Origin of the sequence: Micromonospora sp. NPDC049497, assembly GCF_044465805.1 — a bacterium.
Lineage (GTDB): Bacteria > Actinomycetota > Actinomycetes > Mycobacteriales > Micromonosporaceae > Micromonospora.
Window position 1 is genome coordinate 55,684 of record NZ_JBITMC010000004.1, and the last position, 49,199, is coordinate 104,882.

Sequence of the window (49,199 nt, forward strand, 5' to 3'; positions counted from 1 at the left end):
TGGCCGCCGCGTCCCTCGTCGCCCGCATCCCGAACCCGGCCCCGGCGTTGACGACGCCGCTGGCCACCTGCTCCCCCGCCGCCCGGCGCACCAGCCGCGACTCGCCGGTCACCACCGACTCGTCCAGCGTCACCGGCTCGTCGACCCGCCCGTCCACCGGCACCACGTCACCCGGCCCGACCACCAGCCGGTCGCCCACCCCGACCTCGTCCAGGGGCACCACCTCGATGCCCCCGTCCGGGCCGCGCCGGCGCGCGGTCCGCGGGGCGTGCGCGAGCAACGCACGCAGGTCGCGGGTCGCCCTCTGCTGGGCGTACGCCTCAAGCGCCCGGCCGGTGGCGAGCATGACCGCGATGACGGCCCCGGCCAGGTACTCGCGGACGACGAGCGCCCCGACCAGGGCGAGAACCGCGATCACGTCCACGCCGAAGCGACGGCGCCACAGGTCCCGCAGCATCGCCCCGGCGGCGGGCACCAGCGCGGCCACCGTCGCCACGGCCCAGACCACGTCGGCCGGACCGCTGCGCCCGGCCAACCGCAGCACCGCCCCGCCCAGCACCAGCGCGGTCAGCCCGGCGAGCGGCACCCACAGCAGCCGGCGCCCGCGCTCACGCCGTGCCGGCTGCTCCGGCACGCACTCGCGCGGCTCCGCCCCCACCTGCGGATCGTCTCAGTGTCGACACGCCACCGGGCCGAAATGCCCTGCGGCGCCAGGCCCTGCGGACCGTGCGTCCCCACCGGAGATGTCGCAGGATGGAGCCGCAACCCCGCCCGGGCCACCGGCGGGTACGGCACGATGGGCTTTGAACACGGAAAGGTCGTGACCATGAGCCACGAATCCCCGGCGACGGACCGTCCGGTCACCACCGCTCTGGCGGAGGCCGCGGCGACAGCCGGTCACGCCCCCTCGGTGCACAACACGCAGCCATGGCGGTGGACGGTGCTGCCGGACGCGTTGGAGCTGCGGGTGGTCCGCGAACGCCAGCTCGCCGCCACCGACCCCGAGGGCCGGCTGCTCGCGCTGAGCTGCGGGGCCGCGCTGCACCACGCCCGGGTCGCGCTCGCCGCCGAGGGCTGGCGGGTCGCGGTCGAGCGGATGCCCGACCCGGCGGACACGGACCTCCTGGCCCGGTTGACCGGCCCGAGGAGGATCGCCGCCGACCCGGAGGCGATGCGCCTGGTGCAGTGCATGCAGGTGCGGCACACCGACCGGCGGCCGGTCAGCGACGAGCCGGTGCCCACGGCCGCGCTCGGGGAGATCACCTCGGCGGTGGTCGCCGAGGGGGTCCAGTTCCAGCTGCTCAACCGGGACCAGGTCATGGAGCTGGCCGCCACCGCGTCCCACGCCGCCACCGTCGAGTCGGAGGACCCCCAGCTGCGCGAGGAGCTGGCGTACTGGACCAGCCGATCCGGTGGCACCGGCCTGCCGCCGGAGGTGCTGCCCGAGTCGGCACCGCAGACCACCGTGCCGGCCCGTGACTTCGGCCGCCCGGGCAGCCTGCCGGTCGGTCCGGGGCACGACCAGGCGGCGGTGTACGCGATGCTCTACGGCGACGAGGACGAGCCGGACAACTGGCTGCGCGCCGGTGAGGCCCTCTCGGCGGGCTGGCTGGCCGCCACCCGGCTGGGCGTCTCCCTCGTGCCGCTGAGCGGGGTCGTGGAGGTGCCGGGGACCCGGCAGACACTGCGGGGCCTGCTGGCCGGCCTCGGCTTCCCGTACCTGGTGCTGCGGCTGGGAATCGCGGACCCGGCGCACGCCGGCCCGCCGCACACCCCGCGCCTCGACGTCGCGCAGGTGGTCGACACGTCCGCGGTCCGCACCGACCGTGGGTAGCGGGGGACGCACCATCGGCCACCCGGCCGGTAACATCGCGGCGTGGCCAGCAGTGCACCCAACCCTCGGCACGAGCCCCAGTCGACCCCCTCGCTCGGGCTGAGCCCGCTGTCCCGGGTCCGCCTCGACGAACTGCTCCAGGAGATGCTGGACCGGGTCGGGGAGGTGGTGACCAGCCGCGAGCGGCTGCGCGCCCTGCTCGACGCGGTGGTCGGCATCGGCAGCGACCTGGACCTGCGCAGCACCCTCCAGCGCATCGTGGAGGCGGCGTGCTCGCTGGTGGGCGCCCGCTACGGAGCGCTCGGGGTGGTCGGGCACGACCGGATGCTGTACGACTTCATCACCCACGGCATCGACGCGGAGACGCACGCGCGGATCGGCGACCTGCCGCACGGCCGGGGCGTGCTCGGCCTGCTCATCGACGATCCGCGCCCGCTGCGGATGCCCGACATCACCCAGCACCCGAAGTCGTACGGGTTCCCGCCGAACCACCCGCCGATGCACAGCTTCCTCGGCGTGCCGGTGCGCATCCGCGACCAGGTGTTCGGCAACCTCTACCTGGCCGAGAAGCAGGGCGGCGCGCAGTTCACCGAGGACGACGAGGAGATCGTCGTCGCGCTCGCCGCCGCGGCCGGCGTGGCGATCGAGAACGCCCGGCTGTACGCGCTGGCGCACCGGCGGGAGCGCTGGCTCGCCGCCACCGCCGAGATCACCTCGGTGCTGCTCGGCGAGGTACGCCGCACCGACGCGCTGGCACTGGTGGCCCGGCGGGCCCGGGAGGTCGCCGAGGCGGAGGTGGCGCTGGTGCTGCTCTACGACCCGGAGGCCGACCAGTTCACCGTCGAGGTGGTCGATGGGGCCGGCGAGCAGGCCGCGGCGCTCTCCGGCACCGTGCTGCCGGCGGCGCAGACCAGCTTCGCCGCCGCCGTCCGTGACGGTCGGCAGGACCGCGCGGAGGACCTGGCCCACGCGGCGCCCTGGCCGGCACTGCTGCACACCGGGCCGGCGGTGATCTCCCCGCTGAACACGGCCGACACCCTGCACGGTGTGCTCGTGATCGCCTACCGCGCGGAGCGCGGCGGGGCCACTGACGACGACCTCGCGCTGCTCGGGAGTTTCGCCGGGCAGGCCGCGCTGGCCATGGAGCGGGCGCGGGGGCAGGAGGAGCGGGAGCTGCTGGTGGTCCTGGAGGACCGCGAACGGATCGCCCGCGACCTGCACGACGTGGTCATCCAGCGGCTCTTCGCCACCGGCCTGCAGTTGCAGAGCGCGGTGCCGCTGGCCGCGCGCCCCGATGTCGCGAAGCGGATCAACGCGGCGGTCGACGACCTGGACGCCACGATCCGCGACATCCGCCGGACGATCTTCGAGCTGCGTACCCCGATGAGCGCGGCGCTGCGTACCGAGATCCGGGAGGCGGTCGAGGTGGCCGCCGAGTCGCTCGGCTACCGGCCCACGCTGGAACTGGTCGGGCCGGTGGACAGCGCCGTCGGAGAAGAGGTCCGTGCGGATCTCACGGCCGTGCTGCGGGAGGCGCTGTCCAACGCGGTACGGCACGCGCAGGCGCACCACGTCAGCGTGGCGGTACGCGTCGAGGCCGGGCACGTCACGGTCACCGTCACCGACGACGGGGTGGGCTGCGACCCGGCCGCCGCCCGGGGTGGCCTGGTCAACCTGCGCGAGCGCGCCGAACGCCACGGCGGGACGTTCGAGGTGCGGGCGGTCGCCCCGCACGGCACCCGCCTGCACTGGTCCGTCCCGCTGGCGGCCTGACCGTCAGGGGGTCTTGCCGAGCAGACGGGTGGCGAGGACCGCGGCTTGCGTACGGCGCTCCAGGCCCAGCTTGGCCAGGACGCTGGAGACGTAGTTCTTCACGGTCTTCTCGGCGAGGAACATCTTGCCGGCGATCTCCCGGTTGGTGAGCCCCTCGGCGACGTACTCCAGGATGCGCCGCTCCTGCTCGGTGAGGGACTTCAGCTCGCGCGGCTGCTCGACGCCGCTGCGGATGCGCTCCAGGACCCGGGTGGTGATCGCCGGGTCGAGCAGCGACTGCCCGGCCGCCACCCGGCGCACGGCGTCGACCAGGTCGGTGCCGCGGATCTGCTTGAGCACGTAGCCCGCCGCGCCGGCCATGATCGCGGCGAAGAGCGCCTCGTCGTCCTCGTACGAGGTGAGGATCAGGCCCTTGATCGAGGAGTCCACGGCCCGGACGTCCCGACACACGTCGATGCCGTTGCCGTCGGGCAGTCGGGCGTCGAGGATCGCCACATCCGGCCGGAGCGCAGGGATGCGGCGCGCGGCCTCCTGGGCCAGGCCGGACTCCCCGACCACCTCGATGTCGCCGCTGCTCTGGAGCAGGTCGGCCAGGCCACGACGGACGACCTCGTGGTCGTCGAGCAGGAACACGCGGATCATCCCTCGTTTCTACCCCCACCGGGCCGCGTAACGCACGGGCCGAAGGTCCCGACCACGCCACACGTCCCGCTCGGACGGGTCCTCCGGCCCTGCCCGCGCGCACCGTCGGTGACGGAATGTGGGGTAGGACCAGCGGGGGGCTGCACGGCCTGCCACGGAAGGAGCATCGCCATGGACACCGGCTTCACCGTCGAGCAGTTGCGGGCTGCCGCGACCGACGCCGTCCGGGCACCGTCGCTGCACAACACGCAACCATGGCGGTTCCGCCTGCGCGAGGGCGGGATCGAGGTGCTGGTCGACCCGTCGCGGCGGCTGCCGGCGACCGATCCGAGCGGCTGGGGCACCCGGATCGCGGCCGGCGCCGCGCTGTTCAACCTGCGGCTCGCCCTGGCCGTGGCCGGTACGCCGGCGACGGTGCGGCTGCGGCCGTACCCGGCCGAGCCGGACGTGGTGGCCCGCCTGGTGCCGGACGTGCCCCGGCGCCCCATCCCGGCGGAGCAGTCCCTGTACGCGGCGATCCCCCGCCGGTTCAGCAACCGCGCCCCGTTCTGGCCGGACCCGGTGCCCGCCGACGCCCGGTGGCGGCTGGGCGAGGCGGCCCGCGCCGAGCAGTGCTGGTTGGAGCTGCTGATCGGGACGAGCGCGGTGAACGCGTTCGCGGAGATCGCCCGGGGCGCCCACCGGGTGCTGGAGCGGGACCCGGCGTACCGGGCCGAACGGGAGGAGTGGGTCCGCACCGAGCACGCCGTGGACGGCGTCCCGGCCGCGGCGGGCGGCCCGCAGAGCGAGCCGCAGGACCTGTTGCCCTCGCGGGGGTTCGGCGGGCGGGACCGCGCGCCGGGGCGGGACTTCGAGCCGGAGCCGCTGGTGGCGGTGCTCGGCTCGACCGGCAACACGGCCGTCGACCAGGTGGTCGCCGGTCAGGCGTTGCAGCGGGTGCTGCTCACCGCCACCGACGCCGGACTGGCGGTGTCGATGCTCTCCCAGCCGATCGAGGTGCCCGGGGCGCGGGAGCAGCTGCGGCTGTCGCTGGGCCGGTTCGGCACCCCGCAGATGGTGATGCGGATCGGGTACGGTCAGCCCGGCTCGCCGACCCCGCGCCGCCCCGTCGGGGACGTGCTCGACCTGCCGGTCCGGCCCGGCTGATCCCCGACGGAGGGCCCGCGCCCGCCGGACGGGGCCGGCACGCCGACGGCCCCGGCGGGTCAGACGGGCGCGGCACCCGTCGCGGCGAGCAGGGCCGCCTCGCGGGCCGGGTCGAGACCCGCCGGGGCCCGCTGCGGCCGGCCCGCCCGGGGCGGCACCGTGCCGACCTCACGCAGCCACGCCCAGGTGTCGGCGACCGTCTCGGCCACCGGCCGGCACGTGAGGCCGGCGGCGTACGCGCGGGTGACGTCGCGCTCCTGCAACCAGCGGTACTCGTGCCCCTCCGGAATCCAGATCGGCAGGTCGTTCCAGGGCTCCACACCAGCGGCCAGGAGAGCGCCCGGGTCGGTCCAGCGCAGCCGGGCGTCGGAACCGGTCACCGCCACAGCGGCGTCGAGCAGGCCACCCATGGTGGCGTGACCGGTCCGGCTGACCACGTTCACCGGGCCGGAGGCGTGCGATTCGAGCAGGAAGGTGGCCAGGTCCCGCACGTCGACGTACTGCAGCGGCAGGTCGGCCGGCCCGGGGGCCAGCACGTCCCCGCCCCGGGCGATCCGGGTGAGCCACCAGGGCAGCCGACCGATGTCCTCGCCCGGGCCGAGGATCAGGCCGGCCCGGGCGAGCAGCGCGCGGTCCCCGAGGACCGCGTGGACGGCACGCTCGGCGCCGGACTTGTTGCGGGCGTAGTCCGCCTCGTCCGCGTCCGGCGCGGCGTCGACCGTGGGCGCGTCCTCGTCGGACCCGGGGGTCACCGGCTCGGCGTACACCGAGCCGCTGGAGAGGTAGACGTACCTCCCGGCGCGGTCGGCCAGCGCGGCCGCCGCGGCACCCGCCACCCGGGGCGCGCCGTCCCAGGTGTCGACCACCACGTCCCACTCGCCGTCGGCCAGCGCGGCCAGGCCGTCCGGCGCGGTCCGGTCACCCCGCAACCGGTGTACGCCCGCCGGCGCCGTCCCGTGCAGCCCGCGGTTGAACACCGTCACCGACCAGCCGCGACGCACTCCCTCGGCCGCCGTCGCCCCGCCCACGAACCCCGTACCGCCCAGCACCAGAAGTCTCATGCGCTCCACTGTGCCGGCTGGCGGACCCGCCCGGTGCGTGTGTTCACGGTGAGCGGATCTGCCGACAGCTAACCCCTCCGGGGCTGCGCCGCGCGCCCGTCGCGGTGGGACGGGGCAGAGATCGGGGGTGCCGGCGGAAATAATGGCCACCGACACCGTTTCGGGGGCGGTTCGGTCACGGACGCTCCCCACCCGACGGACACGAGCGAGGATCCGACATGACCGAGGGGCACCCCTCCGTTCCACCACCGCCCACCCCGCCGTACGGCCCGCCGGTGGCACCACCGCCCGGCGCCTACCGGTACGGCCCGCCGGTTCACCCGGCGGCGCCACCGCCGTCGGCGCCGAAGCGGTCGCGACTGGGGCTCTGGATCGGGCTCGGCGCCGCCGGACTGGTCCTCGTCCTGCTCGTCGTCGGGTCGGTGTTCGCCCTGTCCGCGTACCTCGACAAGCACGGCGGGTCGGACGGGGCCGGCCCCCACGACCTGGTCGCGTACGCGGACATCGAGGGTCTGCTGGACGAGCACACCCGGGCGCTGCGCGACCGGGACGAGAAGGCGTTCGTGGCCCCGTTCGACCCCACGGACCGGAAGCTGGTCGCGCAGCAGACCAACCTCTTCCGCAACCTGACGAAGCTGCCGCTGCGCGAGAGCCGCTTCAAGGAGTTCATCTCGCGGGACTTCACCGACTCCGGTTCCGGCGTGACCTTCACGATGATCGTCTCGTTCGTGCACCAGTTCGAGGGGTTCGACCCGAAGCCCGTCGAGGAGCTGTACGCCTGGACGGTGGCCCGCTCCGCGAAGGACGCCCCGCTGCGGGTCACCGGCGTGGCCGGCGGCATGCCGGGTCACGAGGGTCGCGACATGACCACCTACCACCCTGCGCCCTGGGACATGTGGGAGGAGATCCACGTCGAACGGACGCCGCACACGCTGGTCATCTCCGACGCGGCGCTGCGGGCGGAGGCGCGGCGGCTCGCGCCGGTCGCGGAGCGGGCCGCGGCGGACGACCTCGCCGCCTGGCGAAGCGGCGGGGTGTCCGCCGAGGTTCCGCAGGGCTTCGTCATCACCCTGGTGAAGGGCAGGAAGGAGCTGGGGTCGCTGTACCGCACCACCAGGGAGACGCCCCTGGAGTCCGGGGTGGCGATCCCGGTGCCCCCGGTCGGGGCCATCGACGGCGAGACGGTGGACGCCCTGGACGTCGCCACCACCCGCGTGGTGATCGACGTGGCCGACGAGTACCACTTCACGAAGGGCAGCGCCGACCGGCAGGCCAAACTGTTCCGGCACGAGCTGGCCCACGGGATCACGAACGTGCTCAGCGACCTCCAGCCGGGTGTGGCGGGCCTGGACGGCCACGCCCAGTGGGTGGTCGAGGGCTTCGCCGAGTGGTTGGGCCACGACCGGCGCCCGTGGATCTCCAGCGAGCGCACCGACGAGTCGCGACCCGTCTTCCGGCAGCGCGGTGAGCTGGAGCAGTTGCCGTCCAACGCCCAGTGGGCGAAGAACTCCAAGGGCAGTTACCACTACTGGCTGGCGCACTCGGCGATCGGTTACCTGGCCGAGCGGTACGGCGAGACGAAGGTGATCCGCTTCGTCGCCGCCCACTACCAGGGCAGCGGTGTCAGCACCGCGATGCGCGACGAACTGGGGGTGTCGTTCGACGAGTTCGAGAAGGCCTGGGCGGCGTACGTGGCGAAGACGGTGCGCTGACCCCGTACGGTTGCGGCGGCCGGCACCCCGGCCGCCGCGACCGGGCCGGCGGACCGGGACCGGAGACGGCGAAAGGCCCGGCACCGGAACCGGTGACGGGCCTTCGTGGTCTTCCTGGTGGGCGATACTGGGTTTGAACCAGTGACCTCTTCCGTGTCAAGGAAGCGCGCTCCCACTGCGCCAATCGCCCGTGGGCACCGCCCTGCCCGGTCGACCGGACCTCGGGGCGGATCGCGAGCGGACGACGGGATTCGAACCCGCGACCCTCACCTTGGCAAGGTGATGCGCTACCAGCTGCGCTACGTCCGCGTGTCGCCGACGTGCGTCGGTGACAGGGAGAACTGTACCCGACGGCAAGATCGCGCGACGCGCCGGCCCCACTCCCCCGAGGCGGTGCGGCGACCCGGCGACCGGCGGGCCGGAGGATTGCGCAGGTGAGCGGCGGGGTACTGACGATCCTCGACAGCACACCACACCCTTTTCGAGAAGGAGGCTGTCGTGGGTATCGGCACCAGCATCTTCCTGATCGCGCTCGGCGCGATCCTCACCTTCGCCCTGGACGCCAGCGTCGGCGGCATCAACCTCGACGTGGTCGGCTGGATCCTCATGGCCGCCGGCGTGCTCGGCCTGATCATGACCTCGGTGATCTGGGGTCGTCGCCGCCGCGAGGTCGTCACCACCGCCGAGCCGGTGGAGTACCGGCGGGTCGAGGAGCGTCGGGACGTCGCCCCGCCGCTGTGAGGCGGGCGGTCGGACGGCCGACGGAGCTGGACGGTCGGCCCGACCCCGGGCAGGACAGACGAGAGGCCCGTCACCGATTCGGTGACGGGCCTCTCGTACCTGTGGGCGATACTGGGTTTGAACCAGTGACCTCTTCCGTGTCAAGGAAGCGCGCTCCCACTGCGCCAATCGCCCTCGTTGTTACCGAGGTGGGGACGGGATTTGAACCCGCGTACACGGCTTTGCAGGCCGTTGCCTCGCCTCTCGGCCACCCCACCGAGGTTGCCCCCGTCATGCGTGGCGGCAGCTCCGAGCGGACGACGGGATTCGAACCCGCGACCCTCACCTTGGCAAGGTGATGCGCTACCAGCTGCGCTACGTCCGCGTGTCCCCGAGCGTTCCCCGGTGACGGATGAGAACTTTAGCCGAGCCGCGGGACGGTTGCCAACTTGGGGGTGGCCCGGCGCGTCCCGGTGACACCGGACACTCCGGCCGAGAGACGGCACCGACGGGCGTGGGCAGGGCCGGGACGCCCGAGCCGATCGACGCATTTCACCATCTTGTAACGGTTGCGACAAGTGTCCGAGTTCCGACTGCAGACGAGCCCCGATCCGCCGCGTTGGTAACGCCTCGTGTTCGGATCGATGGGTTACGGTGACGGTCGTGACGAGACGTGCGGCTGAGATCCGCCTGGATGCCCTGCTGCGCACAGCCTGTGACGTGATCGTCGAGCGCGGTCTGGCCAACACCCGGACGGCCGACGTGGCACAGGCCGCCGGGGTGAGTCAGGCCCTGGTCTTCTACCACTTCGCCACCAAGGACCGGCTGCTCGCCGAGGCGTTCGCGTACGCCGTCGAGCAGGATCTCGCCCGGCTGGACGCGGTCACGCAGTCCAGCGCGCCGCCGCTGACCAAGCTGCGCCGGCTCGTGAAGCTCTACACCCCGACCGGCCGGCCCACCTCCTGGTCCCTGTGGATCGACGGCTGGGCGGAGTCGCTGCGGACCCCCGAGTTGGAGAAGGTCTCCCGGCGGCTGGACCTGCGGTGGCGGCAGGACCTGGCCGCGGTGATCGCCGCCGGGGTCGACGAGGGCACCTTCGAGTGCGCGGACCCGGAGGGCGCCGCCTGGCGGATCAGCGCGGTGATGGACGGTCTCGCGGTGCAGCTCGCGGTGCACGACCGGGTGATCTCGCGGCGCCAGTTCTCCGAGTGGGTGCGCCTGGTCACCGCGCGGGAGCTGGGGCTCGATCCGGCGCAGCTGGACTGAGCAGCGGGAACCGCCACGAAGGCGGTGGGCCAGCCGGAACAATCGGCGGCATGGACCTGCTGGAGACGTACCGCCGCAGCCTGGCCGAGTTCACCGAGCGGGTGGCGCAGGTGGGCCCCGGGCAGTGGTCGGACCCGACCCCGTGCGCCGACTGGGACGTCCGGACGGTCGTCAACCACGTGGTCGCCGAGGACCGCTGGAGTGTGGCGCTGCTCGCCGGTCGGATCATCGAGGAGGTCGGCGACCGGTACGACGGCGATCAGCTCGGCGAGGACCCGGCCGGGGCCGCGCGCGAGGCGGCGGGGCAGGCGGAGACGGCCTTCACACGCCCGGCGGCCCTGGACGGCACCGTCGCGCTCTCCTCGGGCCCGACCTCCGCCGACGAGTACCTGCACCAGCTCATCGCCGAGCACCTCGTGCACGGGTGGGACCTGGCGGTGGCGACGGGAACCGACCCTCGGCTGGACGCGGACGCCGTCGCCGAGTGCGCGCGGTGGTTCGGCGGGCGGGTCGCCGACTACCGGCGGAGCGACCTGGTGGCGCCGGGTGTGGACGTGCCGCAGGACGCCGACGAGCAGGACCGCCTCCTCGCCGCCTTCGGCCGCGACCCGGAGTGGGCGCCCTGACGCGGCCGACGGCGGCGGTCAGCCCGCGTACGGCTCGGGGGTGGTCATGGTGCGGCGGCGCTGGCGCTCCCGCAGCCGGCGCAGGGCCGGCGGGTGGACGTTGGCGCGGTCCAGGTCGCCGCCGTAGTGGGCGAGCACGCGGTGGTCCATCACCCGGCGCCAGACCGGCGGGACCAGCGCGGCCACCAGCATCGTCGCGTAGCCGGCGGGCAGCTGCGGCGAGAAGTCGAAGCTGCGCAGGGTCTGGTAGCGGCGCAGCGGGTTGGCGTGGTGGTCGCTGTGCCGCTGGAGCTGGAAGAGGAACACGTTGGTGACGGTCCGGTCGCTGTTCCAGCTGTGCCGGGGGTCGACCTTCTCGTAGCGGCCGGCGGCGGTGCGCTGCCGGGCCAGCCCGTAGTGCTCGAGGTAGTTGACCGCCTCCAGCAGGGAGAACCCGACCACGGCCTGGAGAATCAGGAACGGCAGCACAACCGGGCCGAACGCGACGACCAGCAACGCGTACAGCGCCAGCGTCATCGCCCAGGCGTTGAGGATGTCGTTGCGCCACGTCCAGGGGTTGCGGCTCCGGCGGCGGAAGCGGCTGGTCTCCAGCCGCCAGGCCGAGCGCAGGCTCCCCCAGACGGTACGCGGCCAGAACGCCCAGAAGCTCTCGCCAAGGCGGGAACTGGCGGGGTCCTCCGGGGTGGCGACGCGGGTGTGGTGCCCCCGGTTGTGCTCGACGTAGAAGTGCCCGTACCCGGTGGGGGCGAGGGCCACCTTGGAGAGCCAGCGCTCCATCGTCTCGCGCTTGTGGCCCAGCTCGTGGGCGGTGTTGATGGCGATGCCGTTGACCACCCCGATGGTGGCGACCAGGCCGGCCGAGCCCAGCGCCGTCAGGTCACCGGAGGCCCAGACGGCGCAGCAGACCACCAGGGCGGCGTACTGGGCCGGCAGGTAGAGGTAGGTGAGCCAGCGGTAGTAGCCGTCGGCCTGCAGCCGGGGAACCGCCTCGTCCGGCGGGTTGCGCCGGTCGTCGCCGATGAGCAGGTCGACCACCGGGATGAGCCCGAAGACGAACGCCGGGGTGAGCCACCAGGCCCAGGCGCCGCCGCCGGCCCGCCAGGCGGCCCAGCCCAGGAAGGGCAGCGCCGGGACGAGCAGGGCCAGCGGCCAGAGCGGCCGGCGGGTGTCCCGCCAGGCGGTGGGGGTGACGGTCGCGTCGACGGCCATGGCCGACCTCCGATCTCTCGCGGTCTCCCCTCCGACTGTGGCAGCCGTCACTCGATTTTACAAGAGGCATACTTTTGTAAAGTCTCGATCAGCGGCGGGCGGGACGCCATCCCGCCCGGTCCGTCGGCCGGCCCCACCGCCGGTCCGCCCCGGAGTCGTCGGTACCGGTCGCCCCGGCCGTCCTGGTGAGATGCCGCAGGCGCAGCAGCAGGCCGAAACCCATCGAGAGCAGCAGCCCACCGAGCAGGAACGCGGCCTGCACCACCCCGAACCCGCCGGAGGCGGCCACCGGCCGTCCCGCTCCCGCGGCGGGTGGCACGTCGGCCGCCGGGGGCACCTCGGCGACCGCCTCGTCCGTCGGCGCGACCTCGGTCCCCTCGACCGCCGGCTCCGTCGGCTCGGCGGTCGTGGGCTCCGGCGCCGCCGAGGTCGGCGTGGCCGCCACACCCTGCCCGACCACCGAGCGGGTCGCCGTCTGGCTCGCCAACAGGCGCAGGTTCGCGTCGTACGCCTCGGCCGCGAGGGTGACCCGACCCTCGGTGACGTCCTCGGCGAAGGACACCCGGTAGCGCGCGGTGACCGTACGGTCCGGGCAGAGCGTGCCCGGATCCAACTGCCGGTCGGTCAGCCGGGCCACGTCTCCGTCGGTGCGGACGTCCAACGGGAACGAGCCCGTCTCCTCGATTCGGTCCATCCTGACCTGGTCGAGCCGGAGACCCTCCACCCGCAGCACCATCGACCACCGCACCCTGACGCAACCGCCCCGGTCCCGGCGGACCACCGCCGAGACCGTCTCCACCCGTTCACCGGCCCGGAACTCGTCCGGCAGGCCACTCAGCTCGGTGGTGTTGGCCGCCAGCGCGGGCGTGGGCGCCGCCAGGCCCACCCCGGTCAGACAGGCCAGCACCACCCCGGTCCGCAACACGTACCGCCACACCGTCCGCACTGTTCCGCCCTCCCGTCGGTCGCCTCCACTCAGCAACGCTAGGAGCGGGCGGGACCACCCGGTAGACGGGCGTGTTCGCACCGGTCGCCACATCCGAGGGCCGGTTTCACCCAGCGTGGTGAACCGGTCACCACTCCCCCGCGACACGCCGGGTGACCGACCCGGGGGAGAATCGGCCGGTGTCCGAGCTCTCCACCGCCTTCGTCCGCCTGCACGCCCGCCTCGCGCCGGTGCCCTTCGTCCCGGAGGTGCGGCTGCACCAGGCCGACGACGCCGTCGGGCTCTGGGAGCTGACCGAGGGCGAGTTCCGTAGCAGCCAGCCGCCGCCGTTCTGGGCGTTCGCCTGGGCCGGCGGGCAGGCCCTCGCGCGGTACGTCACGGACCATCCCGAGCTGGTCGCCGACCGCCGGGTGCTGGACCTGGCCGCCGGGTCCGGCCTGGTGGCGATCGCCGCCGCGCGGGCCGGCGCCGCCACCGTCCGCGCCGTCGAGGTGGACCCCCTGGCCGTCGCGGCCGTCGCGGTCAACGCCGACGCCAACGGCGTACGCGTCGACGCCGACCTCGCCGACATCCTGGACGGCGACGCGGGCGGCGCCGAGGTGGTCCTCGCCGGTGACGTCTTCTACAGCCAGGCGATGGCCAACCGGATGCTGCGTTTCCTGCTGCGGGCGGCCCGGGCGGGCGCCACGGTGCTGGTCGGCGACCCCGGCCGGGCCTTCCTGCCCCGCGACCGCTTCGAACAGCGGGCCGTGTACGAGGTGCCCGTGCCGGAGACGCTGGAGAGCGTACGGGTGAAGCGCACCACGGTGTGGCAGTTGCGGGCCGGCCTGCCGGGGGCGGCCGGCTAGCGTGTCGGCGTGCTGTTCCGGACCTGGGCGGAGCCGGCGGGGACGCCCTGGCCGGACGTGGCCCGCGTCGCCGACCACGTCGGCGTCGACCACCTCGTGGTGACCCGGCACGCGCTGGTCCGGCAGGTGCTCACCGACCCGGTCACGTACCGCCCGGACAACGCCCTCGACGCGGTCACCCCGATGCCGGTGGCGGCCCTGCGGGTGCTCGCCGGGCACCGCTTCCGGCTGCCGCCGACCCTGGCCAACAACGGCGGGCTCAGCCACCCGGGCATCCGCGCCGCCGTGGCCGAGGCCCTGCACCCCACGCGCGTCGCCGCCCAGCGGCCGTGGCTGACCGCGCTGGTCCGCGAGCGGGTCGGCCGGATCGGCGCCGCGCTCGACGCCGGTGCGGCGGTCGACCTGCACGCCGGACTGGCCGCCGACCTGCCCCTGCTGGTGCTGGCCCGGCTGGTCGAGCTGCCCGACGCGCCGGTGGCGGCGGTCAAGGACTTCGCGCGGGCCGCCCTGGAGCTTTTCTGGGCCCCGCTGGACGCCGACCGCCAGCTCGCCCTGGCCACCGAGGTCGGGCGTTTCCACGGGGTGTTGCGGGAGTTCGCCACGACCGGGGGCGGCCTCGCCGCGTCCCTGCGGTCCGCCGGGCACCCGCCCGACGTGGTGGTCGGCGCCCTGTTCTTCCTGCTGGTCGCCGGCCAGGAGACCACCTCACAGTTCCTCACGCTGCTGCTGCACCGGCTCGCCGGGGAGCCGGCGGTCCGCGCCGGCCTGCGGGACCGGACGGTCGCCGCCGCCGACGTCGTGGAGGAGGGGCTACGGCTGGAGCCGCCGATCGTCACCTGGCGGCGGGTGGCGGCGGCGGACACGGTGCTGGGTCGGACGGCGGTGCCGGCGGGCACCAGCGTCGTGCTCTGGCTGGCCCGCGCCGGGCGCGACCCCTCCGTCGTGGACCTCCCGGACGAGTTCCGCCCCGGCCAGCGCGGTTCCCGCCGGCACCTGGCGTTCGGCGCCGGCGCCCACCGCTGCGTCGGCGACCAGCTCGCCCGGATGGAGGCCGCGGTCGTGGTCGACGAGGTCGCGCCGCTGCTGGACGGCGTGACCGTCGTCCGGCCGCCATGGTGCCCGGACAACCTCACCTTCCGGATGCCCGACGCCTTCGTCGTCCGCCGGCCCGGTCCGCAGGTCGCCCTTCGCGCACTGTCGAGCTGATGTCGTAGACGACTCAGCTCGACAGGACGCGACGGATCACCCGTCCCCGAACGACCCCGCCGCCGCACCGAGGTCGACGGGTCCGGTGGTCAGCTGATCTCCTCGGCCCACGCCCGCCAGTCGTCGAGCACGCCGTGCAGCTCCGGGGTGAGCCAGCCGGGCGCGGAGCGCCGGAACACGCCGGGGTCCATCGCGCCGGCACCGGCCGGCAGCGCGCCGAGCAGGTTCGGCACCAGGTCGCTGACGTTCGTCCAGTGCACCAGCTCCGGCTCGGCCGGCCAGGCGCCGATCACCACCCCGGCCGGCACGGCCCGGCGCTCCAGAGCCTCCAAGGTGAGTGCGGTGTGGTTGAGCGTGCCCAGGCCGGCGCGGGCCACCACCACCGCCGGGCAGCCGAGCGACACGGCGAGGTCGGCCACCGTCCACGGCTCCCCCGACGGCCGCAGCCCCATCGGCACCAGCAAGCCGCCGGCACCCTCGACCAGCACCAGGTCGTGCTTGTCGACCTCCTCGCGGACCGCGTCGACCGCCGTGTACAACTCCAGCGGCGGCAGCTCCGCGACCCGGGCCGCCGCCAGCGGGGCGAGCGGGTCGGGGAAGCTCGCCAGGGTGCGGCCGGTCAGCGGGGCGGCCAACCGGGTCACGGCGTCCACGTCGCCGGGCTCGCCGGTCGCCGTACCGGTCTGGCCGGGTTTGACCACCGCGACCCGCAGCCCGGCGGCCTGCGCCGCCGCCGTGATCGCCGCGGTCACCACGGTCTTGCCCACCTCGGTGTCGGTGCCGGTCACCAGGACCGGCCCGCGCCACGGGTCGCTCACGGCTGACACTCCACGATGACCTCCAGGGCCCGCTCGAACTCCGCCCGGGGCACCCCGGCGCCGATGGTCAGGCGCAGGCGGGAACGGCTGTCGGGGGTCGACGGCGGGCGGAAGCAGCCCACGGCGACGCCCCGGTCGCGGCAGTCCGCCGCCCAGGCGGTCGCCGCCTCCGGGCCGGGCGCGGTCACCGAGACCACCGCCGCGTCGGGGGCGGACACGTCCAGCCCGGCCGCGCGCAGCCGGCGGACCACCAGCGCCGCGCGGTCAGCCAGCTCGGCCCGCAGGTCGTCGCCCACGCGGGCCAACTCGACGGCGGCGTGCACGCCGGCCACCACCGCCGGGGGCGGCGCGGTGTCGAAGATGAAGGTCCGCCCGGTCTCGACCAGGTGCCGGACGAACGCGGCCGGGCCGGCGACCACACCGCCCGCCCCGCCGAGCGCCTTGGAGAGGGTGGCGGTGACCACCACGTCCGGCGCACCGGCCAACCCGGCGGCGGCCACGCCACCGGCCCCGGCCGGGCCGGTCACGCCGAGGGCGTGCGCGTCGTCGACCAGCAGCAGGGCGCCGTGCGCGCGGGCCACCGCGTGCAGGTCGGCCAGCGGCGCCAGGTCGCCGTCGACGGAGAAGACCGACTCGGTGACCACGACGGCGGGCCGGCCGGGGGCGGCGGCGAGCGCGGCGGCCACCGCCGCCACGTCGGCGTGCGGCGTCACCACGGTCTCCGCGCCGGAGATCCGGCACCCGTCGATGAGCGAGGCGTGGTTGTGGGCGTCGGAGACGAGCAGCGTACGGGGTTGCACCAGGGCCCGGACCGCGCCGAGGTTGGCCAGGTAACCGGAGGAGAAGACGAGTGCCCGCTCGGCCCCGAGCCAGTCGGCGAGGGCGTCCTCCAGGGCGTGATGGGCGTCGGTGGACCCGCGTACCAGACGCGACCCGGTGGCCCCCAGCCCGTACGCGGCGAGTGCCCGACCGGCGGCGGCGGTGACCTCGGGGTGGGTGGCCAGGCCGAGGTAGTCGTTGCCGGCGAGGTCGACCACGGCGTCGCCGGCGGCCCGGGGATGCAGCCTGCGGGTCAGTCCCGCCTTCGCGCGCAGCTCGGCGCGGCGGTCGAGTGCCGCCAGCCAGTCCGCCACCGTCACCCCTCACCGCTGTCACCCCGGCGGCCCGCCCGGCCGCTTCCGCCGGGCGAAATTACCACCCGCCGGTACCCGACCGGCATTTCCACCCCGGCCCCGCCGGCCGACACGCGGCCCGTTTTCCCCCGCCGGGCGGCCTTGTAGGGTACGAGCCATGCCAGAGATCCTCGACCAGGCCCGTACCCAGGTGCTGGAGAACGGCGTCGGCCTCGACGAGGCCGGTGTCCTCGCCGTGCTGAACCTGCCCGACGAGCACCTGCCCGCAGCCCTCCAGCTCGCCCACGACGTGCGGATGCGCTGGTGCGGCCCCGAGGTCGAGGTCGAGGGCATCGTCTCGCTGAAGACCGGCGGCTGCCCGGAGGACTGCCACTTCTGCTCGCAGTCCGGCCTCTTCACCTCCCCGGTCCGCTCGGTCTGGCTGGACATCCCGTCCCTGGTCGAGGCGGCGAAGCAGACCGCCAAGACCGGGGCGACCGAGTTCTGCATCGTCGCCGCGGTGCGCGGCCCGGACGCGCGGCTGATGAAGCAGATGCGCGACGGCGTCGCCGCCATCAAGGCGGAGGTCGACATCCAGGTCGCCGCCTCGCTCGGCATGCTGACCCAGGAGCAGGTCGACGACCTGGTCGACATGGGCGTGCACCGCTACAACCACAACCTGGAGACCTGCCGCTCCTACTTCCCGAACGTGGTCACCACGCACTCGTGGGAGGAGCGCTGGGAGACCCTGCGGATGGTCCGCGAGTCCGGCATGGAGGTCTGCTGCGGCGGCATCCTCGGCCTCGGCGAGACCGTCGAGCAGCGGGCCGAGTTCGCCACGCAGCTCGCCGAGCTGGACCCGCACGAGGTCCCACTGAACTTCCTCAACCCTCGCCCCGGCACCCCGCTCGGCGACCGTCCGGTGGTGGAGGGCAAGGACGCGCTGCGGGCCATCGCCGCCTTCCGGCTGGCGATGCCGCGGACCATCCTCCGGTACGCGGGCGGCCGGGAGATCACCCTCGGTGACCTCGGCACCCGCGACGGCCTGCTGGGTGGCATCAACGCGGTGATCGTCGGCAACTACCTGACCACGCTGGGGCGGCCGGCGACGGCGGACCTCGACCTGCTCGAGGACCTGAAGATGCCGGTCAAGGCGCTCTCCGCGACGCTGTGAGGTCGACGGTGACGGGCACGTGGTGCGACCGCTGCGGTGATGCCGCGGCGGTCGGGTCGCACGACGGGTGCGCGGCGGCGCGGACGCTCGAGCCGCCGCGCTACTGCGCGCACTGCCGCCGGCGCATGAAGGTGCAGGTGCTGCCGGTCGGCTGGTCGGCGGTCTGCGTCGAGCATGGCGAGATCCGGGGCTGACGCCGTGCTGCGCGGACGGGCGGTGACCCTGCGGCCGATGACGGCCGACGACGTGCCGGCGCTCGCGACGATCCGCGCCCAGCCCGAGGTGCGACGCTGGTGGCGCGGCGGCGACGACCTCGCCGCCGCCGTCCGCGCCGACCTCGACGACGAGGGCCTCACCGTGTACGCGGTGGAGCACGACGGCCGCGTCGTCGGCGCGATCCAGTGGTACGCCGAGGACGACCCGGACTACCGGCACGCCAGCATGGACATCTTCCTCGACCCGGTGGTACGCGGTGCCGGGCTGGGCGGCGACGCGATCCGCACCCTCGTGCGGTACCTGGTCGACGAGTACGGCCACCACCGGTTCACCATCGATCCGGCGGCGGCGAACACCGCGGCGATCCGCGCGTACGCGAAGGTCGGCTTCCGCCCGGTGGGGGTGCTGCGCCGCTACGAGCGCGGCGCCGACGGCCGCTGGCACGACGCCGTCCTGATGGACCTCCTGGCCGAAGAACTGGCCGACTGACGCGCGCCCCGGGTCGACGTCCCCCCGCAACTTCGGGGAAGTTGTCGCCTCGAACGGCACGTGAGGCAGCATCTTCCCCGAAGTTGCGCGCGCCGCCGTCAGGCGACGGTGCAGGGAACGCCGTTGAGGGTGTAGGTGGTGGGTTTCGGGTTGCTCCCGGTGTGGGTGCCGTTGAAGCCGATGCCGGTGGATGCTCCGGGCGCCAGCACGCCGTTGTATGACAGGCTCGTCGCGGTCACCGCCGTGCCGGTCTGGGCGTACGTGGCCGACCAGCCCTGGCCGACCTTCTGGGACGACAACGGGAACGCGAAGGCGAGCGTCCAGCCGTTGACGGTGGCCGTACCGGTGTTGGTGATCGTGATGGTGGCGGTGAAGCCGGTGTTCCAGTCGCTGGTCGCGTACGTCACCCGGCAGGCGCCGGCGGCCGGCGGGTCCGCGGTGGTGACGGTGACCGGCGCGGACGCCGCGGAGGTGTTGCCGGCCGCGTCGACCGCCACGACGTGGAAGGTGTACGCCGTGGAGGCGGTCAGCCCGGTCACCGCGAGCGACGTGCCCGTGGGCGAGCCCATCAGCAGGTCGGTCGACCCGCTCCGGCGGTAGACCCGGTAGCCGGTGACGCCGACGTTGTCGGTCGACGCCGCCCAGCTCAGGGTGAGTCCGGTGGCGGTGACCGCCGAGGCGGTCGGGGTGCCCGGCGCGGTCGGCGCGGTGGTGTCCGGCGCGGGTCGGGCCGGTGTGGTCACCGAGACCGTCGGGGAGGCCGTGGAGCGGTTGCCGGCTCCGTCGCGGGCCCGTACCGAGAACTGGTACGTCCGCTCCGGGGTGAGCCCGGTGACCGCGAGGCTGGTGGTCGACGTGGTGAGCAGCACGAGCGCGTCGCTGCCGACCTGCGCCTGGGTGATCTCGTAGCCGGTCACGCCGACGTTGTCGGTCGACGCGGGCCAGCTCAGCGTCAGCCCGGTGGCGGTGACCGCCGAGGCGGTCGGCGTGCCCGGTGCGGTCGGCGCGGTGGTGTCCGGAGTGGGCGCACCGGGTTCGACTCCCCAGACCCGACCGCCGCCGGAGTAGAGCGGCACGTTCCGGTTCGGCCCGGCGGCGGTGGTGTACGACGGGTCGTTGGTCGGGTCCCAGATGCCACCCTCCGGTACGCCGATCTTGAACTGCACCTCCATCCGGTGCTGCGACTGGCCGGCCGGGGCGATGGTGTGCCCGGTGCAGTCGACCTCGACGTACCAGAGGTCGCCGGAGACCTGGCGGGCCGTGGACGGCGACGGGCAGCCCTGGGTGTAGCCGGGGGTGACCACCGGGGCGACCGTGCCCTCGGCGCGGAAGTAGTAGCGGAAGCGCCCGTCGGTCAGGGCGCGAGCCGGGTACGCGGACCGGTTGTAGATGATCGCCTTGAGCCCGGTGGCGCGGGGCTCGGCCTGCATCACCGTGGTCTCGACGGTCAACTCGTCCCGGTCCGGGGTCTCGGCCACCGGGAAGCCGGCGAGCGGGGTGCCGCCGTGCTTGGCGACGAGCGCGGCGAGGGCGGAGGTGAAGCCGGCGTTGTAGTCGGTGGCGACCTCGTTCATCACGTAGTCGGAGCGGCTGTCGCTGTAGGCGTCGTTGGCCGACGACGGGCCGCCGACCAGCGCGCCGTAGAGCACGTGCCGGGTCTCCTCCGGCACCGTCTGGCTGTCCCACCAGGAGCCGTGGGCGGTGCGGTGGTGCGGGTTCTTCGGCGGGTTGGCGCCGAACCCGATGACGTAGCTGGAGTTGCGCGGGTTGTCGCCGAGCGCGTAGTTGATCTGCCGTAGCGCGAAGTCGGTGTACCGCGCCCTGCGGGTCGCGTCGGTGAGGTGGTCACCGTGCAGCATCGCGACGAAGCTGGTGTTCGCGGCGTAGCGCAGCGCGCCCCAGGAGTCGAGCACGGCCATCCCGCCGGGCGAGTACGGCACCCGTTGCCCGTTGACGCCGACGGTCCAGTAGTCGAGCCAGCGGTTGGCGTCGTCGAGGTACTTCTGCTTGCCGGTGAGCCGGGCCAGCAGCACGTACGCGCCGTACTGCTTGTTGTCCCAGGCGATCGTCCACTTGTAGGACTTGGTGGTGGTCTGGTTCTCGTTGCCGAGCTTGTCGTACTCGCTCTCGGCCTTGGTGAGGTAGCCGGCGTCGCCGGTGGCCCGGTACAGCCAGATGGCGCCCCAGACCAGCTCGTCCTGGTATCCGCTCCAGGAGCGGTAGAAGCTGGTCGCGTCGGTGATGCACTCGTGGTAGCTCTTCCGCACCGTGTCGGCGAACGTGTAGAGCTGCTTCGCGTGCCCGAGCAGCTTGTCGGCGTAGGCGGCGTCGGTGGGCCGGAAGACCATGGACGAGGCGGCCATCGCGGCCGCCGTCTCCCCCGCCAGGTCCGCGCCGCCACAGCTCGCATCGATCCTGTACGCGGGCCGCGCCATCGGCATCACCTCGGCCGGGCCCCACCACTTGTGGTCGTCGTCGCCCTTGCCGACCTGTCCGTAGAGGACGTTCGGCGCGGGGTGCGCCTTGACAAACCAGTCGTTGACGAAGCGCAGGTTGTTGAGCAGGTGCGGCAACTGGCCGGAGGCGACGTAGCCGTCCCGGTACTCGACCGCTCCCCAGGCGAGCATGGTGGCGCTGAATGCCATCGGGAAGCCGAACTTGACGTGGTCGCCGGCGTCGTACCAGCCGCCGGTCAGGTCGAGCCCGACGTCGGCGCCGTCGGTGAGGGCGGAGTCGCCCCGCCAGGAGACGCGGTTCCAGGCCGGCTTCCGGCCGGACTGCTGCGCCTCGTAGAAGAAGAGGGACTTCTGCAGCGCCTCGGCGTAGTTGAAGGCGGGCGCGGCGGCGGCGACCTCCTCGGCGGCGGTTCGGGCCGCGGAGGCGGGTGCCGGTGCGGCGGCCAGGGTGAACCCGGTGGCGAGGGCCGCACCGGCGGCGAGCAGGCGGCGTGGCCAGGGCTGGTCGCTCCCCGCCCGCCAGGGGCGTCTCGGGTGGCGCATGACGGTTGCTCCTGTCGGTGGTGCCGCCGGCGCGCCGGCCAGGGGGCGTGCGACGGCGACGCCGGGGCCGGCGTGCCGGCGGCGGGTGGTGGTGGGTGAACCACGGGCCCGGGAGCGCTCCCATGGATAAGCGACAATGTAATCCGGGCGTCACCCGTTTGTGAAGGGCGACCATCGTGGACGGCCCCGCAAACCTCGGGGCGAGACCCGCAGCGCCGCGCCGGCCGAATGTGTTACGGCGACACGCCTGCGGAGCGTGACGAATTCCCACCGATGCAGCCGATGAACCCGCTGGTAGCCGTAGTACGAGCCGATCATCTGATGTCGCGCACGGTGGCCGTCCAGCGATCATGTGCTGTCCCCTCGATCGATCCCCGGAGGAAATCCTCATGCCACAGCGTCGGCGCGTGGCGCGCGCGGCTGTTTCCACTGCCGCCGCCGCGGCCTGCCTCACCCTCGCGACTCCCGCCTGGGCGTCCAGCACGGCCCCGCTCCACCCGGACCACAAGGGCTCCACCGCCGCCGGCTTCGAGACCAAGGACTGCAACGACGAGCAGTTCGAGAAGCTGCCCGCCGACCACGACGGTTGGCACTTCGTCCTTCCGACGAAGGAGGGCGGCAACTTCGAAGCAGTGACCCTCACCTTCAAGAGCACCGCGGGGACCACGGTGACGGTGAAGCTGCCGGACGCCTCGGACCCGTACACCGACTTCTTCGTGGCCAACGGCGGGGACGGTCAGGTCAAGCACGCCTACGTCTTCACCCCGGCCGGGTGGACGCTGGTCGACGGCACGGCCACGGTCAGCGGCACCGCCGACAGGTTCAACCTGAGCCACACCTGCGCCGGTGGCGGCACCCCGGGCACGCCGACGCCCACGACCCCGGTGCCGACGACGCCGGGCAACCCGGGCGAGTCGGAGAACCCGGGTGGGTCCGGCACGCCGACGCCGGGGACCGGTGGCGGTGGCGGCAGCGAGGACGACGGCGGCCTGCCGGTCACCGGCGTCGCCGGCACCAGCATCGCGCTGGCCGGTCTCGCCCTGATCGGTGGTGGCGTGGCGCTGACCGTGCTGCGTCGTCGCCGGGACAGCATCACCTTCACCAGCTGATTTCCGCTCGTACCACCGAAACGGCCGCCGGGCAGTTGCCCGGCGGCCGTTTCGCCGTCCCCTGCCGGGATCAGTCACAGCCGATGCGCGGTACTGACCGGTAACCCGACTCGTGTCATCCGGAGATACGTCACACCATCGATTACTGTCAATTGTTTGTCGCCATAATCCCTGCTCAGATGCGGTGCGGACCGCGCGCAGACGGTGGCACGCCGGTTCGCACACGGATCTGGCGTCCTGACATACGAACGTACTGTTGCCGCCCCGTCGCGCGGCAGGCGACAGTACGCGACACCAGCGGTGCCATCGACGCCGCCGCTCCCCGGACCACCCTGAGGAGGATGCGATGGCTCTACGACTCGCCGACGGAACCGCCTGGTCGGACACTCTCGCCCGCGCGGTCGCCGCCGCCCCGGAGGCGTTCGGGCCCGAGGTCGACGGCATCACCACCCTGCACAACCTGATCGAGGGCGAGTGGCGGGCCGTGGGCTCGCCCGGTGCCGTCCGCACGCCGGTCGACAACACCGTCCTGGTCAACCTGCCCCGCCTGGACGCGCGGACCGCCCGCGCCGCCGTGGCACACGCCACCGTCGCGCACCGGGACTGGGCGGAGACGCCCCTCGCCGAACGCAAGGCCCGGGTCACCGAGGCGGTGGACGCCCTCACCGCCCACCGCGACCTGCTCGCCATGCTGCTGGTCTGGGAGATCGGCAAGCCGTGGCGGCTGGCCTGCGCCGACGTCGACCGCGCCCTCGACGGCGTGCGGTGGTACGTCGGCGAGATCGACCGGATGCTCGCCGACGGCCGGGAACCGCTGCCCGGCCCCGTCAGCAACATCGCCTCCTGGAACTACCCGATGAGCGTGCTCGTGCACGCCGAGCTGGTGCAACTCCTGGCCGGCAACGCGGTGATCGCCAAGACCCCGTCGCAGGGCGGCGCGGTCTGCCTCACCGTGGCGCACGCGCTCATGCGCCGGGCCGGGCTGCCCGCCACCCTGGTCTCCGGCAGCGGCGAGGAGCTGTCCGAAGTGCTGGTCCGGGCTCCCGAGATCGGCGCGGTGGCCTTCGTCGGCGGTCGCTCCAACGGCGGGAAGGTCGCCGCCGCGCTGCTGGACACCGACAAGCGGCACTTCATCGAGCAGGAGGGCCTCAACGCCTGGGGCATCTGGAACTTCTCCCAGTGGGAGCTGCTCGCCGCGCACCTGAAGAAGGGCTTCGAGTACGGCAAGCAGCGCTGCACCGCGTACCCCCGCTTCGTGGTGCAGCGGGACCTCGTCGACGAGTTCCTCGACATGTACCTGCCGGTGGTGCGTTCCGTCCGGTTCGGACACCCGCTCGCCGTCGGCGACGACTGGTCCGCCGGCGACGCGCTGCCGGAGCTGGACTTCGGACCGCTGATCAGCGGCGCCAAGGCCGACGAGCTGCGCCGCAAGGTCGACGAGGCGGTACGCGGCGGCGCGATCCCGCTGCACCGCGGGAAGCTCGACGGCGCGCCGTTCCTCGACGGGCAGGACACCTCGGCGTACGTGGCGCCGTCGGTGCTGCTGGCCCCGCCCGGCCGGTCCCGGCTGATGCACGCCGAGCCGTTCGGGCCGGTCGACACCATCGTCGTGGTGGACACCACCGACGAGCTGCTGGCCGCCATGAACGCCTCCAACGGCGCGCTGGTCGCCTCGCTCGCCTGCGACGACGAGGACCTGGCCGCGAAGCTCGCCGTCGACCTGCAGGCGTTCAAGGTGGGCATCAACAAGCCGCGCTCCCGGGGCGACCGGGACGAGCCCTTCGGCGGCCGGGGCGCCTCCTGGAAGGGCGCCTTCGTCGGTGGCGACCTGCTGGTGCAGGCGGTCACCGTCGGCGGCGACAGCCGGCTCTACGGCAACTTCCCCGACTACAGCAGCTACCCCACCACCTGACCACCTGCGGTGTAAGGAAGGGCCCCCCGTTAACGCATTCCGCATAGCAGGGGGCCCCTGTTAACACTCCACCAAGCGCCCGACCGAGCCGCTGTTAAGAAGGGGCCCTTCCTCTACCACAGGCGTTAACGGGGGGCCCTTCCTTGCACCTTCGCCGGCTGGGGCGTTGCGAGCGGGACGGTGAGGGTCACCAGGCTGCCGTCGTGCTCGGCCGTCGTCGGCCGGCCCAGCCGGCGCAGCGTCCGCAGCATCGGCGCGTTGTCGGCCTGCACGTGCAGCACCAGGGCCGCGTACCCGGCCGTGTCGGCCTGCCGGACCAGCCGACGCAGCAGCGCCGAGCCGAGGCCACGCCGCTGCCAGTCGTCGCGCACCAGCAGCGCCACCTCGGCCTCGTCACCCTCGGCCAGCAGGTTCGCCATGGCGACCACCGAATCCGCCGCCCCGCCGGAGCCCGCGACCGTCGCCAGCAGGGTCAGCCCGCGCGCCGGCTCCAGCAGCCGCCGCAGGCGGGCCGGCGCGGGTGTGGTCGCACCGCCCAGGTAGCGGCGGTGCCGCGTCCGCGTCGAGGACCGCTCGTGCAGCTCCACCACACCCGCCAGGTCGTCGGCGACCGCCGGCCGTACGCCCAACTCGGCGCCGTCGGGCAGCACCAGGGTGACGTGCTCGGCGGCCCGGCGCGCGACGGTGGCCGCCAGCTCCACCAGGGCCTGCGCCCGCGCGTACTCGGCCGGGGTGAACCCGGGGGCCGCCCGTCGCAGCGCGTAGGACCCCCCGCCCGGGTCGGCCAGCACCATCGTGGTGTCGAAGATCCCGCCCTGCTCGGCCCGAGCCGGCCGCCAGGTGACGGTGTCCGCGCCGAGCAGGGCGCGCAGCGCCTCCCCGGTCCCGTCCGGGTCGCGGACCAGGCGGTTGGCCAGACCGAGCACCCGGGTGGGCTGGTCCGCCAACCCGCGCGCCTCGCTGCGCGCCACCCAGCAGTCCCGGCCTCGTCCCCGCTTGACGGCGGCGAGGAGGTCGGCCTCGTCGACGGTGTCCGGCGCGTCGACGAGGAAATCGTCGACCGCGCCCCGTTCGGTCGTGTGCACCTGCACCGTGAGGATGTTGACCCCACGCAACGCCAGGCTCGCCGTGAGGACCGACAGGTAACCCGGTCGGTCGTCCACGGTGGCCCGGATCCGCCAGAGCGTCATGGTTGTCTCCCTTCCCCGGTACGACCCTCGCCGCTGGCTGTTGCCGGCCGGTTGCCTCGGGGTGACGGGTCCGGTTCCGCCGGTGCGGTCTGCGCCACACCCCGTGGCCCGGATCGCGTCCCGGGGCCCCACGCGCGGTCGCTCAGGTGGTCACCGGCGGGGCGCCGACCAGGTCGAGCCGGTCGCCGAGGATCACCGCGCTGGCCCGGACCAGCTGCGCCAGCCGGTCCACCTCGGTGGAGTGGAAGGCGGGGGCGGCGAGCGTGTCGCTGCGTTCCCGCGCCACCAGCAGGACCAGGCCCGCCCGGCCGAACGGCGCGACCGCGAAGTGGTCGCCCTCGGCCGTGGTGATCGCCCGGGCCCGCAGTGGTGTGATCTCCGGCAGCTGCGGCGGCACCGGGGTCCGCCAGCTCGCGTGCCCGACGGTCGCCTCGCCGCCCGCCCCGGCGCGGGACGCCCAGTCGACCGGGACGACCGCCGCCACCGCCCAGTCGGCGGCCAGCAGGCCGGGCACCGCGTCCACCAGGGTGGCCAGCCCGTCGGCCGGGTTGCCGGCCACCTGCGCCAGCAGCTCCGCGTCCTGGCCGGTGGTGGTGGGGGCGCCGATCGCCCGCCACACCCCGTCGACCTGCACGCCCGGGATCGCCGCCAGACCGGCCAGCAGCCGCTCGACCCGCGCCGCGCCGGGCCACACCACGGTGAAGTCGTCCACCGCACGGCCGCCGAGCCGTTCCAGCACCACCACCTGGACGATGTCCGCGCCGGAGACGCCCATGGTGCGCGCCACCTGACCGAGGGTGCCCGGACGATCCGGCAGGGTGACCCGAACTCGCAGCAACATCGGTGAACCTCCGCTCGGCGGGCCGGCACGGCGGCCGGCAGGCTGGTGCCCAGCCTGCCCCGTGACCATTTCGTCCCCGTTGCAGCGGCATGTCCCGGGGGCAAATCCGACCTTGACAACAAAGCTGAGCTGCCATCAACTAATCGGATGACCGAGCCGGCCCTCCACGCGCACGCCCCGACCCCCACACCCCGGGGGCTGGACCTGGACCGGCTCGCGGCGTACCTGACGGAGCACCGTCCCGAGCTGGCCGGCGGCGAGCTGCGGGCCACCCTCATCGCCGGCGGCAAGTCCAACCTCACCTACCTGCTCCGGGCGGGCGGTCAGGAGGTGGTGCTGCGCCGGCCGCCGCTCGGCCACGTGCTCGCCACCGCGCACGACATGGCCCGGGAGTTCCGGGTGATCTCCGCACTCGCCCCGACCGACGTACCGGTGCCGGCCGCGCTGCTGCTGTGCGAGGACGCCGAGGTGATCGGCGCGCCGTTCTACCTGATGGAACGCGTCGGCGGTGAGGTGTTCCGCAGCCGCGGTCAGACCGACCCGCTCAGCGCCGCCCAGCGGCGGGACCTGGCCATGGCGATGATGGACACCCTCGCCGCGCTGCACACCGTCGACCCGGCGGAGGTCGGCCTGGCCGACTTCGGCCGCCCCGAGGGGTACCTGGCCCGGCAAGTCCGGCGCTGGGCCGGGCAGCTCGACCGTTCCCGCAGCCGCCCGCTGCCGGGCATCGAGGAGCTGCGCGACCAGCTCGCGGCCACCGTCCCGGAGGGCGCCAACGCCGGTCGGATCGTGCACGGCGACTACCGGCTGGACAACCTGCTCGCCACCGTCGACCCGGTCGCCGTACGGGCCGTGCTGGACTGGGAGATGGCCACCCTCGGCGACCCCCTCGCGGACCTCGGGCTGCTGCTGACCTACTGGGACGTGCTCGGCGACAGTGACGCCGCCGCCGGCAACCCGGTCGCCGACGGCCTCGGCCCGCGCGCCGGCTTCCCCGCCGGCGCCGAGCTGATCGAGCGGTACGCCGGCCGCAGCGACGTCGACGTCGGCCCGCTGCACTGGCACGTCGCGCTCGGCTGTTTCAAGCTCGCGGTCATCTGCGAGGGCATCCACTACCGGCACACGCTCGGCCAGACGCTGGGTGAGGGCTTCGACCGGATCGGCGACATGGTGGAGCCGCTGGTCGCACACGGACTGCACGCCGTCAGGGGGAAGTGATGGACTTCGCGTACGACGCCCGCACCGAGGAGCTGCACGGGCAGCTCACCGCCTTCCTCGACGAGTGCGTGTACCCGGCCGAGCCGGTGCACGCCGAGCAGGTCGAGGCGACCGGCGACCCGTGGGCGCGGCCGGCCGTCATGGCCGAGCTGAAGGCCGAGGCGCGCCGGCGGGGCCTGTGGAACCTGTTCCTCCCCGACCCGCGCTACGGTGCCGGGCTCACCAACCTCCAGTACGCGCCGCTGGCCGAGCTGACCGGCCGCAGCCCGCACCTGGCCCCCGAGGCGCTCAACTGCGCCGCGCCGGACACCGGCAACATGGAACTGCTCACCGAGTTCGGGTCCGACGCCCAGCGGGACCGCTGGCTGAAGCCGCTGCTGGAGGGCGAGATCCGGTCGGCGTTCTGCATGACCGAGCCCGAGGTCGCCTCCTCCGACGCGACCAACATCGCCACCCGGATCACGCGGGACGGCGACGAGTACGTGATCAACGGGCGCAAGTGGTGGTCCTCCGGTGCGATGGACCCGACCTGCGAGATCTTCATCGTGATGGGCAAGACCGACCCGAGCGCCGACCGGCACCGCCAGCAGAGCATGGTCCTGGTCCCCCGGGACACCCCCGGCGTGACGGTCCGCCGGGGCATGCGGGTGTTCGGCTACAGCGACGCCGCGCACGGCGGGCACGCCGAGATCGACTTCGACGACGTCCGCGTACCGGCGGAGAACCTCATCGGCGCGGAGGGCACCGGTTTCGCGATCGCCCAGGCCCGGCTCGGCCCGGGCCGGATCCACCACTGCATGCGGCTGATCGGCATGGCCGAGCGCGCCCTGGAGCTGCTCTGCCGGCGGGCGGTCGAGCGGGTCGCCTTCGGCCGGCCGCTCGCCGAGCAGGGCGTGGTGCGGGAGTGGATCGCCGAGTCCCGGGTCCGCATCGAGCAGGCCCGACTCCTGGTGCTCAAGACCGCCTGGTTGATGGACACCGTCGGCAACAAGGGCGCGCACACCGAGATCCAGGCCATCAAGATCGCCACCCCGGCGATGGCGGAGTGGGTGATCGACAAGGCCATCCAGGGGTACGGCGGCGCGGGCGTCAGCCAGGACACCCCGCTCGCGGCGCTGTGGGCCGCCGCCCGCACTCTCCGCCTGGCCGACGGCCCGGACGAGGTCCACCGGTCCTCCCTGGCCAAGCGCGAACTCCGCCGCTGGACCGCCCCCGCCTGACCCCCGCCCCCGAACCGACCCGGTTGCAGTTTCGGGGAAAGTGCGGCTATTCCGAGTTGGATGGCCACGCTTTCTCTGAAACTGCACCCGGCCCCGGGAGGGCCCGGCGCGGTCAGGCGGAGGCGCGTTCGATGAGCTGGGTGTCGAGCAGGAGGTGCGGGGAGGACAGTTCCTCGCCCCGGATGCGGCTCACCAGCAGGCGTGCCATCTGCCGACCCATCTCCTCGACCGGCTGGAACACCGTGGTCAACGGCGGATCGGCCTGCCGGGAGATCGGCGCGTCGTCGAAGCCGATCACCGCCACGTCGTCGGGGACCCGGCGGCCGGCCTCGCGCAGCGCCCGCAGCGCGCCGAACGCCATCAGGTCCGAGGCGACGAAGACGGCGTCCAGGTCGGGGCAGGCCTCCAGCAGCCGGCGCATCCCGGCCACCCCGCTCTCCTCGCTGAAGTCGCCGTACGCGATGAGGTCCTGGTCGAGCCCGCCCCCGGCGGCCTTGACCGCCTCCTTGTAGCCGGTCAACCGTGCCAGGCCGGCGCCCATGTCCTGCGGGCCGGCGATGGTGGCGATGCGGCGCCGCCCCCGGGCGGCGAGGTGCTCCACCGCGTTGCGGGCGCCACCGACGTTGTCCACGTCCACGAACCAGGCCGGCTGGGCACCGGGGCGCAGCATCCGGGCCGGACGGCCACCGAGCACGGTGGGCAGGCCGCGCTCCTCCAGCAGGGTCGGCAGCGGGTCGGCGTCGTGCAGCGACAGCAGCAGGACACCGTCGACGTGCTGGTTGGTGAGGTGGTGCTCGACCCGTTCCCGCTCGATCGGGGACTGCACCATGGCGAGCCAGAGCTGGAGCGGGGTCTCCAGCAGCCCGGAGCTGACGCCCCGGACGATGCCGGCGAAGAACGGCTCCGTGAAGACCCGGTCGCCGGATTCGGACACCACCAGGGCGATGGAGTCCGTGCGCTGGGTGACCAGGGCGCGGGCGGCCCGGTTCGGCACATAGCCCAGCTCGGCGATGGCCTGCTGCACCGCGGCCCGGGCCTCGGGGCTCACCTGGGGCGAGCCGTTGACCACGCGGGAGACCGTGCCCCGCCCTACACCGGCGCGGGCGGCGACCGCGTCGAGGGTCGGGCGCCCGAGCGACCGGGTGCGCTGCGTTGTCATCGTCTGCTCCTCCGACGTCGGGCGGACCCGGTGCGACCCCCGCGGGGGTGCGGCACCGGGACCGCCCGGATGGCTGGCCCGAGCCTATTGTGCGGCCAGACCGTTGCGTCGGATCACCTCGGCGTACCACCTGGCGCTGGACTTGGGGATGCGGACCTGGCTGTCGTAGTCGACGTGGATCATGCCGAACCGCTTGGTGTAGCCCCAGGCCCACTCGAAATTATCCATCAGCGACCAGGCGAAGTAGCCCCGCAGGGGCACGCCCGCCTCGATGGCCTCGTGGGAGGCACGCAGGTGGGCGTCGAAGTAGGCGAGCCGGTCGACGTCGTCGACCTCCCCGTCCACCACCGTGTCGACGAAGGCGGAGCCGTTCTCCGTGACGTACAGGGGCAGGTCGGTGTACTCCTCGTGGACCCGCCGCAGCGTCTCGGTCAGACCGGGGGCGTCGATCTCCCAGTTCATGTCGGTGACCGGCACGCCCCGGGTGACGAAGCGGACGTCCTCGCTGCCCGGCCAGCACGACGGCGCCCGCCAGTACGCCTCGGGCTGCTCGCCCGGGACCGGGGCGGCCACCACGTGCCGGCTGTAGTAGTTGATCCCGACCAGGTCCAGCGGGCTGGAGATGGTCGCCAGGTCACCGTCGCGCACGTGTCCGAAGTCGGTCACCCCGGCGAGGTCGGACGTCAGGTCCGCGGGGTACGCGCCGCGCAGCAGCGGGTCGAGGAAGAACCGGTTGGCGAGCCCGTCGATACGCCGGGCGGCATCCACGTCGCCGGGCGCGTCACTGGCCGGGGTGACCGGGTAGAGGTTGACGGTGACGCCCACCTCGGCGGTCGGGCGGGCGGCCCGCAGCGCCTGCACGCCGAGGCCGTGACCGAGCATCAGGTGGTGCCCGGCCCGGACCGCGTCCGCCCCGTCGGAGCGGCCCGGCGCGTGCACGCCGGAGCCGTAGCCGAGGAACGCCGAGCACCACGGCTCGTTGAGGGTGGTCCAGTACCGCACCCGGTCGCCGAGCGCGTCGGCGACCAGCGCGGTGTAGTCGGCGAACCGGGCGGCGGTGTCCCGGGCCGGCCAGCCGCCGGCGTCCTCCAGGGGCTGCGGCAGGTCCCAGTGGTAGAGCGTGAGCCACGGCTCGATCCCGTGGCCCAGCAGCTCGTCCACGAGCCGCCGGTAGAAGTCCAGACCGGCGGCGTTGGCCGGGCCGGACCCGCCCGGCTGCACCCGCGGCCAGGAGACGGAGAACCGGTACGACTTCAGCCCCAGCTCGGCCATCAGCGCGACGTCGGAGTCCAGCCGGTGGTAGTGGTCGCAGGCCACGTCACCGGTGTGCCCGCCCACCACCCGGCCCGGCGTGTGGCTGAAGGTGTCCCAGATCGACGGGGTCCGGCCGTCCTCGGTCGCCGCGCCCTCGATCTGGTAGGCCGCGGTGGCGGCGCCCCAGAGGAAGCCGGGCGGGAAGGTCACCGGAGGACGCTCGGCGAGGGCACCGGCGGCGGGCGGACGGGCGGGGTTGCTCACGATTTGACGGCACCTTCCATGATCCCGCCGATGATCTGGCGGCCGAACAGGAGAAAGACGAGCACCAGAGGAATGGTGCCGATCGCCGTGGCGGCGAAGACCTGGGAGTAGTCGGTGTAGTAGGCGTACGAGAGGAAGGAGAGCGAGACCTGGAGGGTCGGGTTCTCCGGGGTGAGGATCGCGTACGGCCAGAGGAACGAGTTCCAGGTCTCCATGAAGGTCAGCAGACCGAGTACGCCGGCGGCGGGGCGCAGCGCGGGCAGCACGATGCTCCAGTAGATCCGGAACGTGCTCGCGCCGTCGATGCGCCCGGCCTCGATCAGCTCGTCGGAGATCGCCTGGCTGGCGTACTGCCGCATCATGAACACCCCGAAGGCGCTCACCAGGAATGGCACGGTGACGGCGTAGAGGGTGTCGTACCACCCCAGGTCCTGCATCATGCCCCAGAGGGGGATGAGGCCCATCTGGGTCGGGATCATCATGGTGACGATGATCGCCAGCAGCAGGATGTTCCGACCCCGGAACCGCAGCTTCGCGAAGGCGAAACCGGCCAGCGAACCGGTGAGCACCACCGACAGGGTGACCACCGACGAGACGATGATCGAGTTCATCAGGCCGGTGAGGAAGTTGGCGGCGTCGTTGTCGAGCGCCCGCCCGAAGTTGTCGCCGAACGCTCCGCCGGGGGTCAGCGGCGGGGGCACATCGTTGATGGAGTCCAGGCTGCGGCTGCCGATCACCATCATGTAGTAGAAGGGGTAGATCGACAGCAGTGCCGCCAGGACGAGCGCCACGTAGGTCAGCGGACTGGTGCGCCACAGGCGCTGGGAAGCCGAGATCATCGATCTCTCCTCACTTCGCCGAGCGGCGGACGAGTAGGAAGTTGAACAACGACACCACGATGATGATCACGAAGATCGCCCAGGCGACCGCGGCTCCGTAGCCGGCGGTGTTCAGGTTCACGATGCCCATCTCGTACATGTACATGGCCAGCGTCTGGAACTCCCGCTGGTTGCCGCCGATGATGTTGCCGTTGCCGAAGAGCAGGGGCTCGGTGAAGAGCTGCATGCCGCCGATCGTGGACAGGATGACCACGAAGATGAAGGTGGGCTTGAGCATGGGCAGGGTGATCTGCCAGAACTGCCGCCACTGGCTGGCCCCGTCGATCGCCGCGGCCTCGTAGAGGTCCTTCGGGATCGCCTGCATGCCGGCGAGCAGGATCAGGGTGTTGTAACCGGTCCACCGCCAGTTGACCATGGAGGCGATGGCGGTCCAGGAACTCCACCGGTGTCCGTCCCAGTCGACCGGGTCGACACCGACGAGGCCGAGCAGCCAGTTGAACAGGCCGAACTCCCGCTGGAACAGCATCCCGAAGACGATCGCGACCGCCGCCACCGAGACCACGTTCGGCATGAAGATGGCCATCCGGAAGAAGGTCTTGGCGCGCAGGAAGGTCCGGTTGAGCAGGTTCGCCAGGAAGAGTGCGAGCAACAGCTGCGGAATGGTCGACAGGGCGAAGATGCCGATCGTGTTGACCAGCGCGTTCCAGAAGTACTCGTCGGACACCAGCCGGGTGTAGTTGTCGAAGCCGATGAACGATCGGTCGCCGATCATGTCCCAGTCGTGCAGCGACATCCAGGCGGTACGCAACATCGGGTACAGCCCGAACGCGCCGAAGATCAGGAAGAACGGGGCGATGTAGAGGTACGGCGAGTATTTGACGTCAAGGCGGTTGAGGAGAAATCCCCGGCGACGTCGGAGAGGGACGTCGGGGGACGGCGGTGCTGCTGGCGACGGCGGTGCCGTCGTGGCCGACAAGCTCATGCGGGTTTCCTTTTCCGGCGAGGCCCGGAGGCCCTCGCGCAGGGCGCTACGCGGAGGGGACCGACCGGTGGCGTCCGGGAAGTCCCGAACGCCACCGGCAGGGAAATCACTCAGAAGGCACCCTGGGTCTTGGCGTCCTTCGTGAACTGCTCCCAGGCCTTGGCCTTGTCGGCCTGCCCGTTCTCGAACGCCCGCAGGGCCGGCTCGAGCGCGTTCTCCTTCACCGCCTGGTGCTTCGGGCCCAGGTGGATCGGCTGGATCTTGGTGACGCTGTCCCCGAAGATCTTGCCCGTCGGCGCGTTGCTGAAGTACTCGTTGGTGTAGTTGAGGAACGCCTCGTTCTTCAGCGCCTCCAGGTTGGTGGGCAGCGGACCCTTGGCCTTGAAGGCCTCCACCTGGCTGGTGGCGCTGGTCAGGTACTCGGCGAGCTTCGCCGCCTCCTTCGGGTACTTGCTCTGCTCCGGGACGGCGAGCCACGAGCCGCCCCAGTTGCCGCCGCCACCCGGCACGGCCGCCACGTCCCACTTGCCCTTGTTGGCCGCACCGGAGTTCTCCGAGACGATGCCGAGCATCCAGGACGGGCAGAAGGTGGCCGCGAAGGTGCCCTGCTTGAAGCCACCCGACCACTCCGGCGACCAGGTTGACGCCTTGGCGGAGATGTCCACCATGGAGGTGGCCGTTTCCCAGGCGTTCTTCACCGCGGGGCTGGTGTCCGCGATGATGTTGTTCTCCTTGTCGTAGAACAGATCGCTGCCCTGCTGGAAGAGAACACCGTTGGAGACGGCGGTGATCGAGTCGATGAACGCCTTGCCGCCGCTGCCCTGCTTGTACTTGCGGCCGGCCTCGTGGAAGCCCTTCCAGTCCGGCCAGAGCGCCGACACCTGGTCCCGCTCGGTGGGCAGGCCGGCCGCCTGGAACAGGTCCTTGCGGTAGCAGACGGCGAGGCTGCCGACGTCGGTCGGCAGGCCGATCAGCCGGCCGTCCGGTGCCTTGCCGAGCTCCCACTTCCAGGGCAGGTACTCCTTGGAGTGGTCGGCGACCAGCGGCGTGAGGTCGGCCCAGTTGCGCGGGTTGGCCTTGAACTCGTTGAGGATGCCCTCTTCCAGGGCGGTGACGTCGGCCGCGCCCTTGCCGGTGGCGAGGTAACGGACCAGCTTGGGCCGGTACTCGCCGAGCTGGGCGGTCTTGCGCAGCTCGACCTTGATGCCGGTGTCCTTCTCGTACTGCTTGATGATCTCGTCGTAGCCGAACTCGCCGAACGTGTCGACGACCAGCTTGGCCGGCTTCTCGCCGGCGGCCGGCGTGTCGTCGTCGTTGCCGCATGCCGCGAGACCGCTGACGGCGGTGATCGCGGCCAGGGCGACGGCCGCCAGGCGGGTACGCCGCGTGGTGAGGCTCATCCTGACCCCTCTTTCGGTGGTGAGGCTTGTCTGTCGGGTGGTGGGGGGTGCCGCGGCGCGGGCCGGAGCCCGGTACCGACGGGCGGTCTCGCCGGCACGGGCGGGTGATCCGCGCCACGCCGGGAGCGCTCCCATGAGATTGCCGGGGGGTGTCGGGGGTGTCAATAGGCCGTTGGGAGCGTTCCCAGATCGTTACCGCGGGGAGGTTTCACGGTGGCGCTCCGCAACGGGCCTCGGCGGAAACGGTTCAGTTGCCCTGGTGAGGGCCCTGCCCGGCTGCTGACACCGCCCGGACAAGGGCGCGGCGGGCCGCCGAACGGCGGTGAACGCCGAAACGGTTCAGTGACCCGGCCGGCAGAGCCCCTCAGCAGAGGCGACGCAGCAGCGTCGACACCGGACCGGCCTCGAAGGCGGCCGGGTCGAACCGGTCCCCCACCCAGTCACGCATGTCGTGGTGCTCGGGATGCCCGGGATCGGCCAGCGCGGCCAGCAGCAGCTGGTAGCCGGACGGCCCGCCGACTCCCTCGGGCGGGCCGGCCCGCTCCCCGTCCAGGCAGGACGGGTAGCGCCCCTCCGGGTCGGCGGTGAAGACGTCCTCCACCACCAGGTCGTGTTCCCACCAGTCGCCGAAGTCGTACGTGTAGTGGAACCGGCTGCCCTTGCCCACCACCGCGTCCAGCCGGACGTCAAGCTCGTCGTCCAGGGGCAGCTCGCCGTCCGGGTCGGGCTCGCCGTACTGCCTGCCGTCGATCTCGAACGAGTGCAGATGGCAGTCCCGCCACCCCACCGCGTGCTGCACCACCCGGTGCACACGGTCGAGGGTGTAACCACCGGGCACGAGCACCCGGCGCCAGACCGGCGGCCGGACCCGGGTCAGGGAGATCCTCAGTTGGAAGATCTGACGCGGCATAGGGGTCCCACCCTCCTGAGGGAACTAGGCTGCGAGCATGATCTGCCGAGCGTGCCGGGCGAGGCGGCACGACGACTGTCCGGGTCGGAACTGGTGCGACTGCCAGCACCGTACCCCCCGACCCACCCCTCCGGTCACGGGTCCGGCCGGCGAATGAGCGTCGGGATTCCGATCTCGCGGCTCTGGCCCGACCCCTCCGGCGAGCCGCTGGACGACGCCGCGCTCACCGCTCTCTACGGCCGCGCCGACCGTCCCCACCTGCGGGTGAACTTCGTGGCCAGCGTCGACGGCGCGGTCACGGTCGACGGCTACTCCGCCGGTCTCTCCGGCGAGCCGGACAAGCGGGTGTTCGGGCTGCTGCGGATGCTCTGCGACGCCCTGCTGGTCGCCGCCGGCACGCTGCGCCACGAGAGCTACCGCGCGGTCCGGCTCGACGAGGGCCGGCGCGCCTGGCGCCGCGCGCACGGCCTGGCCGAGTACCCCACGCTCGTCGTGGTCTCCGGCTCGCTCGACCTCGACCCGGGGCAGGCGGCCTTCGCCGACGCCCCGGTACGGCCGGTGGTGCTCACCCGGGCCGACGCCACCGCACCGCCCGGGCTGACCGACGTCGCGGACGTGGTGCGCGTCGGCGGCGACCGGGTGGACCTCGCCGCCGGCCTGGCCGAACTGCGCGGCCGTGGCCTCGATCAGCTGCTGTGCGAGGGCGGCCCGCACCTGTTCGGCGGGCTCACCGCCGCCGACCTGGTCGACGAGGTGTGCCTGACGGTCGCCCCGCTGCTCGCCGGGCCGGGGCCGGGCCGGATCACCGCGGGCGAGGAGGCCGCCGTCCGTCACCTGCCGCTGCGACACGTCCTGGCCGTCGCCGACGGCGTACTCATGCTCCGTTACGCGCGCGGCTGACCCGCACACGACCCGGCCCGCGCCCGTCTAGCGTGGGCACATGAGCACTCCGCGGGTGACCGACGGCGTCGGACCGGCGCCCGCCGTGACGCGCCGGCCGCTGCTCGCCGCCGGGCTGCTGGCCGGCGCCGGCCTGCTCGACCTGCTCGGTGCCCTGGCCGCCACCGGTCACGACGCCTTCATGCTGGCCACCCGGAGGGGCGTCTACGAGATCGACATCACCGGGTGGGCGTGGTCCCAGGCGGGCGTCAGCGCGGCGACCGTGCTCGCCGCACTGCTCGTCCTCACCGGCCGCCGGTGGGCGGCGCTCGTCGGCCTGGTGGCCGCCGCCGTCGCGATCGCCGCCGACCTGGTCATCTTCCCGTTCGCGCCGTGGCGGGCGGCCCTGGCGATCGGCCTCAACATCGCGGCGATCCGGCTGCTGCTCGCGTACCGCCGGCCCCGGTCGCCCAACTGAGCACCCTCGTCAGCGCGCTTCACAGATCCTGCCGGTGAACGCCGGGTCGGCCTCCCGGCCGGCCGCCCACACCGGGTTGACGGACAGCGCCAGCGGGGGCGGCTGCCAGGCGGCGCCCAGCCGCTGGAGCAGGGCGTACTCCTCCCGTGGTCGGGTGGTCATGTCGCCGGTCAGGAAGTCGACCAGACGGTCGTGGACCTCCCGCTGCCGCAGCACGCCGCCGTGCAGGGCGGGCAACTGGAAGACCGGGATCCGGGCGTACTCCCCCGGAGGCGCCTCGGCGGCGCTCACCGTGGGCAGGAAGGCGATCATGCGTACGCCGGGCACCGGGCAGAGCGTCCGGTTGCGGAAGAACGGCGCATCGACCATCACCGACCGGACGAACGGCTCGTCCGGGCTGTTCTTCACCTCCTTCGGCAGGTTGGACAGCGCGGTGATGCCGCGTAGCTGCCAGCCGGTGGCCACGCCCCACCCGGAGTACCCGGGCGGCGGGTAGTAGGCCCGCCCCGGGCGGACCAGCGGACTGAACATCATCGCCGCCTCGACCGGCCCCTGCGGCCAATTCTCCAGGTACGTCCGCGCCACCATCGCGCCCTCGCTCTCCCCGAGCAGGGCCACCGGCCGCCCCGTCCGCCGGTGCAGCAGGTCCACCTGCGTCGCGAGCAGCGCCGCGCTGGAGTCCAGCGACCGGTGGGTGGCCAGCGGGTCGTACGGCAGGGGGCGCTGCCGGTCGTCCAGGCCCCGGTAGGAGAAGCGCTCGACGCGGGGATCCGGCGGAGACCGTCCGTCCCAGCTCGAGTCGTGCCCGGCGATGGCGATCACCGCGTGCGGCACCTCATCCGGCAGGCGTTCGACGACGACGGGTGGACGCCATTCGCCGTCCCCGCCGGCGACGATGCCGATCACCGACTGGGCCGCCACGGAGCTGGCCAGGACGACGACGACCGCCAGGGGCGCCACCGGGACGCGGGCCCAGCGGAGGCGACGGGGCTGGGCGGCGGCGTGCACGGTCTGCCGCCACAGCAGCCCGTTGCCCACGCCGGCGAGGCCGGCCACCACGACGACGGCCCAGCCGGGCGCGGTGGCGATCAGGGCGCCCGAGACGGTCAGCACCGCGAAGTTGAGCAGGGACCAGCCGAACATCCCCACCGAGGGCAGCCCGCGCCACCAGTGGGCGACCACGCCCGCGCGTTGCAGGAAGGGCGCCAGCAGCAGCATCGGCAGCAGCGAGGCGAACAGGTACCAGGAGAGCCCGACCGCCGAGAAGGCCACGGCGAGCGCGGCCCACGGCGAGATGATGACCGCGGCGAGCGCGGCGACCTCCAGGTTGCGCATCGCCAGCCAGCGCCTCGACGGGCGGGGCACGTCGGCCGGCCACGCCAACGCGGTCAGGCCGGCCGACAGCAGACCCCGGACCACGATCAGGAGCAGCAGTCCGAGGAAGAAGGTCGTCCAGGAGTCGTGGTAGACGAACAGCCACCGCAGGTCATGGTAGGAGTCGTACGGCCAGACGGCGGTGGCCTGCGGTGCGAGCGGCTGCGCCGCCTTGAACCCGATGGCCACCAGCACCACGGCCTCCACCACCGCCGGCACGGCCGCGAGAGCGAGCAGCGCCGCCAGTCGACCCCGCGTCGATGCCACACCGCCCTCCCGCCCCGTCACGCCGTCGGCTCCTGCGAAGCATCTCCCGGACGGAACCGGCCGGGGGCCGGATCGGCGCATCACGTGGGCACGGTGCGTCGAAGGACGGTGACGCACAGCGAGGGGCGGATGTCGACCTACGTGGCGTCCGCCGCGTCGCGTGGCGACCTGTCGTACGTCTCGGGCAGGATGCAGGGCGTGTGCCCCGCCCGCGACGACCAGCCGAGAAGAGTTGCCCGATGACCGACGAGGCGTTCGACGGCCCGGCCGAGCAGGTCGGGCGGGTGCTCGGCACCGCCGACGCCACCCCGTTGCAGTTCTGGACGGCGGTCTCCCCCGGCAGCTACCTCCAGCTCGACGACGTCGTGGTGACCCGCCGGGAGCTGCCCGACCGTGAGCCGGTGACGATCGCCGGCGTGGTCACGCAGGTACGGGCCCGGCACGAGGGGGCCCAGTTCGACTCCGACGTCTTCGCCATCGCCGACGGCACCCTGCCGGCCCAGGTGCAGGAGGCGGCCGAGATCACCACCACCCGGGTCGACCCGGAGCTGTACGTACCGCCGTCGCCCGGTGCGGTGGTGCACCGGGCGACGGGCGACGCGCGGGCCCGGGCGCTGCACTTCGACCGGATGGAGCGGCGCATCCCGATGGGCATGGGCCGCGACGGGGTGCCGGTCTACCTGAACGCCGACTTCCTCGACGGCAGCCGGGGCGCGCACGTGTCGATCTCCGGCATCTCCGGCGTGGCCACCAAGACCAGTTTCGCCACCTTCCTGCTCTACTCGGTGTTCCGCTCCGGGGTGCTCGGCGGCGACGCGGTCAACGCCAAGGCGCTGATCTTCAACGTCAAGGGCGAGGACCTGCTCTTCCTCGACCACCCGAACACCCGCCTGGACGACGCGACCCGCGCGGCGTACGCCCGGCTCGGCCTGGCCGCCGGGGCCTTCCCGGACGTGCGGGTGTACGCGCCGCCTCGGGTCGGCGACTCCTCCGGCACGCCGGACGTCAGCAGCCGCCTCACCGGCGTGGACAGCTTCTACTGGACGCTCGCCGAGTTCTGCGCCGACCGCCTGCTGCCGTACGTGTTCGCCGACGCCGACGACGAACGCCAGCAGTACACGATGGTGGTGCACTCGGTCGCCGCCCACCTGGCCCGGCACGCCCAGCCGGCGGACGGCGGGGTGAGCCTCGACGGGGTGCGCCTGGGGTCGTACGCGGACCTGGTCGACCACATCGTGGAGCAGCTCAATGACGACGAGACCCGGTCCGAGTGGGCGGGCAGTGCGGTCGGCCTCGGCACGGTCAACGCGTTCGCCCGGCGGCTGATCGGCAGCAAGAAGGACCTGTCCCGGCTGATCCGCGGCGACCTGGCCACCCGCCGGCCGCACAGCATCAACACCGCCGAGTCCGCCCAGGTCACCGTGGTGGACCTGCACAACCTGCCGGACCGGGCGCAGCGCTTCGTGGTGGGTGTGACCCTCAAGGCCGAGTTCGAGCGCAAGGAGAAGTCCGGCACCGCCAAGCCGCTGCTCTTCGTCGTGCTCGACGAGCTCAACAAGTACGCCCCCCGGGAGGGCTCCTCCCCCATCAAGGAGGTGCTGCTCGACATCGCCGAGCGGGGGCGCTCGCTCGGGGTGATCCTGGTCGGCGCACAGCAGACGGCGAGCGAGGTGGAGCGGCGGATCGTCACCAACTCGGCGATCCGGGTGGTCGGCCGACTCGATCCGGCCGAGGCGTCCCGCCCGGAGTACGGCTTCCTCCCACCGGCCCAGCGGCAGCGGGCGCTCCTGGCCAAGCCCGGCACGATGTTCGTCAACCAGCCGGACATCCCGGTGCCGCTCTGCCTGGAGTTCCCCTTCCCGGCCTGGGCCACCCGGGTCTCCGAGGCCGGGCGGGCCCCGTCGCAGACGCTCCGGTCGATCACCGGGTCGGCGGACCCGTTCGCGGTCGTCGGCTCCGGCGGCGGCAGCGACGACGACATCCCGTTCTAGGGAGTGCACCGCCCATGAAGATCCTGCACACCTCGGACTGGCACGTCGGCAAGGTCCTCAAGGGCCAGTCCCGGGCCGACGAGCACAAGGCCGTCCTCGCCGGGGTGATCGACGTCGCCCGGCAGGAGCAGCCGGACCTGGTGATCGTCGCCGGAGACCTGTACGACACCGCCGCACCGACGCCGGAGGCCACCCGGCTGGTCACCCGGGCGTTGACCGCGCTGCGCCGCACCGGCGCCGACGTGGTCGCCATCGGCGGCAACCACGACAACGGGCAGGCCCTGGACGCGCTGCGGCCGTGGGCCGACGCGGCCGGCATCACCCTGCGCGGCGGTGTCCGGGAGAACCCGGACGAGCACGTCATCGACGGCACCACCGCCGGCGGGGAGCGCTGGCGGCTGGCCGCACTGCCGTTCCTCTCGCAGCGGTACGCGATCCGCGCCGTGGAGATGTACGAGCTGACCGCCGCCGAGGCCACCCAGACGTACGCCGACCACCTCGGCCGGGTGCTGGGGCGGCTGACCGAGAGCTTCACCGAGCCGGACCGGGTGCACCTGGTGACCGCCCACCTGACGGTGGTGGGGGCGACCTCCGGCGGGGGCGAGCGGGACGCGCACACCGTCCTCGGTTACGCCGTCCCGGCCACGGTCTTCCCGGGCACCGCGCACTACGTGGCGCTGGGCCACCTGCACCGCTCGCAGCGGGTGCAGGGGGCGTGCCCGATCCGCTACAGCGGCAGCCCCCTCGCGGTCGACTTCGGCGAACAGGAGAACGTGCCCTCGGTGACCCTGGTCGAGGTGACCGCCACGACGGCGGCGCAGATCCGGGAGGTGCCGGTGACCGCGGCGGCCGCCCTGCGTACGGTGCGGGGCACTCTCGCGCAGCTCGCCGAGCTCGACGCGCCGGACGCCTGGCTGCGCGTGTTCGTGCGCGAGCAGCCCCGCGCCGGCCTGCGCGAGGAGGTGCAGGAGCTGCTGCCCCGGGCGCTGGAGATCCGCATCGACCCGGAGCTGGTGCCGGCGCCGGGCAGCGGCACCCGGGTCGCGCAGCGGGCCGGCCGCTCTCCCCGCGACCTGTTCGCCGACTACCTCGACAGCCGGGGGCACGACGACGACGGCGTCCGGGAGCTCTTCGACGAGCTCTACGAGGAGGTCGACCACTGATGCGGCCGATCCGGCTGGACATGGCGGGGTTCACCGTCTTCCGCGACGAGACCACCGTCGACTTCACCGACGCCGACTTCTTCGCGCTGGTCGGCCCGACCGGCTCGGGCAAGTCCACCGTGCTGGACGCGATCTGCTTCGCGCTCTACGGCACCGTGCCGCGCTGGGGCGGTGCCCGGGGGCTCGCCAACGCGCTGGCCCCGTCGGCGACCGAGGCACGGGTCCGGCTGGTCTTCGAGTCGGCGGGCGACCGTTACGTGGCGACCCGGGTGGTCCGCCGGGACGGCCGGGGCAACGTCAAGACCGCCGGCGCCGGGCTCCAGCTCATGCCAGCCGGCTTCGACGTCACCAAGCTGGACACCGGGCTCAGCCCGGAGGACCTCGGCGAGGTCGTCGCCGGCACGGCGGCCGAGATGGACGGCGCGGTGCTGGAGGCGGTCGGCCTGCCGTACGAGCAGTTCACCAGCTGCGTGGTGCTGCCGCAGGGGCAGTTCGCCGACTTCCTGCACGCCAAGCCGGCCACCCGCCAGCAGATCCTGGTCAACCTGCTCGGCCTCGGCGTCTACGAGGAGGTGCAGAAGAAGGCGACCGAGCGGGCCGCCCGGGCGGAGACGAAGCTGGAGACGGTCGACCGGATGCTGGCCGGGCTGGCCGACACCGACGACGCGACGCTGGAGGCGGCGACCGCGCGGGTGGACCGGATGCGGGAGCTGGGCGAGGCGGTGACCGTCGCCGTACCGGAGTGGGAGGCCGCCCGGTCGACGGCCCGGGAGGCGGCCGCGGCGCTGGCCGCCCTGGACGCCGAGCTGACCGTGCTCGCCGGGGTCCGCGCGCCGGCCGGGGTGGCCGAGGTGGCCCGCGCCGTCACGACGGCCCGCAGCGGGGCCGAGGATGCCGCGAGGGCGGTGGCGCTGGCCGAGGAGCGGGAGGAGAAGCTCCGGGGCGAGTTGACCGCCGCCGGGGACGAGAGCGCCCTGCGGCTCCTGCTGAAGGCGTACACCGATCGGGAGGCGCTGGTCGGCGAGACCGCGACGGTCCGCGCGGCGGTGACGGCCGCGGAGGCCGAGCACGCCACGGCGGCTGCCGCCCTGGCCGACGCGCGGGCCGCCGCGGCCCGCGCGCAGGCCGAGCTGGAGGTGGCGTTCCGCGCGCACGAGGAGGCGAAGGCGACCGACCAGGCGGTGGCGCTGCGGGCACACCTGCGCGACGGCGACGCCTGCCCGGTCTGCGAGCAGACGGTGGCCCGGGTCCCGGCGGTGCCGCACGACTCGGCGGTGGCCGCCGCGACCGCGGCGGGCCGGGCGGCCCGCGCCGCGACGAAGGCCGCCGAGGCGGCGGTGAGCGAGCGGGACGCGGCGGCGCGGGATCTGGAGCGGGTGCTGCTGCGGGCCCGCGCCCGCGTCGACCAGCTCGACGCCCGGATCGCCGAGCTGGACGCCCAGCTCGCCGGTGCGGCCGAGCCGGCGGTGCTGCGGCGCGAGCTGGCCGAGCACGCGCGGCTACGTGCGGCGTTGGAGGAGTCGGCGGCGGCCGTCCGGGCCGGGCGCGACGCCGCCCGCCGGGCCCGCGCCGCCTCCGACGCCGCCGAGGAGCGGCTGCGGACGGCGTGGCGGGCGTTCGACGCGGCCCGGGACGGGCTGGCCCGGTTCGGCCCGCCGGCCCCCGACCGGGACGACGTCGCCGCCGCGTGGGCCGCCCTCACCGGGTGGGCCGGCGTGGAGGCGGAGCGCCGCCGCGAGCAGCGGGCCGCGCGTGCGGGCTCGGTGGCCGAGGCGGAGGTCGTCAGCGCCGCCGTGCGCGAACGCATCGCGGGCCTCTTCGCCGCCGCCGGACTGCCGGCCACCGACGATCCGGTACGCGACGCCGCCGTCGCCGTCGAGCGCGCCGAGGCCGAGCTGCGGCGGCTGGTGGAGCGACGCGACCAGGCCGCCGAGCTGCGCGACCAGCGGACCGTCCACGAGCGCGAGGCGCAGGTGGCGCGCGCCCTCGCCGGGCACCTGCGGGCCAACAACTTCGAGCGGTGGCTGCTCGCCGAGGCGCTCGACCTGCTCGTCGACGGCGCCTCGGCGATCCTGCGGGAACTCTCCGGCGACCAGTACGACCTGGTGCACGACAAGGGGGAGTTCTTCGTGGTCGACCACCACGACGCCGGCCTGCGCCGGGGCGTGCGCACCCTGAGCGGTGGGGAGACCTTCCAGGCGTCGCTGGCGCTGGCGCTGGCCCTGTCCGAGCAGTTGGCCGGGATGTCCACGACGGCGGCGAGTCTGGAGTCGATCGTGCTCGACGAGGGCTTCGGCACCCTCGACGTGGCCACGTTGGACACGGTGGCCGCCACCCTGGAGAACCTGGCCGCCCGGGGCGACCGGATGGTCGGCGTGGTCACCCACGTGCCGGCGCTGGCCGAACGCATCCCGGTGCGGTTCGAGGTCCGCAAGGACGCCCGGTCGGCGCGCGTCGAGCGGACCGGCCGGTGAGCGAGCGTCGCGAGCGAACCATCAGGCTCAGCAGCCCGGCGGCTCGCGCCGCTGCCGAGCGGAGCGAGGTGGCGGCGTGAGCCGGTTCTTCGTCGACGCCTGGGACCCGGCGTACGGGGCGTCGTTCGAGGCCGGTGGCGGTCCGGCGGCGCCGAGCAGTGCCCGGGTGGAGCCCGACCACGAGGTGCCGGCGGTGGACTGGCGGGCGATCGGCCCGCGCCCCGGCGTGCGGACACCCGACGTGGTGCTACTGGTCGACGGGGTACGACGGATCGACGCCAGCGTGTGGACGGCCGAGGACGACGGCGGCTCCTACCCGGGCATCGCCGCCTCGTACGCCGCCGGGGTAGTGCGGTGCGACCTGGAACGCGGCGCGGCGCAGCTCGCCGGGGCGAAGGTGGGCCGGGGTCTGTTCACCGCCAGCCCGTCGGCGCAGGACGTGGTCGCGGGCAGCGTCCACTACCCGGTGCACCGGGTCGGCGGGACCGGCGAGCTGCCGGCCGCCGTGCAGGGCCCGCTGACCGCGCTGGAGGTGGAGGTCTCCGGTGCCGCGCGGATCGACGGTGACCTGCTGGTGGTCGACGGGCCGCTGCGCAACCGCCGGCAGCTGCCGCGCACCCTCGGCTACATCAAGACCCAGCACAGCCAGTACCTGGACGCCCGGCTGACCGCCGTGGTGACCGGCCTGGCGCCGGGCGAGCGGTCCCCGGTGTTCCGGCTCGGCACGGCCTGGGGCGGCTGGTCCTGGTACCTGCGGCTGCCGGTGGCGGCCGGCGCGCCGTGGGCGGGCATCGTACGGGTGGAGTGCTCCGCCGAGCTGGACGTCACCGAGGCGATCGCCCTGGCCGACCTGTCGCTGGTCACCCTCCCCCGGTTCGCGTCCACGCCGTACAAGGATCCGCGCGCGCCGCAGAACCTGGTCCCCATCGCCGGGCTGGAACGCCGCCTGCGCGCTCTGCTCGGCGACGCGCGACTGCTGCACCGGGTGCTGACCGCCGCCGCCCGGCCGCCCCGCTGATGGGCCGCAAGAGGGCCGCCGACCGGGTGGTCGAGCAGGTCGACACCGGCCAGGCCGAGCTGGTGCCCGACCCGGACCGGCCCGGCTCGTGGACGCTGCTGCTCGACGGGGCACCGCAGTCCCACGTGGACCTGACCGATCCGACGCACCTGGAATTCGAGTACGTCCGCCGGCTCGCCGCCGCCGTGGACCTGGTGGCCCCGGCCGGCGCGCCACTGCGGATGCTCCACCTGGGCGGTGGGGCGCTGACCCTGCCCCGGTACGTCGCGGCGACCCGTCCCGGCTCCACCCAACGGGTGTGCGAAGTGGACGGCGCCCTGGTCGACCTCGTCCGTCGCCTGCTGCCGTTGCCGTCGGACGGCCGGTTGAAGGTCCGCGTCGGCGACGCGCGGGCGGTGCTCACCGCCACCCGGCAGGCCAGTGTGGACGTCGTCGTCGCCGACGTCTTCGCCGGTGCGCGTACGCCGGCCCACCTGACCTCGGTGGAGTACGTCACCGAGGTGGCCCGGGTGCTGCGGCCGGGCGGCTGGTACCTGGCCAACGTCGCCGACGGCCCACCGCTGCGGCACGCCCGGGCGCAGGTGGCGACCGTCCGGGCGGTACTGCCGCACGCCGCGCTCGTCGCCGACGCGGCCGTGCTGCGCGGTCGCCGGTACGGCAACCTGGTGCTGGTCGCCGGTCGGACCGAGCCACCGGTGCCGGACCTGACCCGCCGCGCCGCCGGGGACTGGTTCCCGGGCAGGGTGCTGGCCGGCACGGAGCTGGACCGCTTCGCCGGTGGTACGCCGGTGGTCCACGACGCCGACGCCACCGACTCGACGCCGCCCCCGCCCGGAATTTTTTCCGTGGGCCGTTGATCCGATCGACTGCCGCCTCCGTATCATCCGTCGGCAGGCCCGTGGGGGGCGGCCGATGTGATCGGATTCCCGGAGGTCTGCATGCATGCGGTGGCGGCCGGCTGGCACGGGGACAGGGTTCGGCCGGGCTGGATGTCCGCGCGCTCCCAGTCCCGGCCGAGCGCTTCTGCTCGCGGGGTCGACGCCCGCCCCGACCCTCGTCAGAATGACCCGGTGCCGCCCCGACCCGCGCCCGGACGTCACCAGGCACCACCGTCCACCGAGTCCAGTCACTCCGACCAGCTGATCCGGCTGCTCTACGCCGAGCACGCCGGTCCGCTGCTGGCCTTCGTCATGCGGCTCACCGGCGGTGACCGGCAGCGCGCCGAGGACATCGTGCAGGAGACGCTGCTGCGGGCGTGGCGCAACGCGCACCGGCTCGGCGCGCAGGGGCAGGGTTCGCTGCGGCCGTGGCTGGTGACGGTGGCCCGGCGGATCGCGATCGACGAACACCGCAGCGAGCAGGCCCGGCCCGCCGAGACGTACGACCGGGACCTCACCGCCTTCGCCGAGGCGGACAGCACCGACCGGGTGCTGCGCACGATGACCGTGGCGGACGCCCTGCGTACGCTCAGTCAGTCGCACCGGGAGATCCTGGTCGCGACCTACTTCCGGGGCCGGACGGTCCCGGAAGCCGCCGAGGAGCTGGGCCTACCGCTCGGCACCGCCAAGTCACGGGTCTACTACGCGCTGCGCGCCCTGCGCACGGCTCTGCAGGAACGGGGGGTGACGGAATGAGCCGGGCAGACCACATGGACGTCGCCGCGTACGCGCTCGGCGTACTGGACGAGCACGACACGGAACGGTTCGAGGAGCACCTCGCGACCTGCTGGGCGTGCGCCGCGGAGCTGGAGACGATGGTCCCGGTGGTGGGCATGCTCTCCGGCATCGACGGCGAGACGATGACGGCGCTGGAGCAGACGCAGACCGACCCGGCCCTGCTGGACCGGACGCTGGTCGCGGTCCGCGCCCACCGGCGGAAGACGCGGTTCCGGCAGTTGCTCGCCACGGCCGCCGCGGTGGTCGTCTTCGGTGGGCTGACCGGGGTGGGCTTCGCCAGCGTCACCCGGGACAGCGCGCCCGACGTGGAGGCCCTGCCGACCACCAGCGCGCCCGCGGTTCCACCGAACACGACCAGGTCCGCCGATCCGGGCGACCCCGGTATCGGTGGCCCGATCGAGCCGGAGGGCGACAAGTACAACGTCACCGACACCACGACCGGTGTGGAGGCGACGTTCTTCGTGGCGTCGAAGGAGTTCGGCACGGGGGTGAACTTCACCCTGGCGAAACTGCCCGGCCCGCGCTTCTGCCGCCTGGTGGTGTTGCGAAAGAACAACACCACCGAGGTCATCTCCACCTGGTCGGTGCCCGGCGGCGGCTATGGCACCAGCACCAATACACCCCGCCTCACGCTGGGCGCCTCCACGTCGGCACCGACCGCGGAGATCAAGCACTTCCAGGTGCAGTCGGTGGACGTCAACGGGGTGGCGAGTCCGCTGGTCACGGTCAAGTTGTCCTGACCCGGACGACGCGGATCGGCGCCGGCCACATTGGCCGGCGCCGATCAGCCGTTCCCGTTTTCACTGGCCCTCGTGCCGACCTACGGATATCCGGGCCATTCGGTTCAACTCATACGAGTGAAATTGACCACTGTCGTCGATTCAACCTTGACAGCAAGCCTCCCGTATTACCCGGTGAACTGCCAAGAATGAGGAGGGCACGTGGCACAGATGAAGCGGACCGTCATCGTCGCGAGCGCGATGGTCGCACTTACGGCCTGCGCTCCCGCGGGTTACGACGGGGCGAACGCGGGCGCGGCCGAGCCGGTCGCCGTCGCCGCGGCCGAACCCACCGCGTCGGTCGAGGCCGAGGCGTCGGCGGCACCCGAAGCGTCCGCGGAGGCTCCGCCGCCCGCCGACGTCGACCTCACCGACGAGCTCAACGGCAAGAAGGTCGCCCGGATGGGCAGCGTGGTCACCGACCAGGACGGCTGGATCCTCTACCGCTTCGACAAGGACACCAACGACCCGCCGGCGTCGAACTGCGTCGACAAGTGCGCCGAGGTGTGGCCGCCCGCGCTGACCGACGGCAGCCCGCAGCTCAACGGCGTCTCCGACGACAAGGTCGGCACCATCACCCGGCAGGACGGCACCCGGCAGATCACGCTGGACGGCTGGCCGCTGTACCGCTACATCGGTGACAAGAAGCCCGGCCAGTGGAAGGGCCAGGGCGTCGGTGGCACCTGGTTCGTGGTGGCCCCGGACGGCAAGAAGAACCTGACCTGCCTGCCGACCGGCACCCCCAAGCCCGTCGCCCCGCCGGCCGATGACGCCGAGGCCGAGAGCGGCGGCTCAGACTACTCGTACTGACGGCACCAGTGAGGCACGGTGGCCGGTCGCAGCTGGGAGGGCGCGGCCGGCCACCGCCGGGTCCGGGTACGGGGCGTACCGGCAATGTCTCCGCCCGGCCCGCGGCGCCGGCCCCGACCGCGGGCCGGGCCCCCCCCCAGAACAACCCGGGGACGCAGGGCGGGGGGAACCGGCCCCCGCCCCCCCCCCCCCGGG

The 49,199-nt window shown here is 73.5% G+C and carries 42 protein-coding genes, 5 tRNA genes and 1 pseudogene (1 of these 48 running past the window's edge); 26 read left to right on the forward strand and 22 right to left on the reverse strand.

Features of this window, described 5'->3' with window-relative positions; genetic code table 11:
* Positions 1-658, reverse strand: partial view of a heavy metal translocating P-type ATPase gene (locus tag ACIBR0_RS07955; RefSeq protein WP_396713371.1) — the start only. Its footprint begins 1,676 nt before the window's first position; only the first 658 of its 2,334 coding nucleotides appear in the window; its start codon is at positions 656-658; the stop codon falls past the left edge of the window.
* 168 nt (positions 659-826) lie between these two features.
* Between ACIBR0_RS07955 and ACIBR0_RS07960 the strand changes: the two genes are divergently transcribed.
* Together ACIBR0_RS07960 and ACIBR0_RS07965 are read left to right on the forward strand one after the other, a co-directional pair.
* A complete protein-coding gene (locus tag ACIBR0_RS07960) occupies positions 827-1,834 on the forward strand; it encodes an Acg family FMN-binding oxidoreductase (protein WP_396713372.1) in 1,008 nt (335 codons plus the stop codon).
* Between the two features lie 99 nt (positions 1,835-1,933).
* Positions 1,934-3,607: a GAF domain-containing protein gene (locus tag ACIBR0_RS07965; RefSeq protein WP_396713805.1), complete on the forward strand. Its 1,674-nt coding sequence runs from the start codon at positions 1,934-1,936 to the stop codon at positions 3,605-3,607.
* 3 nt (positions 3,608-3,610) lie between these two features.
* Here ACIBR0_RS07965 and ACIBR0_RS07970 read toward each other — a convergent pair whose 3' ends face one another.
* Positions 3,611-4,249: a response regulator gene (locus ACIBR0_RS07970; RefSeq protein WP_396713374.1), complete on the reverse strand. Its 639-nt coding sequence runs from the start codon at positions 4,247-4,249 to the stop codon at positions 3,611-3,613.
* A gap of 171 nt (positions 4,250-4,420) precedes the next feature.
* Between ACIBR0_RS07970 and ACIBR0_RS07975 the strand changes: the two genes are divergently transcribed.
* Entirely contained in the window at positions 4,421-5,395 is a 975-nt protein-coding gene (locus ACIBR0_RS07975; RefSeq protein ID WP_396713376.1) for an Acg family FMN-binding oxidoreductase, read from the forward strand.
* Between the two features lie 59 nt (positions 5,396-5,454).
* Here the strand turns inward: ACIBR0_RS07975 and ACIBR0_RS07980 are convergent, their stop codons facing one another.
* Positions 5,455-6,456: an NAD-dependent epimerase/dehydratase family protein gene (locus tag ACIBR0_RS07980; protein WP_396713378.1), complete on the reverse strand. Its 1,002-nt coding sequence runs from the start codon at positions 6,454-6,456 to the stop codon at positions 5,455-5,457.
* 218 nt (positions 6,457-6,674) lie between these two features.
* Here ACIBR0_RS07980 and ACIBR0_RS07985 point away from each other — a divergent pair, with 218 nt between their 5' ends.
* Positions 6,675-8,168 carry a hypothetical protein gene (locus ACIBR0_RS07985; protein ID WP_396713380.1) on the forward strand — a complete coding sequence of 498 codons (1,494 nt, stop codon included), beginning with the start codon at positions 6,675-6,677 and terminating at the stop codon, positions 8,166-8,168.
* A 115-nt stretch (positions 8,169-8,283) separates the two neighbouring features.
* On the opposite strand, the gene ACIBR0_RS07990 is transcribed toward ACIBR0_RS07985, so the two are convergent.
* Together ACIBR0_RS07990 and ACIBR0_RS07995 are read right to left on the reverse strand one after the other, a co-directional pair.
* Positions 8,284-8,358: transfer RNA gene (locus ACIBR0_RS07990), tRNA-Val, on the reverse strand.
* 46 nt (positions 8,359-8,404) lie between these two features.
* Positions 8,405-8,477, reverse strand: a tRNA-Gly gene (locus ACIBR0_RS07995).
* Positions 8,478-8,666: 189 nt separating this feature from the next.
* Here ACIBR0_RS07995 and ACIBR0_RS08000 point away from each other — a divergent pair.
* On the forward strand, positions 8,667-8,909 hold the full coding sequence (locus ACIBR0_RS08000; RefSeq protein ID WP_357038261.1) for a DUF6458 family protein: 243 nt from the start codon (positions 8,667-8,669) through the stop codon (positions 8,907-8,909).
* 102 nt (positions 8,910-9,011) lie between these two features.
* On the opposite strand, the gene ACIBR0_RS08005 is transcribed toward ACIBR0_RS08000, so the two are convergent.
* From ACIBR0_RS08005 to ACIBR0_RS08015, 3 genes are all read right to left on the reverse strand, one after another.
* Positions 9,012-9,083, reverse strand: a tRNA-Val gene (locus tag ACIBR0_RS08005).
* A 12-nt stretch (positions 9,084-9,095) separates the two neighbouring features.
* A tRNA-Cys gene (locus tag ACIBR0_RS08010) sits at positions 9,096-9,166 on the reverse strand.
* A 34-nt stretch (positions 9,167-9,200) separates the two neighbouring features.
* Positions 9,201-9,273 (reverse strand) — tRNA-Gly (locus ACIBR0_RS08015).
* Between the two features lie 278 nt (positions 9,274-9,551).
* Between ACIBR0_RS08015 and ACIBR0_RS08020 the strand changes: the two genes are divergently transcribed.
* Positions 9,552-10,154, forward strand: coding sequence for a TetR/AcrR family transcriptional regulator (locus ACIBR0_RS08020; protein WP_396713382.1), 603 nt, complete (start codon positions 9,552-9,554; stop codon positions 10,152-10,154).
* 50 nt (positions 10,155-10,204) lie between these two features.
* The gene (locus ACIBR0_RS08025; protein ID WP_396713384.1) at positions 10,205-10,780 is read left to right on the forward strand and encodes a TIGR03086 family metal-binding protein; all 576 of its coding nucleotides are present in this window, start codon (positions 10,205-10,207) and stop codon (positions 10,778-10,780) included.
* Between the two features lie 18 nt (positions 10,781-10,798).
* Here the strand turns inward: ACIBR0_RS08025 and ACIBR0_RS08030 are convergent, their stop codons facing one another.
* Positions 10,799-11,989 carry an alkane 1-monooxygenase gene (locus ACIBR0_RS08030; RefSeq protein WP_396713386.1) on the reverse strand — a complete coding sequence of 397 codons (1,191 nt, stop codon included), beginning with the start codon at positions 11,987-11,989 and terminating at the stop codon, positions 10,799-10,801.
* Positions 11,990-12,077: 88 nt separating this feature from the next.
* Positions 12,078-12,926 (reverse strand): hypothetical protein, encoded by an 849-nt coding sequence (locus ACIBR0_RS08035; protein ID WP_396713388.1) that lies wholly within the window; start codon positions 12,924-12,926, stop codon positions 12,078-12,080.
* Between the two features lie 188 nt (positions 12,927-13,114).
* Between ACIBR0_RS08035 and ACIBR0_RS08040 the strand changes: the two genes are divergently transcribed.
* Together ACIBR0_RS08040 and ACIBR0_RS08045 are read left to right on the forward strand one after the other, a co-directional pair.
* Positions 13,115-13,783 carry a class I SAM-dependent methyltransferase gene (locus tag ACIBR0_RS08040; RefSeq protein ID WP_396713390.1) on the forward strand — a complete coding sequence of 223 codons (669 nt, stop codon included), beginning with the start codon at positions 13,115-13,117 and terminating at the stop codon, positions 13,781-13,783.
* A 9-nt stretch (positions 13,784-13,792) separates the two neighbouring features.
* Complete coding sequence (locus ACIBR0_RS08045) at positions 13,793-14,989, forward strand: cytochrome P450 (protein ID WP_396713392.1); 1,197 nt, start codon at positions 13,793-13,795, stop codon at positions 14,987-14,989.
* A gap of 89 nt (positions 14,990-15,078) precedes the next feature.
* Here ACIBR0_RS08045 and bioD read toward each other — a convergent pair whose 3' ends face one another.
* The gene (bioD, locus tag ACIBR0_RS08050; RefSeq protein ID WP_396713394.1) at positions 15,079-15,816 is read right to left on the reverse strand and encodes a dethiobiotin synthase; all 738 of its coding nucleotides are present in this window, start codon (positions 15,814-15,816) and stop codon (positions 15,079-15,081) included.
* A complete protein-coding gene (locus ACIBR0_RS08055) occupies positions 15,804-16,940 on the reverse strand; it encodes an 8-amino-7-oxononanoate synthase (protein ID WP_396713396.1) in 1,137 nt (378 codons plus the stop codon). The genes bioD and ACIBR0_RS08055 overlap by 13 nt, the downstream gene beginning before the upstream one ends.
* A gap of 157 nt (positions 16,941-17,097) precedes the next feature.
* Here ACIBR0_RS08055 and bioB point away from each other — a divergent pair, with 157 nt between their 5' ends.
* The 3 genes and pseudogenes from bioB to ACIBR0_RS08070 all read left to right on the forward strand — a co-directional run bounded on the left by bioB (position 17,098) and on the right by ACIBR0_RS08070 (position 18,798).
* Complete coding sequence (gene bioB / locus ACIBR0_RS08060; protein ID WP_396713397.1) at positions 17,098-18,093, forward strand: biotin synthase BioB; 996 nt, start codon at positions 17,098-17,100, stop codon at positions 18,091-18,093.
* Positions 18,015-18,287 (forward strand): annotated as a pseudogene (locus ACIBR0_RS08065) (hypothetical protein); the annotation flags it as partial. The gene bioB and the pseudogene ACIBR0_RS08065, both read left to right, overlap by 79 nt.
* Entirely contained in the window at positions 18,268-18,798 is a 531-nt protein-coding gene (locus ACIBR0_RS08070; RefSeq protein WP_396713399.1) for a GNAT family N-acetyltransferase, read from the forward strand. The pseudogene ACIBR0_RS08065 and the gene ACIBR0_RS08070, both read left to right, overlap by 20 nt.
* A gap of 98 nt (positions 18,799-18,896) precedes the next feature.
* Here ACIBR0_RS08070 and ACIBR0_RS08075 read toward each other — a convergent pair whose 3' ends face one another.
* Positions 18,897-21,797 (reverse strand): glycoside hydrolase family 9 protein, encoded by a 2,901-nt coding sequence (locus ACIBR0_RS08075; RefSeq protein ID WP_396713401.1) that lies wholly within the window; start codon positions 21,795-21,797, stop codon positions 18,897-18,899.
* 389 nt (positions 21,798-22,186) lie between these two features.
* On the opposite strand from ACIBR0_RS08075, the gene ACIBR0_RS08080 reads away from it, so the two are divergent.
* Both ACIBR0_RS08080 and ACIBR0_RS08085 read left to right on the forward strand, forming a co-directional pair.
* Positions 22,187-22,906, forward strand: coding sequence for an LPXTG cell wall anchor domain-containing protein (locus tag ACIBR0_RS08080; protein ID WP_396713403.1), 720 nt, complete (start codon positions 22,187-22,189; stop codon positions 22,904-22,906).
* Positions 22,907-23,252: 346 nt separating this feature from the next.
* A complete protein-coding gene (locus ACIBR0_RS08085; protein ID WP_396713405.1) occupies positions 23,253-24,818 on the forward strand; it encodes an aldehyde dehydrogenase family protein in 1,566 nt (521 codons plus the stop codon).
* A 125-nt stretch (positions 24,819-24,943) separates the two neighbouring features.
* Here the strand turns inward: ACIBR0_RS08085 and ACIBR0_RS08090 are convergent, their stop codons facing one another.
* Both ACIBR0_RS08090 and ACIBR0_RS08095 read right to left on the reverse strand, forming a co-directional pair.
* The gene (locus tag ACIBR0_RS08090) at positions 24,944-26,008 is read right to left on the reverse strand and encodes a GNAT family N-acetyltransferase (RefSeq protein ID WP_396713407.1); all 1,065 of its coding nucleotides are present in this window, start codon (positions 26,006-26,008) and stop codon (positions 24,944-24,946) included.
* Between the two features lie 142 nt (positions 26,009-26,150).
* The gene (locus tag ACIBR0_RS08095) at positions 26,151-26,849 is read right to left on the reverse strand and encodes an amino acid-binding protein (RefSeq protein ID WP_396713409.1); all 699 of its coding nucleotides are present in this window, start codon (positions 26,847-26,849) and stop codon (positions 26,151-26,153) included.
* Positions 26,850-26,996: 147 nt separating this feature from the next.
* Between ACIBR0_RS08095 and ACIBR0_RS08100 the strand changes: the two genes are divergently transcribed.
* Both ACIBR0_RS08100 and ACIBR0_RS08105 read left to right on the forward strand, forming a co-directional pair.
* Positions 26,997-28,067 (forward strand): phosphotransferase family protein, encoded by a 1,071-nt coding sequence (locus ACIBR0_RS08100; protein ID WP_396713411.1) that lies wholly within the window; start codon positions 26,997-26,999, stop codon positions 28,065-28,067.
* A complete protein-coding gene (locus ACIBR0_RS08105) occupies positions 28,067-29,287 on the forward strand; it encodes an acyl-CoA dehydrogenase family protein (RefSeq protein WP_396713413.1) in 1,221 nt (406 codons plus the stop codon). The genes ACIBR0_RS08100 and ACIBR0_RS08105 overlap by 1 nt, the downstream gene beginning before the upstream one ends.
* A 112-nt stretch (positions 29,288-29,399) precedes the next feature.
* On the opposite strand, the gene ACIBR0_RS08110 is transcribed toward ACIBR0_RS08105, so the two are convergent.
* The 6 genes from ACIBR0_RS08110 to ACIBR0_RS08135 form a co-directional block, all read right to left on the reverse strand.
* Entirely contained in the window at positions 29,400-30,446 is a 1,047-nt protein-coding gene (locus ACIBR0_RS08110) for a LacI family DNA-binding transcriptional regulator (RefSeq protein WP_396713415.1), read from the reverse strand.
* Positions 30,447-30,530: 84 nt separating this feature from the next.
* Positions 30,531-31,964 (reverse strand): GH1 family beta-glucosidase, encoded by a 1,434-nt coding sequence (locus tag ACIBR0_RS08115; protein WP_396713417.1) that lies wholly within the window; start codon positions 31,962-31,964, stop codon positions 30,531-30,533.
* The gene (locus tag ACIBR0_RS08120) at positions 31,961-32,803 is read right to left on the reverse strand and encodes a carbohydrate ABC transporter permease (protein WP_396713419.1); all 843 of its coding nucleotides are present in this window, start codon (positions 32,801-32,803) and stop codon (positions 31,961-31,963) included. The genes ACIBR0_RS08115 and ACIBR0_RS08120 overlap by 4 nt, the downstream gene beginning before the upstream one ends.
* A gap of 10 nt (positions 32,804-32,813) precedes the next feature.
* Entirely contained in the window at positions 32,814-33,785 is a 972-nt protein-coding gene (locus ACIBR0_RS08125; RefSeq protein ID WP_396713421.1) for a carbohydrate ABC transporter permease, read from the reverse strand.
* A gap of 110 nt (positions 33,786-33,895) precedes the next feature.
* A complete protein-coding gene (locus ACIBR0_RS08130) occupies positions 33,896-35,185 on the reverse strand; it encodes an ABC transporter substrate-binding protein (RefSeq protein ID WP_396713423.1) in 1,290 nt (429 codons plus the stop codon).
* Positions 35,186-35,549: 364 nt separating this feature from the next.
* The gene (locus tag ACIBR0_RS08135) at positions 35,550-36,095 is read right to left on the reverse strand and encodes a plasmid pRiA4b ORF-3 family protein (RefSeq protein ID WP_396713425.1); all 546 of its coding nucleotides are present in this window, start codon (positions 36,093-36,095) and stop codon (positions 35,550-35,552) included.
* A 153-nt stretch (positions 36,096-36,248) separates the two neighbouring features.
* Between ACIBR0_RS08135 and ACIBR0_RS08140 the strand changes: the two genes are divergently transcribed.
* Positions 36,249-36,995 carry a pyrimidine reductase family protein gene (locus ACIBR0_RS08140; RefSeq protein WP_396713427.1) on the forward strand — a complete coding sequence of 249 codons (747 nt, stop codon included), beginning with the start codon at positions 36,249-36,251 and terminating at the stop codon, positions 36,993-36,995.
* A 40-nt stretch (positions 36,996-37,035) separates the two neighbouring features.
* The gene (locus ACIBR0_RS08145) at positions 37,036-37,452 is read left to right on the forward strand and encodes a hypothetical protein (protein ID WP_396713429.1); all 417 of its coding nucleotides are present in this window, start codon (positions 37,036-37,038) and stop codon (positions 37,450-37,452) included.
* A gap of 9 nt (positions 37,453-37,461) precedes the next feature.
* On the opposite strand, the gene ACIBR0_RS08150 is transcribed toward ACIBR0_RS08145, so the two are convergent.
* Positions 37,462-39,114: a hypothetical protein gene (locus tag ACIBR0_RS08150; RefSeq protein ID WP_396713431.1), complete on the reverse strand. Its 1,653-nt coding sequence runs from the start codon at positions 39,112-39,114 to the stop codon at positions 37,462-37,464.
* Between the two features lie 218 nt (positions 39,115-39,332).
* Between ACIBR0_RS08150 and ACIBR0_RS08155 the strand changes: the two genes are divergently transcribed.
* The 8 genes from ACIBR0_RS08155 to ACIBR0_RS08190 all read left to right on the forward strand — a co-directional run bounded on the left by ACIBR0_RS08155 (position 39,333) and on the right by ACIBR0_RS08190 (position 49,004).
* The gene (locus tag ACIBR0_RS08155; protein WP_396713433.1) at positions 39,333-41,084 is read left to right on the forward strand and encodes an ATP-binding protein; all 1,752 of its coding nucleotides are present in this window, start codon (positions 39,333-39,335) and stop codon (positions 41,082-41,084) included.
* A 14-nt stretch (positions 41,085-41,098) separates the two neighbouring features.
* Positions 41,099-42,247: an exonuclease SbcCD subunit D gene (locus ACIBR0_RS08160; protein ID WP_396713435.1), complete on the forward strand. Its 1,149-nt coding sequence runs from the start codon at positions 41,099-41,101 to the stop codon at positions 42,245-42,247.
* Positions 42,247-44,721: an AAA family ATPase gene (locus ACIBR0_RS08165; protein WP_396713437.1), complete on the forward strand. Its 2,475-nt coding sequence runs from the start codon at positions 42,247-42,249 to the stop codon at positions 44,719-44,721. Before ACIBR0_RS08160 ends, ACIBR0_RS08165 begins: the two co-directional genes overlap by 1 nt.
* A gap of 76 nt (positions 44,722-44,797) precedes the next feature.
* A complete protein-coding gene (locus ACIBR0_RS08170) occupies positions 44,798-45,739 on the forward strand; it encodes a hypothetical protein (protein ID WP_396713439.1) in 942 nt (313 codons plus the stop codon).
* Positions 45,739-46,596 (forward strand): spermidine synthase, encoded by an 858-nt coding sequence (locus tag ACIBR0_RS08175; RefSeq protein WP_396713440.1) that lies wholly within the window; start codon positions 45,739-45,741, stop codon positions 46,594-46,596. The genes ACIBR0_RS08170 and ACIBR0_RS08175 overlap by 1 nt, the downstream gene beginning before the upstream one ends.
* Positions 46,597-46,677: 81 nt before the next feature.
* Positions 46,678-47,373, forward strand: coding sequence for a sigma-70 family RNA polymerase sigma factor (locus ACIBR0_RS08180; protein ID WP_396713442.1), 696 nt, complete (start codon positions 46,678-46,680; stop codon positions 47,371-47,373).
* The gene (locus ACIBR0_RS08185) at positions 47,370-48,155 is read left to right on the forward strand and encodes an anti-sigma factor family protein (RefSeq protein ID WP_396713444.1); all 786 of its coding nucleotides are present in this window, start codon (positions 47,370-47,372) and stop codon (positions 48,153-48,155) included. Before ACIBR0_RS08180 ends, ACIBR0_RS08185 begins: the two co-directional genes overlap by 4 nt.
* A gap of 201 nt (positions 48,156-48,356) precedes the next feature.
* Positions 48,357-49,004 (forward strand): hypothetical protein, encoded by a 648-nt coding sequence (locus ACIBR0_RS08190; protein WP_396713446.1) that lies wholly within the window; start codon positions 48,357-48,359, stop codon positions 49,002-49,004.
* Positions 49,005-49,199 lie beyond the last annotated feature (195 nt).

Coding starts and splice junctions, on each gene's coding strand:
- ACIBR0_RS08145 (WP_396713429.1), top strand. CDS start 37,036: ATGAGCACTCCGCGGGTGACCGACGGCGTCGGACCGGCGCCCGCCGTG.
- ACIBR0_RS07970 (WP_396713374.1), bottom strand. CDS start 4,249: ATGATCCGCGTGTTCCTGCTCGACGACCACGAGGTCGTCCGTCGTGGC.
- ACIBR0_RS08025 (WP_396713384.1), top strand. CDS start 10,205: ATGGACCTGCTGGAGACGTACCGCCGCAGCCTGGCCGAGTTCACCGAG.
- ACIBR0_RS08110 (WP_396713415.1), bottom strand. CDS start 30,446: ATGACAACGCAGCGCACCCGGTCGCTCGGGCGCCCGACCCTCGACGCG.
- ACIBR0_RS08135 (WP_396713425.1), bottom strand. CDS start 36,095: ATGCCGCGTCAGATCTTCCAACTGAGGATCTCCCTGACCCGGGTCCGG.
- ACIBR0_RS08100 (WP_396713411.1), top strand. CDS start 26,997: ATGACCGAGCCGGCCCTCCACGCGCACGCCCCGACCCCCACACCCCGG.
- ACIBR0_RS07975 (WP_396713376.1), top strand. CDS start 4,421: ATGGACACCGGCTTCACCGTCGAGCAGTTGCGGGCTGCCGCGACCGAC.
- ACIBR0_RS08105 (WP_396713413.1), top strand. CDS start 28,067: ATGGACTTCGCGTACGACGCCCGCACCGAGGAGCTGCACGGGCAGCTC.
- ACIBR0_RS08165 (WP_396713437.1), top strand. CDS start 42,247: ATGCGGCCGATCCGGCTGGACATGGCGGGGTTCACCGTCTTCCGCGAC.
- ACIBR0_RS08030 (WP_396713386.1), bottom strand. CDS start 11,989: ATGGCCGTCGACGCGACCGTCACCCCCACCGCCTGGCGGGACACCCGC.
- ACIBR0_RS07960 (WP_396713372.1), top strand. CDS start 827: ATGAGCCACGAATCCCCGGCGACGGACCGTCCGGTCACCACCGCTCTG.
- ACIBR0_RS08120 (WP_396713419.1), bottom strand. CDS start 32,803: ATGATCTCGGCTTCCCAGCGCCTGTGGCGCACCAGTCCGCTGACCTAC.
- bioB (WP_396713397.1), top strand. CDS start 17,098: ATGCCAGAGATCCTCGACCAGGCCCGTACCCAGGTGCTGGAGAACGGC.
- ACIBR0_RS08085 (WP_396713405.1), top strand. CDS start 23,253: ATGGCTCTACGACTCGCCGACGGAACCGCCTGGTCGGACACTCTCGCC.
- ACIBR0_RS08070 (WP_396713399.1), top strand. CDS start 18,268: ATGGCGAGATCCGGGGCTGACGCCGTGCTGCGCGGACGGGCGGTGACC.
- ACIBR0_RS08155 (WP_396713433.1), top strand. CDS start 39,333: ATGACCGACGAGGCGTTCGACGGCCCGGCCGAGCAGGTCGGGCGGGTG.
- ACIBR0_RS08180 (WP_396713442.1), top strand. CDS start 46,678: ATGCATGCGGTGGCGGCCGGCTGGCACGGGGACAGGGTTCGGCCGGGC.
- ACIBR0_RS08175 (WP_396713440.1), top strand. CDS start 45,739: ATGGGCCGCAAGAGGGCCGCCGACCGGGTGGTCGAGCAGGTCGACACC.
- ACIBR0_RS08140 (WP_396713427.1), top strand. CDS start 36,249: ATGAGCGTCGGGATTCCGATCTCGCGGCTCTGGCCCGACCCCTCCGGC.
- ACIBR0_RS08130 (WP_396713423.1), bottom strand. CDS start 35,185: ATGAGCCTCACCACGCGGCGTACCCGCCTGGCGGCCGTCGCCCTGGCC.
- ACIBR0_RS08125 (WP_396713421.1), bottom strand. CDS start 33,785: ATGAGCTTGTCGGCCACGACGGCACCGCCGTCGCCAGCAGCACCGCCG.
- ACIBR0_RS08090 (WP_396713407.1), bottom strand. CDS start 26,008: ATGACGCTCTGGCGGATCCGGGCCACCGTGGACGACCGACCGGGTTAC.
- ACIBR0_RS08080 (WP_396713403.1), top strand. CDS start 22,187: ATGCCACAGCGTCGGCGCGTGGCGCGCGCGGCTGTTTCCACTGCCGCC.
- ACIBR0_RS08095 (WP_396713409.1), bottom strand. CDS start 26,849: ATGTTGCTGCGAGTTCGGGTCACCCTGCCGGATCGTCCGGGCACCCTC.
- ACIBR0_RS08160 (WP_396713435.1), top strand. CDS start 41,099: ATGAAGATCCTGCACACCTCGGACTGGCACGTCGGCAAGGTCCTCAAG.
- ACIBR0_RS08075 (WP_396713401.1), bottom strand. CDS start 21,797: ATGCGCCACCCGAGACGCCCCTGGCGGGCGGGGAGCGACCAGCCCTGG.
- ACIBR0_RS07985 (WP_396713380.1), top strand. CDS start 6,675: ATGACCGAGGGGCACCCCTCCGTTCCACCACCGCCCACCCCGCCGTAC.
- ACIBR0_RS07980 (WP_396713378.1), bottom strand. CDS start 6,456: ATGAGACTTCTGGTGCTGGGCGGTACGGGGTTCGTGGGCGGGGCGACG.
- ACIBR0_RS08185 (WP_396713444.1), top strand. CDS start 47,370: ATGAGCCGGGCAGACCACATGGACGTCGCCGCGTACGCGCTCGGCGTA.